Source organism: Gemmobacter serpentinus (genome assembly GCF_008973825.1).
Lineage (GTDB): Bacteria > Pseudomonadota > Alphaproteobacteria > Rhodobacterales > Rhodobacteraceae > Gemmobacter > Gemmobacter serpentinus.
Genome location: NZ_WCHR01000020.1, coordinates 1 through 56,524, shown reverse-complemented (window position 1 = coordinate 56,524; position 56,524 = coordinate 1). Strand labels below are relative to the sequence as shown.

Genomic DNA, 56,524 nt, shown 5'->3' with positions numbered 1-56,524 from the left:
TCGCGGCTGGGTCGTCGTGGCCTCGCTCGCGGTCTGTATCGCGACCTGGGCCTTGATCGAGCGCACCAAGCTGGGGGCCTATCTGCGCGCGGCCACCGAAAACCCAAGTCTTGTGCAGGCCTTCGGCATCAATGTGCCGCTGCTGCTGACGCTGACCTATGCACTTGGGGCGGGGCTCGCAGCCTTTGCCGGCGTGCTGGCGGCCCCGATCTATCAGGTATCGCCCCTGATGGGATCGAACATCATCATCGTGGTCTTTGCGGTGGTGGTCGTGGGTGGCATGGGCTCCATCATGGGGGCCATCGTCACGGGCTACCTGCTGGGCATCGCAGAAGGGTTGACCAAGGTGTTCTATCCCGAAGCCTCGAATATCGTGATCTTCGTCATCATGGCGATCGTTCTGATCCTGCGGCCTGCGGGCCTTTTCGGAAAGGATGTCTGACATGGCACATGCCCATTCCAACCCGGAAGCCACCGCTGGCACCGATGCCCCGGCACCCCATCCGCAGGCCGCGCGCATCCGCATCGCGATTGTGCTGGCTTTGCTGATGCTGGCCCTCATCGCGCCGCTCGGGGTCTATCCGATCTTCCTGATGAAGCTCTTGTGCTTTGCGCTGTTTGCGGCCGCCTTCAACCTGCTCTTGGGTTATACCGGCCTGCTGTCCTTCGGCCATGCTGCCTTCTTTGGCGGATCGGCCTATTTCACCGCCCATGCCGCGAAGGTCTGGGGCTTCACGCCCGAACTCGCGATCCTGACAGGGGTGATCGGCGCGGCAGGGCTTGGTCTCGTGATCGGGTTGATCGCGCTGCGGCGGCAAGGGATCTACTTCACCATGATCACGCTGGCCTTGGCGCAGATGTTCTATTTCTTCTGCCTTCAGGCCGGGTTCACCCATGGCGAGGACGGGATCCAGTCGGTGCCGCGCGGCCATCTGTTCGGCCTGATCGACCTGAGCCATACCCTGACCATGTATTACTTCGTGCTGGCGGTCTTTCTGATCGGCATTCTGGTGATCTGGCGCTTTGTGAACTCGCCCTTCGGGATGATCCTGAAATCGATCCGCGAGAACGAGAACCGCGCGATCTCGCTGGGCTATTCGGTCACCCGCTACAAGCTGGGCGCATTCGTGATGTCGGCCGCATTGGCGGGCCTTGCTGGCGGCATGAAGGCGCTGGTCTTCCAGTTTGCCACCCTGACCGATGTGACATGGCAGATGTCGGGCGAAGTGGTGCTGATGACGCTGCTGGGCGGGATCGGCACATTGCTGGGGCCGGTCTTCGGTGCCGGGCTCATCGTGACCTTGCAGAACTATCTGGCCACCTCCAACTTCCCGGTCACCATCATCACCGGGCTGGTCTTCATGGTCTGCGTGTTGCTGTTCCGACGCGGGCTGGTCGGTGAATTCTACGCCTCGCGCCTTGGGCGCAGGCTGGGGTTCAACCCGGAAAACTGAGCCCCCACTGGGGGACGACTTCGGCCCACCCTGTTCACTCCTTCCACCCTTTCCGCCTGGCGCGCCGCGCGCCGGGCATGGAGACTGCCATGCAGGAATATGACTATATCATCGTCGGGGCGGGCTCCGCGGGTTGCGTGCTGGCCAACCGCCTGTCGGAAAACCCCCGCCACCGGGTGCTGCTGCTGGAGGCGGGCGGGCGTGACAATTACCACTGGATCCATATCCCGGTGGGTTACTTGTATTGCATCTCCAACCCGCGCACCGATTGGTGCTTCAAGACCGAGGCCGATCCGGGGCTGGCCGGGCGCAGCCTAGCCTATCCGCGCGGGCGCGTTCTGGGCGGATGTTCGTCAATCAATGGCATGATCTACATGCGCGGGCAGGCGGCCGATTACGATCATTGGCGCCAGTTGGGCTGCATCGGCTGGTCCTGGGATGACGTTCTGCCGGTCTTCCGCAGCCATGAGGATTATCACCTTGGCGCATCAGAGCTGCATGGTGCGAAGGGTGAATGGCGGGTGGAAAAGGCGCGCGTCCGCTGGGCGGTGCTGGACGCCTTTCTCGACGCCGCCGAACAGGCCGGTATCCCGAAAACTCCCGATTTCAATCAGGGCAGCAATGAGGGCGGCGGCTACTTTGACGTGAACCAGCGCTCCGGTATCCGCTGGAACACCTCCAAGGCGTTCCTGCGCCCCGCCCTGTCCCGCCCCAATCTGCGGGTGTTGACCGAGGCAGAGGTGGTGCGCCTGATCGTCGAGGAGGGCGAGGTGCGCGGCGTGGAATATCACCATGGCGGCCAGATGCACCGCGCGCGGGCCCAGGCGGAAACCGTGCTGTCGGCGGGCGCGATCGGGTCGCCGCATATTCTGGAACGCTCCGGCATCGGGCGCGGCGATGCGCTGGCACAGGCCGGGATCAACCAGATCTGCGAAGTGCCGGGCGTGGGCGAGAATTTGCAGGACCACCTGCAGCTTCGGATGATCTACAAGGTCACGGGCGTGCCCACCCTGAACGAGAAGGCCAGCAGCCTTTGGGGCAAGGCGATGATCGGCCTGGAATATGCGCTGAAGCGTTCCGGCCCGATGTCGATGGCCCCCAGCCAGGTCGGCATTTTCACCCGCTCTGGCCCCGACAAGGCAACCCCGGATCTGGAATATCACGTCCAGCCGGTCAGCCTTGATAAATTTGGCGAGCCGGTCCACAGCTTTCCGGCCATGACGGCCTCGGTCTGCAATCTGCGGCCTGAAAGCCGGGGCTCCGTTCATGCGCGCAGCGCCGATTTCCGCGCGGCCCCCGCGATCCGCCCGAACTACCTGTCGACCGAAGGCGATCTGGATGTGGCGGCCCGCGCCATCCGCCTGACGCGCGAGATTGCCGCCCAACCCGCCTTCGCGCGCTTTTCACCGCAGGAATACCGGCCCGGGCCGGATTACCAATCCGAGGCCGATCTGCGTCGGGCGGCAAGCGAGATCGGCACCACCATCTTCCACCCGGTCGGCACCTGCCGCATGGGTGCCGATGAGGCATCGGTGGTTGATCCGCGGCTGAAATTCCGTGCGCTTGGGCGGCTCAGGATCGCGGATGCCTCGATCATGCCGACCATTCCTTCGGGCAACACCAACACGCCCACCATCATGATCGCCGAAAAGGCGGCGGGCATGATCCTGGCCGACAACCGCTGAGGCAGGACGCGGCGCAGATCGGATGGCGCCTTGCGCCTGTGTGGCAGCGTCCGGGATCGTGGCAGGCGCATGACCCTGGTGCTCTCGCAGCGCGGGCCTTGGCCGGCGGGCGGTCTCAGCTTTTGCAGACAGGGCGGTCAGCGGCCCGCGACGATCAGCCCCGGCAGGGCTTCAGCCAGTTCGGCAAAGCCCGGGCGGGCGGTCGCGGCCTCGTCGACGATCAGGTGATCGATATCGGCCAAGGGGCAGAAGACCGAACGCGCCGGGGCGGCGATCTTGGAATGATCGGCCAGAATGATGACCTGATCCGCATTGCGAACCATGGCGCGGGCGGTTTCCGCGCCGTGAATGAAATAGTTCATCGCCCCCATCCTGGCATCGATCCCCCAGGGAGCAAGCAGCGCCACATCCGCGCGATATCGCTGGATGTCATTGATGGTCGCGGCACCGTGGGTTTCCATTGGATCATGCCGGATTTCACCCGCAAGCATCAGCACGCGAAAGCGCCGCCCTGCCTGCTCCGGGCGCTCTGCCAGCAGCCGGGCCACATCCACCGAATTAGTGATGATATTGAGGTCAGTCAGCCCGTGCGGCTCGGCCAGCGTTTCCGCCATGATGGTGCTGGTTGAGCCTGCATCCATGAAAATCGTCATGCCACTTTTCAGAAGCGTCAATGCGGCGCGGGCGATGGCGCGCTTTTCTTGCAGACGCAGCGTGACACGGATGCCAAAGGTCGTGTCTTCCCGCTTCACCGGAACGGCACCGCCGCGCACTCTGCGCAACTCGCCAGCCTGCTCCAACTCCATCAGGTCGCGCCGGACGGTCTCGCGGGAGACCCCGAATTCTTCGGTGATCTGATCGACCGACAGTTGGCCAAAGGCGGCCAGTTGATCACGGATGCGGCGATACCGCTCTTCTTGCCACATTCTGCCACACCTGAATCAACGGATCTGGTCCTCTGGATGGCTGAATTTGCCGTAAAATGCCACAGATGGCACAAGAAAATTGTGAAATACACACAAATACACATAAAACACATATTGCCACATTTGGGCGCACGCGCTACCGTGATCTCCATCAGGAAGAAAAGACCGAGTCGCGGCTACCGCCTGCGCCCCGTCCCCCGGTTGAAGCCGGGCGGCTGGTTCTGCACGGGCGCTGACGCGGGGAGACCAAGACATGGGCCATTCCGCTGGCATCGAAGATCAACACGTCGCTTTCGCCGAGGAATTGGCAGAGGCCGCCCGCACCATTCTGGCGCAGGAAACTGCGCGCGGCTTGGACGTCGAGGTGAAGCCCGACCGCAGTTTCGTCACCCGCATTGATCGCCTGATCGAAGCCAAGCTGCGCCAGATGATTGCGGCGCGCTTTCCCGCGCATGGAATCATCGGGGAAGAGGAAGAGGATCATGAGACCGGGGCCTCGCATGTCTGGGTGCTGGACCCGATCGATGGCACCGCACCGTTCATTGTCGGCATCCCGGTCTATGGCACGCTGATCGCCCTTGCGGTCGACGGGGTGCCACGGCTGGGCGTGATCGATGTGCCTGCCGTCGATGCCCGCTGGTTGGGCGCGCCGGAGCGTGCGACCACGCTGAACGGCACCAAGGTCCGTTGCCGTGATTGCAGCGGGCTGGCGCAGGCCGTGATGACAAATTCCAATCAGGATTACATGAGCGCGGCCGAATTGCCGGTGCTGAATGCGCTGCGCCGTGTCACAGCCAACCGCGTCTATGGCGGGGCCTGTCTGAATTACGGACGGCTGGCCGAAGGGCGCAGCGATCTTGCGCTGGATGCCGGGCAGAAGGTGTTCGATTTCGCGCCGTTCCGCCCGATCATCGAGGGGGCCGGGGGCGTGATCTCGGATTGGGCGGGACGTCCGCTCACGCTGGAAAGCGATGGGCGCATCCTCGCTGCGGGCGGCCTGCGCTGCCATGACGCTGCCCTTGCGGTTATCGCCGCCGAGGCCGGGCTGGACGCATAAACACAAACGACAAACGGGGAAGCTGGGATGGGTATCAGGATCGACGATCTCACCGTCACTTACGGCAAGGAAAACGTGATATCGGGGCTGAGCCTCGACATTCCCGGAGGGTGCTTCTTCACGCTGCTCGGGCCGTCGGGCTGTGGCAAAACCACGCTGTTGCGCACCATTGCGGGCTTCGTTCCAGCGGCGGGGGGAAGCCTGCGGTTCAATGGCACGGATGTGACGCGGCTGCCGCCCCATAAGCGCGCCATCGGCATGGTGTTTCAGGACTATGCGCTGTTTCCCGACAAGACCGTGAACCAGAACGTGGCCTATGGTCTTCATGCGCGGGGCGAGCGGGGGGCGGATGTCGCGCGCAAGATCGCCGAGGCGCTGGAGCGCGTGGGCCTTGGCCATCTGGGGAATCGCCATCCGGCGGCCCTCTCGGGGGGGCAGCGGCAGCGCGTGGCCCTGGCCCGCGCGCTGGTCATCAAGCCCGCCGTGCTGTTGATGGATGAGCCGCTTTCCAACCTGGACGCAAAGCTGCGCATCCAGATCCGTGAAACGATCACCGAACTGCAGCGCGAGGCCAATATCACCACGGTTTTCGTGACCCATGACCAGGAAGAGGCCCTGTCCATGTCCGATCTGATCGGGGTAATGAATCGCGGTGCCATCGAGCAATTGGGGACGCCGCAGCAGATCTATGCCACGCCTCGCACTGGCTATGTCGCAGATTTTGTGGGGTCGGCCAATCGGTTGCCGGCCCGGTTGCGCGGCGCGGCATCCGGTCTGGTGGAGGCCGATTTCGGTCGCGGCCCGATCATGGCCACCGATGCACGCGACGGGGCGCAGACCGATGAGGGGCTGGTGATCCTGCGCCCGGAGAGCCTGCATCTTTCCGCAGCACCGCAAGAGGGGTTGCAGAACCTGGCCGCAACCGTGCGCTCGCGGCAATATCTGGGCTCCAAGACCAGCTATCGGCTGGATTTGGGCAAAGGGCTGGAGGTTGTGGCAGAACTGCATGGCCCTAGCCATGACGGGTTCCTGCCCGGGGCGGCGGTCAATCTGGGGATCAATGCCGCCGAGGCACGGGTGATTGCAGCATGATGACCCAGATCCGCACACCCTGGTTCTGGCTGACGGTGCTGTCTTTGGCGCTGCTTGGCCTGTTTGTGCTCTATCCTTTGGCCAATATCCTGACGGCGAGCGTGATCGGTGACGGGCCGAATGGCTGGTCGCGGCTGATGGACAACCCGAAATATCTTCAGGCGATCTGGAACACGCTGATCCTGGCCACGGCCGTGACCGGGATCGCAACCCTGATCGGGGTGCCGCTGGCCTATGTCACCGCGCGCCACAGCTTTCCGGGCAAGGGGCTGATCGCGCTTTTGCCACTGATCACGCTGGTCATCCCCGAGGTGATTGCCGCTCAGACCTGGCTGATGATGCTGGGAAACAATGGCTTGATCACCCGTGCCCTGCGCGAAATCGGCCTGCGCCTGCCCAGCTTTTATGGCTGGTTCGGGCTGATCACCTCGATGAGCTTCATCTATTACACCTATGTCTATATCGGGGTCGTCTCGGCCATTGCCCGCTTTGACGTGCAACTGGAAGAGGCCGCGCAAAGCCTTGGCACCGCGCCGGGCATTTCGCGGATCAAGGTGATGTTGCCTGTCATCATGCCCGCGGTTCTCGCCTCGGCGTTGCTGGTCTTCACGATGACGGTGGGCAATTTCGCCATTTCGATGATCTTGTCACATCGGCTGCCCTTGCTGTCTGTCGTGACCTATCAGGCCGCCGTGGCCGAAGGGGCTGCGGACATCACCATGCAGTCCACGCTGGCAAGCGTCTCGGTCCTGATCGTGATGGTGGTGCTGTTCCTGAACCGCTGGATCGTCCGGCGCGGCAAATACGAGATCGTGCAGGGCAGGGGGGCCAAGCCACAGCCCCTGCGCGGGATCAAAGGCGCGGGCGTGGCGCTGTTGGCCGGGCTTGTGGTGCTGATTTCGCTGCTGCCGCTGATCTCGATCATCCTTGGCGCTTTCACCGCCTCGCGCGGGCCGGTCATGCAATGGGGCAACTGGACCCTGGCCAATCTGGAGCGGGTCTTTGTCACCGCGCCGCAGCCTTTGATCAATTCGCTGACCTATGCCGGAATCGCCACGCTCATCTCGATCGGCTTCTCGGCGGTGGTGAGCTACCTTGTCGTGAAGAAGCCGAATGTCCTGACCCCGTTTGTCGATTACGTCTCGGCCATTCCGCTGGCCTTGTCGGGCACGGTCTTGGGGGTGGGGTTGCTGGCATCCTTCCATGGCGGTTGGTTGCCGCTGTCGGGCACGGCTGCGATCATCGTGCTGGCCTATGTGATCCGCCGGATGCCCTTTGGGATGCGCAATGGCCAGGCCACACTGCACAATATCCCGAACTCGCTGGAAGAGGCCTCGATCAGCCTTGGCGTGCCGCCGGTTGCCAGTTTCTTCAAGGCAGTGCTTCCGGTGATGCTGCCTGCGATCATCTCGGCGGGGATCCTGACCTGGACCACCACTGTGGCCGAACTGTCTGCATCGATCCTGGTCTATTCGGGCGGACGCGAGACGCTGCCCATTCAGGTCTTCCGCCTGATCGACTCCGGTCTGATGGCCTATGCCTCGGCTTATGGACTGGTGCTGGTGGCGGTGATCCTGATCCCCATCATCGTGGCGGCGCGCGTGTTCCGCATCGACGTGTTCGCCGTGAAATGACCCAGCCGTGCCCATTTCCCAAAGGCCTGGCTACAACCCGATAATGATAAGAAAACCCAACAGAAAGGTATCAAGATGTTCCTGAAATCCGTGCCCTTCGCCGCAGCCCTTTCCCTTGCGATGGCGTTGCCCGCGCTGGCAGACCCGGTGCTTTACACCTCGAACCCGGTTCCCGCCTATGAGGCCGTCCAGGCCGCCGTCAAGGCGCAGGCGGGGGTCAATCTTGGCGTCATCACCGGCGGCTCTGGCGTCCTGTTGCGCCGGATCGAGGCCGAGGCGGCTGCCCCGCAAAGCGATGTGTTCTGGTCGTCTTCGGCCAATACGCTGGGGGCTTATGAGCAACTGTTCGAGCCCTATGCCTCGCCCGCGCTGGAGGCGATGATGCCCGAACTGCGCTATCCGGGTGATTTGTTCTTGCCGGGCAACCTGCATGTCGTGACCATGCTGGTGAACACCGATCAGCTTGACGGGCAAGAGGCCCCGAAGACCTGGGCGGATCTGGCGGACCCTGCCTGGAACGGCCGCATCATCATTGCAGACCCGGCCAATAGCTCAACCGGCTACACCATCGTCTGGGGTCTGTCGAAACTGCTCGATGAGGCGACCTACAAGGCGGTCGTGGCGAACATGGTGATTTCCGGCTCGTCTTCGAACGTTCCCAAGGGGGTGGCGATGGGCGAATATGCCGTCGGCCTGACCTATGAAACCAACAGCTATGCCTATGTCGATGGCGGGCAGGAGGAGTTGACGCTGGTCTACCCGGCGGATGGCACCTTTACCTCGCCGGAATATGCGGCGCTGGTCAAGAATGCCCCTTCGGGCGAGGTCGCCAAGAAGACGATCGATGCGCTTTTGTCGAAAGAGGCGCAGATCGCGCTGCTTGAAGTGGCCTTCCGCCGCCCGAGCCGCACCGATATCAAGGTCTCGGATTATGTCGCCTTGCCCGAGATCGCGGATATCAAGCTGTTTGCGCTGGATGAGGCAGATGCGGCCAAGAACCGCGAGGCGTTTCTTGCCGCCTGGGCCGCGCTGCCCAAGGCGGGTGATGTGGAATAAGCCAAGGTCTGTCACCCACATCAGCCTGCTGTGCCAGATTTATCCGGGGCCGCCGCAACTCTTTGCGGCGGCCTTGTTTCTGTGCCGCCAGTCTGCTCTTGCCGCCGGCCTGTTCTTGCCTCCGATCCTCACTTGCCGCTCTTGCCGCTCTTGCCGCTCTGCGGCCCTCGCTCTTGGCCATTGCCAACCGTCTGGCTGCTGGGCGCAGGCGCGCTTGAGACCGTTGCAGCCTGCTCAATCCCCAAACCATCCATCAGGCCCGGTCTTGCGCCCCCGATCTCCTTTCCATGGTCCACTGGCGCCTGGACTGGCCCCCTAGACTTGCGCGCTGAAGGGCCGGGCCAGGGCACTATCCCAGGATATCCAGTTCTTCGTTGATCTCGTCGATCGGCTGTCGCTCACCTTCTATTATGCCGTTCTGGCGATGGAGCGGAGGACGCTGACGCGCCTTGGGATTCAGGTGAACGAGCAGGAACGACGATCTGTCCCGGGGGCGCGCCTTGGCTTTCGTCATGTCGCATCAAATGTCGATCCGCGCCCAGCCGATGCGGGAGAAGGCCGACGCGCCGACGACCATCGCGGCCATTGTCATGCGGTCGGACCTGCCGTTGAAAGCTGGCGCTGCGCGATGGCGATATCGCGGCAAAGCGCGGCTTTCATCTCGTCGCGGCTCTGCGCATCCTTTTGCCGCAGGATGGCAGCGGGATGCCATGTGACCAGCACAGGCCCGCCATGCAGCCCGGTTTCCACCGTGCCACGCCGGGGGCCAAGCGGGGCATCATTTCCGGTCAGGGCAAAGGCTGCCGTCGCGCCAAGCGCCAGCACAAGCTGCGGCTGGATGAAGGCCAGTTCCAGCCTCAGCCACCAGCGGCATTGCTGGATTTCCTGACTGCTCGGGTTCTGGTGCAGGCGCTGTTTGCCGCGTGGGGTGAACTTGAAATGCTTCACCGCATTGGTCAGCCAGACCGTGCTGGCATCCAGCGCGGCCTCTGCCATCACATCGCGCAGCAACTGACCCGCGGGGCCAACAAAGGGCCGGCCCTCCAGATCCTCGCGGTCGCCGGGCTGTTCGCCGACCAGCATCAGCCGAGCGGCGGCTGCCCCGCTGCCCCATACCGTCTGGGTCGCGGCCTCGCACAAGCCGCAGCGGCGGCATTGCTGCGCGGCCGCCTCGGCCTCGGCCAGCGTTTCGGGCAGGTCGGGGGCCACGGGCATCGCCGCACGGTAGCGCGTCGAGACCGGCGCCGATCCGGGGCGTGGCGCGGTGGCGGTGGCGGCCTGCATCCGGGCCACCCGCGCCTCGGCATCTTTCAGCATGTCGGGGATCAGCCGGGTTTCCGGCAGGTTCTTCCAGTATTTCTTCGGCATCTCGGATCGCATCGCGTCCAGCTTGACCCGTGCCGGATTGAAGATATTGGCGAAATAAGTGGCCCATAGGCTTTCCGAGGCATCCTCGGGCAGATCGGGCCGCGCGCCGCCGGGGTGAAAGCCAAGTTTGCCCGCATCAAACCTTGCGGTCAGGCGCGGCGTTGCGATCATCCAGTCCATATCGGAAAAACGCCTGACGAAGAAGGCGCTGCCCGGTTCCAGCGTATTGTGCTCCGGCTCGAACCAGGCAGCAAAGCGGCGGCGGGTTTGGCTTGGCAATGGGGCGGGCAATTCCCGGAACCGCACGAAAGCGTGCATCTTGTGGATGTCGCGCCCGACCGCCTTGGCCATCAGATTGAGCCGCCGCCCCAACGGATCGGCCTGCGACAGTGGATTGCCCCTGCGATGATCCAGCCGCCACAGGGCCTCATATAAAAGGCCATGGCGGGCGGGATCGGAATGCCAGATGACTGACCCCGCCAGTTTCACAAAAGCCGCTGGCACCCGCGCCTCATGCGATCCCATCCCCTCGGGCAGAGGAAGGGCCGCAAACAGCCCGCCCTGCCCTGACCAGTCGATCTCGGAGGGGACAAGGCGATGGCTGATGGCGCGGCGGGCGGCGTCGCGCCAGGCGGCGAACGCGCCATGCGGGGGCAGGCTGACCGCAAAGCTCATAGCAGAGACAGTTGCACCGGCGGCGGCGCGAAGCGGGCGCGCAGGTCGGTGCTGTCGGTCAGCGCTCGGGGCGACCAGCCCGGCAAAGTGATGAAGGGCTGCGCCTTTTTCATCAGCGCGCCCATGCGGGCCAGATCTTCATAGCGCAGGGTGCGATTGCGGCGGGCGGCCAGAATGCGGTCCACCATGCGGGTGCCAAAGCCCGGCACGCGCAACAGCATGTCCTTCGTGGCGCGGTTCACATCCAGCGGGAACAGCCCGCGATGCTGCAAGGCCCAGGCCAGCTTCGGGTCGATCTCCAGATCCAGATGGCCTGCCTTTGCGCCGGTTGCGATCTCTTCGGCGCTGAAGCCGTAAAAGCGCAGCAGCCAGTCGGCCTGATACAGCCGATGTTCCCGCAGCAGGGGCGGCTGCACCAGAGGCAGCGCCGATGAGGCATCGGGGATCGGCGAAAAGGCCGAATAATAGACCCGCCGCAGCTTGTAGCCGGTGTATAGCCGGGTGGAGCTTTTCAGGATCGTCACATCATCGGTGCCATCGGCCCCGACGATCACCTGCGTCGATTGCCCGGCAGGCGCGAAACGCGGCGGGCGCTTGCCGGTCAGGGTCTTGTCCTTTGCGGCCTCGCCCTCCAGCCGGACCTGCGCCATGGCGGAGCGGATTGTCTCGGGGCGTTTTTCCGGGGCAAGCTGGCGCAGGCTGGTATCCTGCGGCAGCTCGACATTGATCGACAGGCGATCGGCGTAAAGCCCGGCCTCGCGGATCAGGTCGGGGCTGGCATCCGGGATGGTCTTGAGGTGGATATAGCCCTTGAAACCGTGATCCTGTCGCAAGACCCGCGCGATCCGCGCCATATCGGCCATGGTCTGGTCCGGCGAGCGGATGATCCCCGAGGACAGGAACAGCCCCTCGATATAGTTGCGGCGATAGAACTCAAGGGTCAGCGTCACGACCTCCTCGACCGAAAAGCGCGCGCGTTCGACATTCGATGACACCCGGTTGATGCAATAGGCGCAGTCGAAGATGCAGAAGTTTGTCATCAGGATTTTCAGCAGGCTGATGCAGCGCCCGTCCGGCGTATAGGCGTGACAAATGCCGCTGCCGCCCGAAGATCCGATGCCGCCCTTGCGCGAATCCCGCTTCTCGCCCCCCGAGGACGCGCAGGAGGCATCGTATTTGGCTGCATCCGAAAGGATGGCGAGCTTGTCTTGCAGGGTTCTAGCCATGGCGCAAGGTTATTTGTTCATGAAATGTTCGTCAACTGATGCAAGCGTGTTCGGCGGGAATGTGATCGGGAGGCCGGGCTATGGCCGCTTGGCAGCCCGCTGATCAGCAGCTAGAAGAAGGGCATTCGCATGGACCCGGTGCAAGCCCGGGTGGCTCTTCCGGCCGCCGATCCGCCGGACAACCCATCCCGGACCTATCCCCCAAATGACCCTTGCACGGCATTATCTGCGCCAGTGGCAGAACAATCCTGTCCGCGAAATCCTTGCCGGGGCGGTGGCGACCTTCGCCCTGATCCCCGAGGTGATCGCCTTTTCCTTCACCGCGGGCATCGATCCTGCGGTCGGGCTCTATGCCTCATTCGTTATCAGCATCGTGATCGCGGTTTTTGGCGGGCGACCTGCGATGATTTCCGCCGCGGCCGGCTCGGTTGCGCTGGTGGTGGCACCGCTGGTGCGCGAGCATGGGGTGGAATATCTGTTCGCCGCCGGTCTGTTGGCGGGATTGTTCCAGTTGGTCTTCGGCTTTGCCCGGCTGGCCAGCTTGATGCGCTATGTCTCCAATTCGGTGCGGACGGGGTTTGTGAATGCGCTGGCGATCCTGATCTTTGCCGCGCAACTGCCGCATATCGTGAAGGCGGGGCCTGAAGGCTATGCGGTGATCGCAGCGGGGCTTGCGGTGATCTATCTGGTGCCGCGCCTGACGCGGGCCATTCCGGCACCGCTGATCTGCGTGGTGCTGCTGACGCTAGCCTGCGGTATCTTCGGGATCGATGTGCCGCGTGTGGCCGATCTTGGCACGCTGCCCGAGGGGTTGCCGGGCTTCCATCTGCCGGATGTGTCCTTGGGGCTTGACCTTTTGGGGGTGATCTTTGCGCCCGCGCTGGCCATTGCCATGGTCGGGCTGCTGGAAAGCCTGATGACGGCGGGGGTGGTCGATGACCAGACCGGCACGCCGTCGAACAAGGATGCCGAGGCGCGGGGCCTGGGCCTTGCCAATATCGCGGCCAGCCTGTTCGGCGGCATCGCCGGATGCGGCATGATCGGGCAAAGCGTCTCCAATGTGAAATACGGCGGGCGCGGGCGGTTATCGACGCTTGCGGCGGGCGGGCTTTTGCTGCTGTTGATGGTTGCCGCCGGGCCGGTGATCGGACAGGTGCCGGTGGCGGCACTGGTCGCGATCATGATCATGGTGTCCATCGACACGCTGGACTTGGGTTCGTTGCGCAGGCTGCGCGCCACGCCGCTTTTGTCCAATCTGGTGATGCTGAGCACGGTGGCCGTGACCATCTTCAGCCACAACCTGTCGCTGGGGGTGTTGGTCGGTGTGCTGATGAGCGGGGTGTTCTTTGCCGCGAAGGTCGCGAATATGCAGCATGTTCGCCGCGAGGGCGATCACTACACCGTTGAGGGCCAGATCTTCTTCGCGTCGGCCGAGGCCTTTGTAGAGGCGTTCGATCCGACCGATCATGATGGGCCGGTGACCATCGATCTGTCTCAAGCCAAGCTGTGGGACATCACCGCACTGGCCGCGCTTGACAAGGTGCGCGACCGCTTTGCCCGCCATGACCTTGCGCTGACGGTGATCGGTCAGACCGCGCCGGTTTGATTGGCGTCGGTGTGATTGGCCGCCTTTGGCCCGGTCGGCCAAGCGGGCAGCGCCCGGGTTTTTGCGCGGCGGACCTGCCCGGGCGGCACTTGCAGGCACGATGAATAAGCGGCGGATCGCGCAAAGACTGATGCGCGTGGCGCTGCGGATCCTCATTACGGGGGGGCAAGCTCCATCGCGGCTCGACGGCCGCCTCCCCGGTGGACGCGAAGGGCCGCGTTCCGATATCGCGCATGGTTCCGGCTTTGGTCACCGGGGCGGCCTGTCGCGGATGTCTGCTCGGTCGATCGGCCAGCAGCCTGCGGCACATCAGTTGGTTGCCCGCACCGCCCCCGCGCCCCGCTGGATCGGTCAGCGCACGGCCTTTATCCCTTCGAGGATAAGGGTCGTCGCGATATCTGCGTAATCGTCGCGGCTGATCCGGCCACCCTCTTTGAACCACATATACATCCAGTTCATCATGCCAAAAAGTGACATGGTGACCGGCGTCAGAAGCGGGCGCTCCTTGTCTGCCAATGACGGATTGATCTGATCCAGCACCGCAGCAAAGCGGCGCACGATCCGCCGTTCCATTTCGAGGATCTCGGCCTTTTGTGCCTCGTTCAGCGCAGAGGAGGCATTCAGCTGCACCTTGTGCTGATCGTCCGCACCGCGATAGGTCTCCAGAACGGCCCCCACCAGCTTGCGAAGCCGCTGAGCGGGCGGAAGGCTGGCATCATGCGCGGCTTCCACGGCGGCATCCAGCTCTTCAAGATGGGTGGCGATGATTGCGAAGATCAGCGCATCCTTGCTCGGATAGTAGTGATAGAGGAGGGCCTTCGAGACCTGCGCATGGGTCGCGATTTGTGACATCGACGCCTTGTCCATGCCCTGTTCAGCAAAGACGGCCGCCGCGCAGTCAAGGATGCTGCGGCTTTTTTCTTCGAAGTCCTGTGCCCGGGTTCGAGCCATATCTATATTCCCGAATTCGAAGCGGGCGAAGGCAGACACGCGCACCTTCGCCCCCTGTTCTAGCCGCTTTAGCGCGTAAGACCGCGCATGTCACCCGCCAGAGCGGAGGTCACGCCTGCTCTTTGGGACGATTGTCGACGACGCGCTTTGCCTTGCCTTCGGAACGGGCAACGCTGCTCGGATCGGTCACTTCGATCCGGGTTGAAACCCCCACGACCGATTTGATGTGATGGGCCAGTTCCTTCGCAGACTGCGCGCGGGCCGCTTCATCGGTGTGATCGGCTGTGCATTCCACATGGACAGTCATGTTGTCCATCCGGCCGCTGCGGGTCAACTCGATCTGGAAATGCGGGGCCAGGCCCTTGACCTTCAGGATCTGTTCCTCGATCTGGGTCGGGAAGACATTGACGCCGCGCAGGATGATCATGTCATCGCTGCGCCCGGTGATCTTTTCGATCCGCCGCATCGAGCGCGCCGTGCCGGGCAGCAGGCGGGTCAGATCGCGGGTGCGATAGCGCACCATCGGCAACCCTTCCTTGGTCAGCGTCGTGATCACCAGTTCTCCCATCTCGCCATCGGGCAAGGGCACGCCGGTAACCGGATCGATGATCTCGGGGTAGAAATGATCTTCCCAGAAGTGCAGCCCATCCTTGGTTTCCACGCATTCCATCGCAACGCCGGGGCCCATGATCTCGCTGAGACCATAGATATCGACCGCGTGCATGTCGAAGGCGTCCTCGATCTCTTCGCGCATCGCGTTGGTCCAGGGCTCTGCGCCGAAGATGCCGACCTGCAACGAGGATTGCCGCGGGTCCAGGCCCTGACGGCGGAATTCATCCAGGATCGACAGCATATAGCTTGGCGTCACCATGATGACCCGTGGCTTGAAATCGTGGATTAGCGTGACCTGACGTTCGGTCATGCCGCCCGAGATCGGCACCACGGTGCAGCCGAGTTTCTCGGCCCCGTAATGCGCACCAAGCCCGCCGGTGAACAGCCCATAGCCATAGGCATTGTGCAAGATGTCGCCCGGGCGTCCGCCGCCTGCACGGATCGAGCGTGCAATCAGGTTGCCCCAGACATCGATATCATTGGCCGTGTAGCCGACGACTGTCGGCTTGCCGGTGGTGCCGGACGAGCCATGGATGCGGGCCAGCTTGTTCTGCGGCACGGCAAACATGCCGAAAGGATAGGTGTCGCGCAGATCCTGTTTCACGGTGAAGGGGAACCTGGCGATATCCTTCAGCGATTTCAGCTCTTCGGGGTGGACGTCGGCCTCGATGAACTTCCTGCGGTAGAAAGGCGAGTTTTCAAAAGCATGTTTCAGCGATCGCTTCATGCGGTGAAATTGCAGGGCCTCGATTTCATCGCGCGATGCGGTTTCGATCGGATCGAGATCCTGTTTGCGGGGCGTCAGGTCTTCCATGGTTCTCCTCCCTTGGAATGTCAGGTGGGAATTTACTCGGGCAGGTGGGTGCCCGTCACGGTGCGCGAATGGCCGCGAAATTCGGCCACATGGGCACCATCCTGATTGGTGATGCGGATGTCATAGATCCCGGATCTGCCGCGCCGCGACACCTCGCGTGCAGAGGCTGTCAGCACATCACCGACGCGACCGGGGATCAGATAGGTGATCGCGCAATGCTGGGCCACCACCAACTGGTTGTAGCTGTTGCAGGCAAAGGCAAAGGCGCTGTCGGCCAGCGTGAAGATGAACCCGCCATGCGCATTGCCGTGACCGTTGGTCATGGCATCGGTGAGGGTCATCACCAGCGTGGCCTCGCCCGGGGCGATATGTGTCAGGCGCATTCCCAGCCGCTGGCTGGTGCTGTCATCGTTCCACATCGCGCGGGCCGAGGCTTCGGCCAATTCCTGTGGGGTCATGTCGGATGCGCGTTTCATCCTCATTCTCCTTTGAAGACGGCTTTGCGCTTTTCGAGGAAGGCGGTGACACCTTCCGCATAATCCGCGCTGCGCCCGGCGCGCTGTTGGGCGTCACGTTCGGCATCAAGGTGCTGGTCGAGCGTGTTTGAGGCGGCCTCTTGGATCAGGCGCTTGGTCAGGCCAAGGCCGAGCGTCGGCCCGGCGGCCAGAGATTTGGCCAAAGCCTCGGCCTCAAGGCGCAACTGGTCATCCTCGACCGCCTTCCAGATCAGGCCCCATTCGGCGGCCTTTTCGGCCATCAGCGGCTCTGCCGTCAGGGCAAGCGCCTTGGCGCGTGGCTCGCCAAGGATGCGCGACAAAGACCAGGTTCCGCCCGCATCGGGGACAAGGCCGATTTTGGCAAAGGCCTGGATGAATTTGGCAGATTTGGCTGCCAGCACGATATCACAGGCGAGGGCGATATTTGCGCCTGCCCCGGCGGCCACACCATTCACCGCACAGACGACCGGCTTTTCAAGGCTGCGGATCAGGCGCAGCGTCGGGTTGTAAAAGCTGTCAAGCGTGTGGCCAAGATCCGGCGCAGGCCCGCCCTTGCGGGGATCGCGGTCCCCCAGATCCTGCCCGGCGCAAAAGCCGCGCCCGGCACCTGTCAGCAGCACCGCCCGCACCGTTGCATCGTCATGGGCGCGCTGGATCTCTGCGCGCAAGGCCAGATGCATCTCTTCGTTGAAGGAATTCAGCTTGTCGGGCCGATTCAATGTCAGCACCAGAACACCATCGGCCACAGCCGACAGGACCGTCTCAGAACGGCTCATCTCTCTCTCCCCAATCTCCCGGCTCCTCTCAGATTCTTGTTGCATAGTCCGACTGGTCGGTCAATCTTTATGGGGGCGGGAATGGAGCCCGCCGGGGGAGAAGCGCATGTCAGAACTTTTTGACCGCCATCGGTCCATGCTGGAAGGTGCCGTGCGCGCCCTTTATGCCCGTGGATTCTGGTCGCCCTTTCCAGAGGTTCCCAGCGAAAAGCTGTATGGCGAAGGTGTAAAGGTCCAGGCCGATGCGGCATTCGCCAAGATGCTGCACACCGATTTCGAATTGCCCGATCACCCCGAATCATCCCGGCGCGGCGCGGAGGTTTCGCCCTTTGGTCCGGCGCTTGGCATTCGCTATCCCGCAGCCGATACGGCAAGTCTGATCGCGGCCGCGCGCGCCGCATCCCCGGCTTTGGCGCAGGCTTCGCCCGAGCAACGGCTTGGTCTGTGCCTTGAGGCGCTGGTGCGTCTGAACCGTATGAGCTTTGTCATGGCGCAGGCGGTGATGCATACCACGGGGCAGCCCTTCGCGATGGCCTTTCAGGCGGGCGGCCCCCATGCGCAGGACCGTGCGCTGGAGGCGCTGGCTATGGCCTGGGAGGAGATGATGCGCTTTCCTGACACGGCGATCTGGCAAAAACCGCAGGGCAAGGCCGCACCTCTGACCATCGAGAAGCATTGGACGCTGGTGCCTGCAGGTGTGTCGCTGGCCATTGGCTGCAATACATTTCCTACCTGGAACAGCTATTCGGGCCTCTTTGCCAGTCTGGCGACAGGGAACCCGGTCATCGTCAAGCCGCATCCCGCCGCCATTCTGCCCTTGGCGCTGACGGTGCGTGTCCTGCGCGATGTGTTGGTTGAAGCCGGGCTGCCAGCCGACAGCGTCCTGCTGGCGGTGGATGCCCCCGGCGGCGAGATTGCGAAGGATCTTGCGACGGATCCGGCGGTGCGGATCATCGACTATACCGGCTCACAAGGCTTCGGCGATTGGCTGCGAGACAATGCCCGGCAGGCCCAGCTGTTTACCGAAGAGGCGGGGGTCAACAGCGTCGTGATCGCGGGGACGAGTGATTTTTCCGGCATCTGCGCGAATCTCGCCTTCTCGCTGGCGCTCTATTCCGGGCAGATGTGCACAGCCCCCCAGAATATCTATGTCCCCGAAGGCGGGATCGACACCGATCAGGGGCGCAAGGGCCCGGCTGAGGTGGCCGAGGCCATTGCCGCAGCCATTGATGCGCTGTTGGCGGATCCGGCGCGTGCGGCGGGTGTGCTGGGGGCAATCGCCAATCCTGCAACGCTGGATCGGATTGCCGCAGCACGGAACCTTGGGCATGTGGTGCGGGAGTCGACGCCCGCCGGCGAAGGGCGCACAGCCACGCCGCTGATCGTTCAGGCCGACCGCCGGGCGGGTGAGGCGGAATGCTTCGGGCCGGTGGCCTTTGTCATCCCCTGTGCCGATGCCGATGCGGGTATCTCTGAAGCCGCCCGGATTGCCACGCAAAAGGGCGCAATTACTGCGGCGCTTTATGACACCGACGCGGCGCGTATTCAGCGGGCGGCCCATGCCTTCGCGGCGGCCGGGGTAAACCTGTCGGTCAACCTGACCGGCAATATCTTTGTGAACCAATCTGCCGCTTTCAGCGATTTTCATGTCACCGGGGCAAATCCCGCCGGCAATGCCAGCCTGACGGACCCCGCCTTTGTCGCCACCCGGTTTCGCCGGGTGATGTGGCGCAGGCCGGTCCCCGCCTGACCTTTACCCCTTCAACGCAGGTTCTCTGGGAGGAGACATCGAATGAAGAAGACCCTGACGACAACCGCACTTGGCCTGCTGGCCGCGCTTGGTGCAACCGCAGCCATGGCTGACATCAAGATCGGTGCCTCGGTTTCGGCGACCGGCCCGGCGGCCTTCCTCGGCGATCCCGAGGCCAAGACGCTGGAAATGCTGGTCGAGGAAACCAACGCCGCCGGTGGCATCAATGGCGAGAAGGTGGTGCTTGTTCTCTATGATGATGGCGGCGATCCCAACAAGGCACGCACTTTCGCAACCCGCCTTGTCGAAGATGACGAGGTTGTGGCCATCGTCGGCGGCACCACCACCGGCACCTCGATGTCGATCCTGTCGGTGACCGAGGATGCAGAAGTGCCCTTCGTCTCGCTGGCGGGGGCCATCGACATCATTCAGCCGGTCAAGCCCTTTACCTTCAAGACGCCGCATACCGACCGGATGGCGTGCCAGAAGATCTTCGAGGATATGCAGAAGCGTGGCTTCACCAAGGTCGGCCTGATTTCGGGAACGGACGGCTTCGGGGCCTCGATGCAGGCCCAGTGCAAGGACGTCGTCAGCGATTACGGCATCGAGATCGTGGCGGATGAAACCTATGATCCGAAAGATTCGGACATGACCGCCCAGTTGACCAAGATCCGCAATGCCGAAGGGATTCAGGCGGTTCTGAACCCCGGTTTCGGGCAAGGTCCGTCCATCGTGACGCGCAACTACAAACAGCTCGGGATCGAACTGCCGTTCTATCAATCGCATGGCGTGGCCTCGGCCGGGTTCATCGAACTGGCCGGTGTCGAAGCTGCGGAAGGCGTGCGCCTGCCGGGCAATGCGCTGCTGATCCCGGAATTGCTGGCCGACGGTGATGTGCAAAAGCCGATCGTGACCGCCTATAAGGCCGCCTATGAGGCCAAGACCGGCCAGCCGGTCGGCACATTCGGGGGCTATGCCCATGACGGATGGCATCTGGTGACCGATGCCATCAAGCGCGCGGGCTCTGCCGAGCCTCAGGCGATCCGCGATGCACTGGAAGCCACGAGCGGTCTGGCGGGCACCACCGGCATCTATTCCATGTCTGCGGAAGACCATCTCGGCCTCGATCTTTCGGCTTTCCGTATGCTGGAAATCCGTGACGGCAAATGGGCCCTGGTCGAGTAAGCCAGCACCATCCGGTCCCCGCCACCTGCGCGGGGACCACGCCATCCTGCCCCCCTCGCGCGCGCCGCAACACGAGCCGGAGAGCCTATGTCAGAACTTTTGCAATTCCTGTTTTCAGGGGTGACGGTTGGCGCGGTCTACGCGCTGGTCGCTCTTGGTTTCACGATCATTTACAATGCCTCGGACGTGGTGAACTTTGCCCAGGGCGAGTTCGTCATGCTGGGTGGCATGATCACCTGGTTCGCCCATGCGGCGGGTCTGCCGCTGCCGCTTGCGGCGCTTTCGGCCATCGTGGTGACCGCGGCCCTTGGCGTTGCGATGAACAAGCTGATGATCGAGCCCGCCCGGGGCGCGCCGGTGGTGTCGCTGATCATCATCACCATCGGGGCCTCGATCTTCATTCAAGGCGGGACGCAGCTGATTTTCGATAAACAGATCCATTCCTTCCCGGCCTTTTCCGGCGATGCGCCGATCCGGGTTGGCGGGGCGACCATCCTGCCGCAAAGTCTTTGGGTCATTGGCGGCGCGCTGGTGGTCTTTCTGGGCCTGTGGGTGTTCTTCACCCGCACGCTGCTGGGGCGTGCGGTGCTTGCGACATCAAACAACCGGCTTGCGGCACAGCTGGTCGGCATCAACACCAATTTCGTCATGACCCTGTCCTTTGCCCTGTCGGCAGGCATCGGCGCGCTGGCCGGGGTATTGGCCACGCCCATCACGCTGGTTGCCTATAATGTCGGGATCGGCTTTGCGCTGAAGGGATTTGCCGGGGCGATGCTGGGCGGCATGGGGAACCCCAAAGGGGCGCTGGTCGGCGGCTTTGCCATCGGGCTGATCGAGGCGATGACCGCCGGCTACCTGTCGTCGCAATACAAGGATGCCGCGGCCTTTATCGTGATCCTTGCGGTTCTGTTCTTCTTGCCGCATGGGCTGTTTGGTCGCAAATCGACGGATCGGGTGTGATGATGAAGATATCACCCAAAACGGCCACCCTTTTGGTGCTGACCGCTCTGGTCGCGATCACACCTTTCTTCTTCCCCTCTGGCTATTACTACCGCGTCGGAGCCCTGATTTTCGTCAATGGTCTGGCGGTGACGGGCATCGTGATCCTGACCGGCTATGCCGGGCAGATCAGCCTGGGACATGCCGGTTTTGCCGGGATTGGCGGCTATGCCTGCGCACTGGCTCCGGTGCATTGGGGCATCCACCCGGCCCTGGCCGTGGTGCTTGGGGCCGCGATCTCTGCCGGGCTGGCCTATCTGGTGGGCCGCCCCATCTTGCGGCTGAAAGGCTATTATCTGGGTGTTGCAACCCTGGGCTTTGGCATTCTGGTCTCGATGGTTCTCAACAATGAACGCGACCTGACCCGGGGGCCGGATGGCATCGAGGTGCCGGAACTTGGCCTGCGTGCCGTGCTGAAAGATTGGGGCCTGAACTTGAGCAATGGCGAGTTCTGGTATTACTTCTGCGGCCTTTTCCTGATTGTCGGTGCCTGGATCGCGCTCAATCTGCACAGCAGCCCAGCGGGCCGCGCCTTGCGCGCGCTGCATGGGTCCGAGGTTGCGGCCCGCACCGTTGGCATTGATGTGCCACGGATGAAGCTGCAGGCCTTCGTGATATCGGCGGTCTATGCATCGGTCTCCGGCTCGTTGCTGGCGCTGCAGAACAAGTTCATCACGCCGGATGTCGCGGGCTTCATGCATTCGATCGAGATGGTGACGATGGCCGTTCTTGGTGGGGTCGGATCGGTTTTGGGGGCAATTTTCGGGGCAGGTATCCTGACCCTGCTGCCACAGGTGCTGACGGTCTTTGCCGAATATGAACAGATGGTGCTGGGTCTGGTGATGGTGCTGGTGATGATCTTTCTACGCGAGGGGCTGTTGCCCTCGATCCTGCGTCGGCTGAGGGGGAGGGGCGAATGACCCGTGAGGACAAGGCAACCCTGTTGTCCGTGGATGGTCTGGGCATCGCCTTTGGCGGCTTGAAGGCCGTGAATGATGTGAGCTTTGCGGTGAAGCCCGGTGAAATCGTTTCGATCATCGGGCCGAACGGCGCGGGCAAGACCACGCTCTTCAATATGATTTCGGGCATCTATCAGCCCAGCATGGGCCGGGTGAAGCTGTCAGGCGAGGATGTGACCGGGGTCGAGCCGCATTTGCTGGCCCGCCGCGGCATGAGCCGAACCTTCCAGAACCTGCAGATCTTTCAATCGATGACCGTGCTCGAAAATGCGGTGACCGGCTATCACCTGTCGGAAAAAGGGCCGATCCTTGCCGATCTGCTGTCGCTGCCGGGGTCACGTCGGCGCGCGCGCGCGGCCGAGGAAGGCGCACGCAAGCTGCTGGCGCGTGTCGGTCTTGACCGCGCGGCCGAGCGTGAGGCGGGCAATCTGTCCTATGGATCGCTCAAGCGGCTGGAAATTGCCCGCGCGCTCGCGCTGAACCCGAAGATCCTGTTGCTGGACGAGCCTGCGGCGGGGTGCAACGCGGTCGAAACCGAAGAGATTGACCATCTGATCGCCGAGGTCGCGGCCAGCGGCGTCGCCATTCTGTTGGTGGAACATGACATGAAGATGGTGATGCGGATCTCCAACCATATTGTCGTGCTGGATCACGGCGAAAAGATCGCCGAGGGCGATCCTGCCACGGTCAGCCAGAATCCGGCGGTGATCGCGGCCTATCTGGGTGCCGATGCGGAGGTGTCCCATGCTGACGGTTGAAGGGCTGCGCTCGCGCTACGGGCGGATCGAGGTTCTGCACGGTCTGGATCTGCAGGTCGACTCGGGCGAGATCGTGACGGTGGTCGGGGCGAATGGCGCAGGCAAGACCACGCTGCTGCGCTGCCTGTCGGGGGTGCAGCCGGTGACCGGCGGCACCATCACCTTCCGGGGCGAGGCACTGGTGCCGGTTCCGGCCTATAAGCGCCTGCGCCGCGGATTGGCCCAATCGCCCGAGGGGCGGCAGATCTTCACAAATCTGTCGGTCGAAGAAAATCTGCGGCTCGGTGCCTTCCTGTTCAGCGATGATCGGGTGGAAAAGGACATGGAGGACGCGTTCCAGATGTTCCCGATCCTGAAGGAAAAACGCAATCTGGCGGCGGGTGGTTTGTCGGGTGGGCAACAGCAGATGCTGGCCATGGCGCGGGCGCTGATGGGGCGGCCGTCCTGCCTGTTGCTGGACGAGCCCTCAATGGGGTTGGCACCGATCATCGTTCAACAGATTTTTGACGTGGTGAAGGGGCTGAAGGGCCTTGGCGTAACCGTGCTTCTGGTCGAACAGAACGCCTTTGGCGCGTTGAAGATCGCTGATCGTGGCTATGTCATGGAGACCGGCCGCATCACCATGTCGGGCACGGCGGCAGAACTGATCGCCGATCCGCGCATCCGCGAAGCCTATCTGGGAATCTGACCATGTCTGTCGTCACCATCACGCGCATGGGCGCGATCGCCATCGTCACCGTCGACAATCCTCCGGTCAACGCGCTTGGCCTTGCGCTGCGGCAGGGGCTTTGGGAGGCCGTCGATACCCTGGATGCCGATCCCGATATTGCCGCAGCCATCCTGATCTGTGCGGGCCGGACTTTCATCGCCGGGGCCGATGTGACCGAGTTCGGCAAACCGCCGGTTGCGCCGCATCTGCCGGACCTTGTTGCCCATATCGAGGCGGCGGCAAAGCCCTGGATCGCGGCGATCCACGGATCCGCGCTTGGCGGGGGGCTGGAAATTGCGATGGGGTGCCGGTTCCGGGTGGCGCTCGACACGGCGATGCTGGGTCTGCCTGAGGTCACATTGGGCATCATCCCGGGGGCGGGCGGCACGGTGCGGACCCCGCGCCTGGTGGGCGTCGCAGCCGCGGTCGATCTGGTCACATCGGGCCGTCCGGTTCAGGCCGTGAAGGCAAGGGCAATGGGTCTGCTTGATGCGGTGGTGACAGGCGATCTGCGCGCGGGCGCGCTGGATTTTGCCAGCGCGGCCCTGAACCAGCCCTTGCCATTGCCGGTTTCTGCGCGCCCGGCCCCTGTCGCTGATCCCGGCTTCTGGGCCGATCAGGAAGCTGCGATTGCCAAACGGGCAAAAGGCGAAATGGCGCCGCTGCGGGCCCTCGCCGCGATCCGCAAGGCGACCGAGCTGCCATTTGCCGAAGCCATGGCTTTTGAGCGCGAGGGATTTCTTGCCCTGCGCGGCTCGGATCAGGCGGCTGCGTTGCGCGCCGTATTCTTTGCCGAACGTGCGGCACCGCGCCCGGCCCATCTGAAAGATGTCTCGGCATTGCCGTTGCGCCGGGTCGGGGTGATCGGTGGCGGCACGATGGGGGCAGGGATTGCCGCGGCGCTGCGCGATGCCGGCCTGCCGGTCGTTCTGGTCGAACGCGATGCGCTGGCGCTTGAGCGCGGATTGGACAACCTCAAGGCCATTTTCGACGGCGGGGTCAAGCGTGGTAAACTGGCCCCTGAACAGGCCGTCGCGCGGATGAATGGCGTTACAGGCACGACCGATTATGCGGATCTGGCCGATATCGATCTGGTGATCGAGGCGGTGTTCGAGACGATCGAGGTGAAGCGCGCGGTCTTTGCGGATCTGGGCCGGTCATGCCGCCCCGATGCGGTTCTGGCCACCAATACCTCCTATCTCGATCCGCGCCTGATCGCCGAAGGGCTGCCACACCCCGGCCGGTTTATCGGGCTGCACTTCTTCAGCCCTGCCAATGTCATGAAATTGCTGGAGATCGTGCCGACCCCCGATACAGCACCCGAGACCCTGGCCACCGGCTTTGCCTTGGGCCGGGCGCTTGGCAAGGTACCGGTGCAGGCAGGGATTTGCGAGGGGTTCATCGGCAATCGTATCCTGAAACGTTATCGCGCGGCGGCGGAAACACTGGTCCGGCAAGGCGTTGCAATCGCCGATATCGACGCGGCGATGCGCCAGTATGGCTTTGCCATGGGCCCGTTCGAGGCCCAGGATCTGGGGGGGCTGGATATCGCCTTTCTGCAGCGCGAGGGGGCCCGGCTGGCCGGGCAGCAGGTCGCAGAAACCTTGGGCGACATTCTGGTTCGGGCGGGGCGCAAGGGACAGAAGACCGGCGGCGGCTGGTATGACTATACCCCGGGGGAGCGGCGTCCGCAGCCATCAGCCGAAGTTGCGGCGCTGCTGGCGGGGGCGATCTCACCGGGCGCTGAACTGGAACCCGCCGAGATTGCCGCGCGTCTGGTGGCGGAAATGGCGGCTGAAGGCACCGCGATCCTGTCGGAAGGCGTCGCGCGCAGCCCTGCGGACATCGATCTTGTCGAAATCCATGGCTACGGCTTTCCGCGCTGGCGCGGCGGCCCGATGTTTGCATCGCATCGGTAATGTCCGGGCCGGTTTGGGGCGCATAGCGAGATCGCATCGGTCACCGGGCGTTGCGACCGGCCTTCGCCCCACGGGATAATGGCCGCCCGGGATGCGGCTATCTGGCCCCGCAGGGGTCACGATCTGGTGCCGGGCCGCGCCATCCGGGCCGCGCCGGGCCGCCTGTCAGCGGTTGGTTGATCGCGGCGCGGCATCGCCTCATCCTGTGTGCATGGAATATTGCACTGGGATATTCAGCCATTCTAGGGCATCTCGGGGAAAGAGAGGGCTGCGTCAGGGATGGCGCCGCCGGGTGTAAGAGGCCCCGATGTCCACATGTGCAAAGATCATCGATCGCGAGATGCCGGACATCTGGATCATGTCGGATGATTGAGCCGCTTTTGAAGGATCTGCCGCTCAAGGCTGCGTCATTCATCGTCACGATCTATGGCGATCTGGTGGTGCCACGCGGCGAAATTCTTTGGATGGGCAGTCTGATCGAGGTTTGTGGGCGTGTCGGCATTGGCGAAGCCCCCGTCCGCACGGCGGTGTCAAGGCTGGTTCAGGCCGGGCGGCTGGAGGGAGAGCGGGTCGGGCGGCGCAGCTTCTATCGGCTGGCCCCTGCGGCGCGGGCCGAATTTGGTGCTGCGGCGCGGCTGCTCTATGCGCCTGATGCCTTTGAGGATGGCGGGTGGCTGGTGGTCCATGCGCCAGGTCTGACCGATGACATTGCGCGCCAGCACCATCTGGCACGGATGGGCGGCGATGTCTGGATCGCGCCCGATCATGGCCAGGATTTGGGATCGTTGGGCACGGTCCTGCGCGCGGGCGCGGTTGTGGGGGCAGACAGATTGACCGGCTTTTGGGAACTGTCGCGGATCCGGGATGGCTATGCCGGAATGCTGTCGCGGTTTGAGATTCTGGATGGGGCGCTGGCCGCTGGTGCCACTATTCCCGCAGCCGACGCGATGATCGCAAGGCTGCTCCTGGTGCATGTCTATCGTGGGGTCATGCTGCGCGATCCGCGACTGCCTGTTGATGCGCTTCCCGTGGACTGGCCGGGGATTCCTGCCCGCAGGATGTTCCGTGATCTTTACAGGGCGCTGTCACCGGCGGCGGATCTGGCTGTCGGCCAAAGCCTGCAAGGCAGCCATGGCAGACTGGAGGCCATCACGGCCAGCAGCGAGGCCCGTCTGGCCTTCTTTCGCTGACGCCCTGCGGATTACCGACCTGTCACCTTAACGCAGAGAGGGGCGCAGGCGGTATCTTGCGCGGAGGATTGGCCGGAGGTCAGCGGGTTTGGGGCCGATGTTGTGGGGAACGGCGGCCAGCGATGGCGGATGGTGATCGCGGGATTTCGTCACGATTCATGCGATTGACGCCGCAAGACCTGCCACCAGGCCCGGCCTGAAAGCAGATCATGGGCGAAGAGCCAGTGCGGCGCAGGCAGTATATCCTGCAACGCTGGGGCACGACGTCAGGGGAAGGACCGTTCCTTTCGGGGACAGAAGGTCCTTCAATAAGTAATTGTAATTTAATAATTTATGCCGCTTGGCCGAATGCTGTGCCACTTGCGCTTTCGTCTCTCCGCCGGGCGTGGTGCAGCGCCCGATTTCGGCGCGGACACCACACCGATCTAGGCACCACTGGTCCGAAAGGCAGATGTGGCGCGTCGTGATCGCAAAAACATTACAGAAAATCATGAATATTGCTTTGTGGTGTAATGTTATGGTGCTATAGGTTGACCAATCGGTCGGCGAATTGGGAGAATCGTCGGCCTCCAGCATGAACGCCAGACAGGCCAAGGGGGGAGAAGCAGATGCGCGACGCATTCATCTGTGACGCAGTCAGAACGCCGGTCGGACGTTACGGAGGTGCGCTGGCCACGCTTCGCGCCGATGATCTGGCGGCCCTGCCGCTGAAGGCCTTGATGGACCGCAATCCCGCTGCCGATTGGGCGGCCGTGGATGATCTGATCTTTGGCTGCGCAAATCAGGCCGGCGAGGATAATCGCAATGTGGGCCGCATGGCGGTGCTGCTGGCAGGAATGCCGGTGGGCGTGCCGGGCACGACGGTGAACCGCCTCTGTGGTTCGGGCATGGACGCGGTGGGCCTGGCCGCGCGTTCGATCAAGGCGGGCGATTGCGATTTCGTTCTTGCGGGCGGGGTCGAAAGCATGACACGCGCGCCCTTTGTGATGCCCAAGGCCGAAAGCGCCTTTTCGCGGGCAAACGCAGTCTATGACACCACGATTGGCTGGCGTTTCGTCAATCCTGCGCTGAAAAAGTCTTTTGGCACCCATTCGATGCCCGAAACGGCAGACAATGTCGCCGCCGACTGGGGCGTCAGCCGTGCGGATCAAGATGCCTTCGCAGCACTTTCCCAGGCCCGTTGGGCGGCGGCGCAAGCAGCCGGGGTGTTTCGCGACGAAATCGTGCCGGTCATGATCCCGCAGAAGAAGGGAGAGCCGGTCGTCTTTGACACTGATGAGCATCCCCGTCCCGGCACAACAGTTGAGACCCTTGCCCGGCTGAAAGGCGTGAATGGGCCGGATCTTAGCGTCACGGCGGGCAATGCCAGCGGCGTGAATGACGGTGCGGCGGCTTTGGCCATCCTGTCGGCCGAAGCTGCAAAGGCCCATGGTTTTACCCCCAAGGCCCGCATCGTGGCCATGGCCGCTGCCGGGGTCGAACCGCGCGTGATGGGTATCGGCCCGGTGCCCGCGACGCGCAAGGTGCTGGCGCGTGCCGGGCTGACGCTGGATCAGATCGATGTGATCGAACTGAATGAAGCATTTGCTGCGCAGGGACTTGCCGTGCTGCGCGACCTTGGTCTGGCGGATGATGATGCGCGGGTGAACGCCAATGGCGGTGCCATTGCCATCGGTCATCCGCTTGGCATGTCGGGCGCGCGGCTTGTCACCACTGCCACCTATCAACTGCACCGCACCGGCGGCCGCTATGCGCTTTGCACCATGTGCATCGGCGTGGGTCAGGGCATCGCCATCATTCTTGAACGCGTCTGATCGGAAAGGGACTGCCATGTATGCACAGCTTGTAAAGTCCGAAGGGTCGAAATCCCGCGAGGAGATGACGCCGCAGGAACTGGCCTTTCAGGAGCGCATCGACCGCGGCGAGAAGATCGAGCCGAAGGAATGGATGCCGGAAGGCTATCGCAAGACGCTGATCCGCCAGATGGGGCAGCACGCGCATTCCGAAATCGTCGGCCAGCTGCCCGAGGGCAACTGGATCACCCGTGCCCCCACGCTTGAGCGCAAGGCGATCCTGCTGGCCAAGGTTCAGGATGAGGCGGGGCATGGGCTCTATCTCTATTCGGCGGCGGAAACGCTGGGCGTGACCCGGGATGAGCTGATGGAGAAGCTGCATTCGGGGAACATGAAATATTCGTCGATCTTCAACTATCCGACGCTGACCTGGGCCGATATGGGCGCGGTCGGCTGGCTGGTCGATGGCGCGGCAATCATGAACCAGGTGCCGCTGCAGCGCACCAGCTATGGCCCCTATTCCCGCGCGATGATCCGCATCTGCAAGGAAGAGTCGTTCCACCAACGGCAGGGCTATGACATCATGATGAAGATGTGCGCAGGCTCCCCGGAACAGAAGGCGATGGCGCAGGATGCGCTGAACCGCTTCTGGTATCCGGCGCTGATGATGTTCGGCCCCTCCGACAAGGATTCCGTCCATTCGGCGCAGTCGATGGCCTGGAAGATCAAGATGAACACCAATGACGAACTGCGCCAGAAATTCGTCGACCAGACCGTGCCGCAGGCGAAATACCTTGGCCTGACCGTGCCGGACGACAACCTAGTCTGGAACGAGGAAAAGGGCGGGTATGACTTTTCCGAGCCCGACTGGTCGGAATTCTTTGCGGTGATTGCGGGCAATGGCCCCTGCAATGCCGAACGCCTTGGGGCACGGATCAAGGCCTGGGACGATGGGGCCTGGTTCCGTGACGGCCTGATGGCCCATGCCGAAAAGGCGGCCAGCCGCCGCATTGCCGCCGAATAATCTGTCGGGTGGGCGAGTGCCCGCCCATCCAAGCGCATATCCAGCTTCCGGGAGGAGCAAGACATGTCCAGCGAATGGCCCCTTTGGGAAATCTTTATCCGTGGTCAGCACGGGCTGAACCATCGGCATGTGGGCAGCTTGCACGCGCCCGATGCCGAAATGGCGATCCGCAATGCGCGCGACGTCTACACCCGCCGCAATGAGGGCGTGTCCATCTGGGTGGTGCCGTCGAACAGCATCTCTGCCTCCAGCCCGTCGGATAAAGGCCCGCTGTTCGAGCCGGCGAATTCCAAGGTGTATCGCCACCCGACCTTCTTCGACATCCCCGAAGAAATCGGGCATATGTGATGAGCGGGGCATTGGAAGCGGTTGACCGCGCCGTATTCGCCGAATGGCTGCAACGGATTGGCGACAATGTGCTGATCCTTGGCCACCGGGTGTCGGAATGGTGCGGCCATGGCCCGGCATTGGAGGAAGACATTGCCCTGTCGAACCAGGCGCTGGATCTGATTGGCCAGTGCCAGCTTTGGTTGGGTCTTGCCGCCGAGGTGGAGGGAAAGGGACGCACGGCGGACGCACTTGCCTTCTTGCGCGACGCGGGTGCCTTCCGCAATCTGCTGCTGGTAGAGCGCCCGAATGGCGATTTTGGCCAGACGCTGATGCGGCAATTCCTGTTCGACGCCTTTCACATCGAACTGCTGCGGGCGCTGAAGGCATCCTCCGATCCGCGGGTGGCCGAGATTGCCGCCAAGGCGGAAAAGGAAGTGGCCTATCATCTGGAACGTTCTGCCGATCTGGTGGTGCGGCTGGGTGATGGCACGACGGAAAGCCATGCCCGGATGCAGAAGGCGCTTGACCTTCTGTTCCCCTATACAGGCGAGATGTTCGCCGACGATGCGACCGACCGCGCGATGGCCGAGGCCGGGATCGCGGTTCTGCCGTCAAGCCTCAAGGCTGGATGGGACCGCACCATTGCCGATGTCCTGGCCGAAGCCACGCTGACCCATCCGGGTGAGGTTTGGCAACATGGGGTCAAAGGCACGGGCGGCAAGACCGGGGTTCACAGCGAATATCTGGGCTTCATCCTGGCCGAGATGCAATTCCTGCAACGCGCCTATCCCGGCGCAAGCTGGTGATGCGATGGATGCTGCGCGCCCCGAACTGACACAGGTCTGGGACTGGCTTTCGCAGGTGCCGGACCCGGAGATTCCCGTGATCTCGCTGACCGACCTGGGCATTGTCCGCGATGTGGAATGGCAAGCGGACACCCTGGTTGTGACGGTTACGCCCACCTATTCGGGCTGCCCCGCCACCACGGTCATCAATCTCGATATCGCGGCCGCGCTTCATGCGCGGGGGGTCGAGAAGGTGCGGCTGGAGCGGCGTTTGTCACCGCCCTGGACCACCGACTGGTTGACCGCTGAAGGACGCGAGAAGCTGCGCGCCTACGGGATTGCGCCGCCCATCGACGGCACGGCACCCGACGGGAGGCTGGCCGGTCGGATCTCGCGCTTGGCGGGCACATCCAATCTGGTGATCGCCTGTCCGCGCTGCGGATCGACCCATACCGAACGGCTGTCGCAGGCCGGTTCGACCCCCTGCAAGGCCAGCTGGCGCTGCAAGGATTGTCTGGAACCTTTCGACTATTTCAAGTGCATCTGAGGATGCCTTCGACAAGGAACGAACCCGAATGGCACGCTTTCACCCGTTGAAAGTCACCGATGTTCGCCGCGAAACCCGCGATGCTGTCGTTGTGACATTGCGCCCCCGCGACGAGGATGTCGCGCTTTTCGACTTCACCCAGGGACAATATCTGACCTTCCGCCGCGATTTCGATGGCGAGGAATTGCGCCGCAGCTATTCCATCTGCGCAGGCCGCGACGAGGGCTGCCTGAAGGTGGGCATCAAGCGCGTCGATGGCGGGGCATTCTCGACCTGGGTCAATGAAAGCCTTGCCCCCGGTGACGAGCTCGAGGCGATGCCACCGATGGGCAAGTTTTTTGCCCCGCTGGATGAAACGGCGGCGCGCCAATATCTGGGCTTTGCCGGTGGATCGGGTATTACGCCGGTGCTGTCCATCATCAAGACGACCCTGGCGCGTGAGCCGAAAGCGCGCTTCACGCTGGTCTATTCCAACCGTCAGATCAACACGATCATGTTCCGTGAGGAGCTGGAGGATCTGAAGAACCTCTATCTTGGTCGTTTCTCCGTGATCCATGTGCTGGAGCAGGAAGGGCAGGAGATTGACCTGTTCACCGGGCGCATCGACGCGGAAAAGATGAGCGGGCTGTTCACGCATTGGCTGGATGCAAAGGCCATCGACATGGCCTTCATCTGCGGGCCGGAGCCGATGATGCTGGCCATCGCGCAATCCCTGAGGGATCACGGGCTGCGCGATGACCAGATCAAGTTCGAGCTGTTCGCCAGCGGTCAGCAGGGTCGGGCCAAGACCCGGGCCGTTTCGAAATCCGCCACCGTGCCCGGCACAGGGGTGCAGGCCACGGTGACGCTGGACGGTGCCACGCGCAGTTTCGAAATGGCCCGCGGGGGCGAAACCATTCTGGATGCCGCGATCGCGGCGAAACTTGATGCGCCCTATTCCTGCAAGGCGGGCGTCTGTTCAACCTGCCGCTGCAAGGTGCTGGAGGGCGAGGTGGAGATGGCCGTCAACCATGCGTTGGAAGATTACGAGGTGCGCGCAGGCTATGTCCTGTCTTGTCAGGCGATGCCGATCAGCGAGCGGGTTGTTGTCACCTATGACGAGTGACAGGCGATGGCCGGGACAGCGGAGGAAACCATGTCCGAGACAATGAGTATCGAAGACTATCTTGCGCAGGGCGGTGTGCTCAGCGCCCCTGAAAATGTGCCTGCCCGTTATCGGGGCGAATTGCTGCGGCTGATGTCGTCTTTTGTGGACAGCGAGTTGGCGGCCTCGGCCGGATTTGCGGATTCCATCAATTTCGCGCCCGCAATCAAGGAGCGGATCGCCGCAAGCCGGATCACGCTGGAAAAGGCCGACCATGCTGAGCGGGTGCTGGCGGTGATGGCCGGCTTTGGCACCGATGTGCTGCGCTATCAGGCAAGCCATGACTGGTCGGCCCGGCTGGATCGGGATACCGATCTGGGCACAGCCCGGGCCGGAACCGACAACCGTTTGGCGGTGCTGCATTACCCGATCAATGGCTGGATTGATGCTGTGGTGATGAATGTGCTGCAAGGGCTTGCGACCGGCGTGCAGATGACCGAGCTGACACGCGTGTCCTATGCGCCGCTGGCCGAAGTTTTCCGCGAGATCGCCCCGCGTGAGGCGCGCCATGCAGATCTGGGCCTTGAGGGGCTGGAGCGCATCTGTGCCACGTCTGAAGGGCGCGCGGAGGCTGCGCTTTCGGTCGCCTATTGGCGTCCGCGCGTCGCCGCGACCTTTGGTGTCGCAGGGTCGGGCCGCTTCGAGACCCTGCGCAAATTCGGGCTGCGTCATCACCCGAATGAGGCACTTCTGTCCCGCTGGGCCGCCTTGGCTGATGAACGGCTCGTGGCTGTCGGGCTGTGAAATACGGGCTGTGGCGTGCATGGCCGCAGCCTATTGCGAATGAATGTAAGGAAATTCCGATGAACGCGCCGACCCGCCCCCTGCGTCGTCTTGAAAGCTATGTCTGCAGCCAGTGGACCCCGGGAACCAGAGAGGGTCAGTTGCTGCTCGATGCCGCGACCGGCGAAGGCGTGGCACAGATCGATTCCACCGGGCTTGATTTCGCGGATGTGCTGGAACATGGCCGTCGCGTTGCAGGGCCGAAACTTCGTGCCATGTCCTTCCATGACCGGGCAGGGATGTTGAAGGCCCTTGGCCTGGCGCTGATGGCACATAAGGAAGAGTTTTACTCCGAAAGCTTCCGCACCGGGGCGACGCGGCCCGATGGCTGGGTCGATATCGAGGGCGGGATCGGCACGATGCTGGCCTTCGCCTCGAAGGGGCGGCGGGAATTGCCGAATACCCGCACCCTGACCGATGGCGAGGTCGAAGGGTTGTCCAGGGACGGATCATTCGTTGCCCAGCATATCCTGACACCGCTGCAAGGCGTGGCCATCCATATCAACGCCTTCAATTTCCCGGTCTGGGGGATGCTGGAAAAGATCGCGCCGACCCTGCTTGCCGGCGTGCCCTGCATCGTCAAACCGGCCAGCCAGACCGCTTACCTGACAGAACTGGTCGTGCGGCGCATTGTCGATACCGGCATTCTGCCCGAAGGCGCATTGCAATTGATCTGTGGTTCGGTGGGGGATCTGCTGGATCACGTCACGGAACAGGACGCAGTGACCTTTACCGGCTCGGCCTGGACCGGGCGCAAGTTGAAGACGCACCCTGCCATCGTCGCCCATTCGGTGCGTTTCACCATGGAGGCTGACAGTTTGAACGCCTCGATCCTCGGTCCCGATGCGCAGCCGGGCACGCCCGAATTCGATCTGTTCGTGAAAGAGGTTGCGCGCGAGATGACGTCGAAGGCGGGGCAGAAATGCACGGCGATCCGTCGGGTCATCGCGCCGCGTACCAGTATTGCGGCGCTGCGCGATGCGCTGGCAGACCGGCTGGGCAAAACCACGCTGGGTCTGCCGGACGCCGCAGAGACGCGGATGGGCCCGCTTGCCAGCCTCGATCAGCGGGTAGAGGTGCGCGAGCGCATCCGCGAATTGCAGGCGGTGGCCGAAATCGTCGCGGGAAATCCCGATCAGGTGTCAGTGGCCTCGGGCGATGCCGCCAAAGGGGCCTATATGAACCCGATCCTGCTTTATGCCGATCGGCCCTTTGCCGCCGCGCAGGTGCATGATGTCGAGGCCTTTGGCCCGGTGTCGACCCTTTTGCCCTATGACGATCTTGGCGAGGCGGTGGCACTTGCGGCGCTTGGAAAGGGGTCGCTTGTGGCCTCGGTTTTCACGGATGACAGGGCGGTCGCCGAAGAGGTTGTGCTTGGCGCGGCCCCCTTCCACGGCCGGGTGATGATTGGCAACCGGCTTTCGGCGAAATCGTCCACCGGGCATGGCTCGCCCCTTGCGCCGCTGGTCCATGGCGGGCCGGGCCGGGCGGGGGGCGGCGAAGAGATGGGCGGGATGCGCGGGGTCAAGCATTACATGCAGCGCACCGCCGTTCAGGGTGCTCCGCGTATGCTGTCCGCGGTCACCGGCCGCTGGATCGAGGGCGCGGATGCCCAGACCGGCATTCACCCGTTCCGCAAGTCTCTGGCCGAATTGAAGATCGGCGACCAGTTGATCAGCGCATCGCGGGTGGTGACCCAGGAAGATGTCGAACATTTCGCCCATTTCACCGGGGACACCTTCTATGCCCATATGGATACGGATGCGGCCAGGGCCAATCCGTTCTTCGACGATCGGGTGGCGCATGGCTATCTGATCGCCTCGTTTGCCGCCGGTCTTTTCGTGGACCCTGATCCGGGTCCGGTTCTGGCGAATTATGGTGTCGACAACCTGCGGTTCCTGACCCCGGTCTATTTCGGCGACAGCCTGCAGGTCAGGCTGACCTGCAAGGAGATCAATCCCCGCGCCAATGCCGAACATGGCGAGGTGCGATGGGATGCGCGAGTGACCAAACAGGATGGCGCGGTGGTCGCGCAATATGATGTGCTGACCATGGTTGCCAAGGTCTGGCCGCCTGTGGCGGTCGGGTGATGGCGCGGGTTTACGCCTATGACGGGGTGGTTCCTGTCATTGACCCCGGCGCCTATGTCCACCCTGATGCGGTGGTCATCGGCGATGTGATCATTGCGGCGGGGGTCTATATCGGCCCCTGTGCAGTGCTGCGCGGTGATTTCGGGCGGATCGTCTTGCATCACGGCTGCAATGTGCAGGAAACCTGCGTGATCCATTCCTTTCCCGGCAAGGATGTGGTGATCGAAGAGGCGGGCCATATCGGTCACGGCGCGGTGCTGCATGGCTGCCATATCGGGCGCAATGCCATGGTGGGCATGAACGCGGTGGTGATGGATGAGGCATCGATTGGCGAGAACAGCATCATCGCCGCCATGGCCTTCGTGAAGGCCGGGATGCAGGTGCCGCCAAATGTGCTTGCGGTGGGCGCGCCTGCCAAGGTGACGCGGGACCTTTCCGCAGAGGAAATCGAATGGAAGCGGCAGGGCACCGGCGTCTATCAGCGTCTGGCCATCGAGGGGGGCGCGAAGATCACGCCTGCCATGCCCTTGGCAGAGATCGAAGCCGGGCGGCGCCGGACCGAGGCCCCGGCCTATGATCCGTTGCTATTGGCAAAGATGAAAATGACCGGCGTCTAACGGAAAAATTCGTCCTGCACTGCTGCACCCCTTTCGGGGATGGCGGGCTGTGGCGCAGAAGCCTGACGGTCAGTGCCACCCCCACGGGGAAATCGGTGCTTGGGTCTATCGCCCTTCCGGGGTCCGCAAGGATCAGGCATTGATTGCCCCCGTGTTCTGGATCGACGATCTGGCGATCCGGTCGGCGGCCGTCAGGCGCAGGCCTGTATTTGGGCGTAGTTCTGCGGTCTTTCCGGCGCTTGGTGGGCGCAATGCCATGCGGTGGCCTCAGCCCCTTGGCAAGGCCGGCTGGCCATCAAGGATCCGGCGCAGATTGGTGACGCTGCGGGCAAGGGCTGCAAATTCATCGCCCTGGCCGGGGGCAAGATAGTCGATTTCAATGGCCAGAACGCCGCCGTAATTCACGCCGCGCAGCACCGAGACGACCTCGGCCATGTCGATCAGCCCTTCGCCAGTGGCCACGCTGGGCCAGAAGGCGATGGTGCCGGGATCGCCCCCAAGCGCGATGATGTCCTTGATATGGGTGGCCTTCGTGTGGGGGGCGAGCTTGCGCAGAACCTCGCGCGGGTTCTCATACATGCGCAGATTGTTGGCGGTATCCAGACAGATGCCGAAATAGGGGCTGCCAATGCTTTCGACCAGATCCAGCAATTCATCGGCAAACAGGTCGATATGGTTTTCCACCGCCAGCACTACGCCCGCACGCTGTGCCTCGCGTGTTAGGTCCGACAACAGCGGCAGCAGCGCCTCGCGCATCTGGGGCCAGCTTGCCATCCGTGTGCCGCGCCCGCCCGCACAGATCCGCATCACCCCCGCGCCAAGGCTTTGCGCGGCTCGCAGGCTGCGACGGGCATCCTCCATCGCGGCGGGTTCCTGCCCGGAACGGAAACCGCGCGGATGGCCCCAGGCCCAGACCCGCTCCAGCCCCTGCGCGTCCAGCTTGCGGCGCAGATCGTCAATCAGCGCCGTGTCGCCCGCATCGAGAAAGGCGGATTCCAGCGACACTGCCCCCACGCCCAGCGACACGACATGATCCAGAAAATCCCAGACCGTCAGGCGCTTGCCCGGATCGGCTTCGATCCCGGGATAGGTCTCGCCGAAAAAGCGGTGGAAGCTGTAGGAATCGATGCCGATCTGCATGGGGCCGCCTTTGACTGTTAGAAAATGCATCGGCATGGCGCCGCAGGTCCTGCCTAGCGCAGATCGCCGACTGTCGGAATGCCCGAATACAGTGCCTGTTCAGCCGGGTTTGCAGGCTGTCAGGATGAAGCGATTGTAAACCCGTGTGCGCAGGCGGTTGCGCAGCCCGGTCACCCGCCGTTGCGCGCGGGCAATCGGGTCATGGCTGTGCTGGGTGATGGCGGTGAAACCTGCCGCTGCCAGCATCGGGGCCAGCCCGTCAAAGTGCAGCCCGTCCCCAAAGGGCAGCTCGGCCATGATCGCGGCATGGCGCGCACCCATCGCACCGTCATAATGCGGGTCGGGGGCGATCCTGTCCCACAGTGCCAGCAGCTTGGCCGCCCAGACCCCTCCGGGGGCAGGCTTCGCCCAGTCCCCATCATAGATCAGCAGCCGCCCGCCGGGCCGCAAGACGCGGAACCAGTCGGCAAAGGCTGCCTCGGGCCGCGTCAGCGTCCAGACCAGATGGCGGCACAGGATCGCGTCATGGCTGGAATCTGGCTCCATCGTGGCCTGCGCATCGGCAAGCAGGAAGCGCAGCCGCGCCTTGCCCGCGTGTTTGGCGCGTGCCACCGCCAGCATGGCCTCCGAGAAATCCAGCGCCGTCACCTCATGCCCCAGATCATGCACCAGCCGCGTCACCTCGCCGGTGCCGCAGGCCAGTTCCAGCACGCGGGAAGGGGCGGGGGGCAGATGCGCGCGCATCGGCGCGGCCCAGGCCTCGGCCTCTGCCCCCGGGGCGATGCGATGGCCAAAGGCCAGATCGAAGGTTTCAGACCGACGCGACCAGTAATCCCGGATGTCTTCGCTGAGGTCGTGGTTCTTCATGGCGCGATGCCGTGCAGAATGGTTTCGAAACGCGCGCGCGCCTTTTTCGGCAGGGCTTCGGGCAGCGGCGTCTCTGCGACCTCGCCGACATGGATCAGCATGACCATGCCCATTGCCACATGGGGCGAACATTTGATGCCATAGGCACCCGGGACCTCGAAGGTGGTGGTGAAATCCTCGTTGATCTTCGATTTGAACGGGGTGGCACCTTCAGGGATCATCCCGTCGATGGTTGCCGCATTGTGGCTGGGTTGGGTCGGGATGAAGCGCACGGAATCGCCCGGTGCGATCTGAAGGAATGATGGCTCATAGATCATCGGGCCATTCGCGGATCGGTTGAACATCTGCACCTCATGCACTTCGGCAAGCGCGGGGGTGGCGATCAGCAAGGCAAGGGCTGCAAGGATGGATTTCATAATGGATCCTCAAGACAGTGAAAGCGGAATTGGGTGGCCCCGTCGGTGGGGTCATGCAGGGCACGCCCGCCGACACGGAAGATGCGGCCAAGGCGGGTTTGGGTCAGCACTTCGGCGGGCGGGCCGATGGCGGCCAGCCGTCCGCCCTCCATTACCGCCAGCCGGTCGCAGCCCATGGCTTGATTGAGATCATGCAACGCGATCACTACGGTCACCGGCAGGTCCGAGATCAGCCGCAGCAACGCAAGCTGGTGATGGATATCCAGATGGTTGGTTGGTTCATCCAGCAGCATGACCTGTGGGCGCTGGGCCAAAGCGCGGGCGATATGGACGCGCTGGCGTTCACCACCCGACAGGGTGGACCAGCTGCGATCGGCCATCTGCGCCATGCCGACATGGGCCAAAGCCTTGGCGCAGATCGCGGCATCTGCCGCGCCGAACGGGGCCAGCGGCGATAGCCATGGCGTGCGGCCAAGCGCCACCGCGTCGCGCACGCGCAGGGCCTCGGCCGTGTCGGCCTGTTGTTCGACAAAGGCGATGCGCCGGGCGATGTCGCGCCGCTTCATCCGGCGCAAATCCTCACCCTCTAGGGTGACATGGCCTTGCGGGCGCGGTGCGATCCCGGCCAGCAGTCGCAGCAGCGTTGATTTGCCCGACCCGTTGGGGCCGATCAGGCCCAGCGTCTCGCCGCTTTTGACCTCTAGCGTGATGCCCTCAACGATGGGGCGGCCCCCGCTGGCCCAGCCAAGGTTATACGTCGCGATCCTCATGCCCGGATCCTCATGTTCGACCCCGCCCACGGATCAGGATCAGCGCAAAGCCCGGCGCGCCGACAAGGGCGGTGACCACCCCGATGGGCACGACCTGTCCGGGGATCAACATGCGCGAGGCCACATCGGCGGCGATCAGGAAGACCGCCCCCGCCAGGGCCGCCGCAGGCAACAGCCGCCCATGGCGCGGCCCGACCAGAAGGCGCGCCGCATGGGGGATGACCAGGCCGACAAAGCCGATGGATCCGACAAGGCTGACCATCGTTGCAGTCATCAGGGTGACCGCGCCGATCAGCACGATCTGCACCCGGCGCACGGCAATCCCAAGTGAAGATGCCGCATCCGCCCCGAAGGTAAAGGCATCCAGTGCCCGCATATGCCAAAGGCAGACGCAAAGCCCGATGATCGCCACCGGCACGGCAAGCGTCACATCCGGCCAACGCACGCCCGACAGGTTGCCCAACAGCCAGAAGATGATGCCGCGCGCCTGTTCGGCATTGGCGGATTTCGCGATGAAGAATGAGGTCAGGGCATTGAACAGCTGCGATCCGGCAATGCCTGCCAGCACCATCTGCGCAGGCCCGCCACCGGCGGCGCGCGCCAGCGCCGCGACCAGCCCGAAGGCAAGTGCGGCACCAAGGAAGGCCCCGCCAGAGATGCCGATAGCCCCCGCACCGATGCCGAGAATGGTGACCGCGACCGCGCCGGTCGATGCCCCGGCAGAAACGCCCAGCAGATAGGGGTCGGCCAGCGCATTGCGCACCAGCGCCTGCAAGACAACGCCCGCCAGCGCCAACCCTGCGCCACAGGCAGCGGCGACCAGCGTGCGGGGCACCCGATACGACCAGATGATGCCCTGATCTATGGCGTCAACGGGCAGGCCTGCGCCCCAAAGATTATTGGCCAGCGCCGCATGAACGGTGGCCCAGGGCAAGGGGGTCTCGCCCAAGATCACACCCGCCAGCACGGCGAGCAAAAGCACGGCCCCCCCCGCCATGCCGCGCAGCGCGACATGCAGGGCAAGCCCGGCAGGGGGGACTGTCTGGCTCATTTCAGGCCGAAGGCGGGCAGGGCGGCTGCCAGTTCCTCAAGCGCCGCGATATTGCGGATCGACGGGTCCATGGCATGTGCGTCTATGATGACGACACGGCCCTGTTTTACCGCCTCCATCTGGCTGGCGACCGGATCGGATTTCAGAAATTCCAGCTTTTTCTTGTAATCGTCGGCCTCAAAGCGGCGGCGATCCATCCGGGCGATCACGATCACATCCGGGTTGGCGCGGGCGATGGTCTCCCACGACACCACGGGCCATTCCTCGGGGCTGTCGATCACGTTCTTCAGGCCAAGTGACGCCATCATCCAGGCCGGTGCGCCGCCATTGCCCGCGACATAGGGGTCGATATCCATCTCGGCCGAGGAGAACCAGAAGACCGCCGAGGCTTCTTTCAGGTCCAGCGCCTTGGCCGCCTCGACCGCAGCCGCCTCGCGCGCCTTCAGATCGGTCAGAACAGCCTCGCCCTTGGCCCGGATATCGAAGATCGTCGCCAGCTCCTCGATGCCCTGATAGATGCCCGCCATCGTATAGGGCTCCAGCCGGGTGCCGTCGGAGCCTGCGGTATTGTCCTTGCCGACGCAATCGGCGGGCAGGGTATAGGTCGGAATGCCCAGATCGGCGAATTGTTCGCGCGTGGCGACAATGCCCTGCGCGCCGATATGCCATTCATATTGCACGGTGACGATGCCGGGGCGCTTGGCCACAACACTTTCAAAGGACGGGTCGTTGTCGGCCAGTCGCTCTATCCCTGCGTTCAGTTCCTTGAACTCCGGCAGCACTTCGGTGAACCAGACCGAGGTGCCCGCGACCTTGTCGCCAAGCCCCAGCGTATACAGGATCTCGGTCGTGGCCTGGCCCACCGTCACGGCGCTGTCGGGGGCCTTGTCAAATGTCAGTTCGACCCCGCAGTTTTGCAGCACCAGCGGATAGCTGGTCTGCGCAAGGGCAGGGGCACCAAGGCCAAGCGCGGCAAGGGATGTTGCCGCCGCAAGGCGGATGATGGGGAAATGTTGCATCCGGGATCTCCGATGGGAACTGGGCCGGAGGCATGGGAAAAGCGTGAAAGTCCCACGGCCAGCGCGGGCTTGCCCCTGCACGTCATGCGCAGGCGGGCCAACAGGGGATGCCGCAAGGCATCTCTGGGTCTGGTTCATGTCTCGCCTCCCCGGACGCCCCGCCCGGGTCAAGTTGGTTGCACATGTCGGCAGGTCTCCTGACTGACGGGTCAACGGATCTGCGCGGCCTTCCCATGGGTGACCCCACAGTGGCATTCTCGCGCGGATCCTCGCCGCCTACAGTTGCGGGGGCAGTTCCGTTTCACCCTTGCCTTGCAGCAAGGGCCACGGATTCCCTTTCAATTCCTCTCGGAAACCGACGGGCATAGGCTTAGGGGCAAAAGCCGGGCCGCGCAATGGCAAAGCCCGGACGGTCTGTCGCCGGGCTCAGATCAGTTTGCGCAGGACCTTTGCCGCCGCGTGCCGGATCAGGTCGCGCTGGTGGTGCTGGCCGTCCTGCACGACATGCGCCCCGGCGGCCCAGACATCGGCCACGGCGATGCCGTGACCGAAGATCCAGCGGTCAAGCAGGCTTTCGGCATGGGACAGTTCCATCGGGTCCTCCAGCGCCACCAGATCGGCGGGGGCGCCGGGTGCCAGCTCGGGGGAGGGCGCCCCCAATGCCTGTGCCCCTCCACGCAGCGCCGCGTTGAACAGCGCAAGCCCTGTGGACCCAGCATCAGTGCAAATATTGCGGCCGAGATGGGCAAGACGCTGTGAGTATTCCAGCATCCGCAGTTCTTCGGCGACCGAGATCGCCACATTGCTGTCGGTGCCGATGCCAAACACCCCGCCCTGTGCCAGAAACTCTGGCGCGGCAAAGATGCCATCGCCCAGATTGGCCTCGGTCACCGGACACAAGCCTGCCACGGCCCCGCTTTGTGCGATGCCGGTGACCTCGGTGCCGGTCAGATGGGTGGCGTGGATCAGGCACCAGTCGGGGCCGACCGGGGCTTGATCCAGCAGGAATTCCACCGGGCGCGCACCGGAATGGGCCAGGCTGTCCTCCACCTCCTTCACCTGTTCGGCGATATGGATGTGGAAGGGGCGGCCCGGCCATCGGGCGGCCAGATGTCGGATTTCGTTGGGCGTGGCGGCGCGCAGGGAATGCGGGGCCAGACCAAGGCGGTCCTGCTTGCGGGTCAGATGCACCTGGCACCGCTCCATCAGCCGGTCGAAAGCGTCCAGATCGTGCAGGAACCGCCGCTGACCGTCATTCGCGGCGGCCCCGCCGAAGCCGCCATGGGCATAGAAGACCGGCAGATGGGTCAGCGCGATCCCGGTTTCCTCGGCGGCGGCGATGATGCGGCCCGACATTTCCGCCGGGTCGGCATAGGGGTGCCCATCCGGGGCGTGGTGCAGATAGTGGAACTCGCCCAGCCGGGTATAACCCGCCTCCAGCATCTCGACGGCGGCCATGGCGGCGATGGCCTGCATCCCCTCGGGGTCCAATTGCAGGGCAAAGCGATACATCATCTCGCGCCATGTCCAGAAGCTGTCCTGCCCCGGGCCGCGCGTTTCGGTCAGGCCGGAAAAGCCGCGCTGAAAGGCGTGGCTATGCAGGTTCGGCATTCCGGGGATCAGCGCCTGAACCCGTGTATCCTCCGGGCGCGCCGGCTGACCGGGGGTGACGGCGGCGATCACCCCGCCCTTCAGGTCAAGCGCGACATTCTGGTGCCAGCCATCGGGCAGCAGCGCCGCCTCTGCATGAATCCGCATCTTCCAACCTCCGCCATGAGCCTGCGCGGGCCGAGTCTGCACCGACCGGGCCTGCATGGATTTTGCGTCAGAAATTCTATTATGTATATACTTGATTTTTGCGCAGCATGGGTGCAGCCTTGTGAAGAGCCGAGGGCGCGGCTGATTCCGCCGCCCGCAGCTGATGGGGGATGCCATGACGCGAACGCTTTGGATCAATGCCCGGATTGTGACCTGTGATGGCGCGGTGCAGGTCAGCGCCCCGGGGGCGCTGGATCTGCTGACCGAAGGCGGGCGGATCGTGGCTTTGGGTGCGGACCTTCCGAGGGGCGGCGCCAAGGTCATCGATTGCGGCGGGCGGTTGATGACACCCGCGCCGGTCGATTGTCACACCCATCTGGTGTTTGGCGGCGATCGCGCGCGCGAGTTCGAGTTGCGCCTTGAAGGCGCAAGCTATGAGCAGATTTCGCAGGAGGGCGGCGGCATCAAGGCCTCGATGCGCGCCGTGCGCGGCTTGTCGGTCGAGGAGCTGGTGACTGCCAGCCTGCCCCGTCTGGACCATCTGCTGGCCGAAGGGGTCTGCACGGTCGAGATCAAGTCGGGCTATGGCCTGTCGATCGAGGCAGAACTGAACTTGCTGCGCGCTGCCCGACAACTGGCGTCGCGGCGGAAGGTGCGGGTGGTGACCACCTGGCTGGCCGCCCACGCCCTGCCGCCGGACTATGCGGGCCGCGCCGAAGATTACATCCGCGAGGTCGCCATCGCCGGGCTGGAGGCCGCCCATGCCGAAGGCTTGGTCGATGCGGTGGACAGCTTCTGCGAGGGGATCGCCTTTTCCACCGCCGAACTCGCGCCGCTTTATGACCGGGCGCGCGCCTTGGGACTGCCGGTGAAGATCCACTCCGAGCAGCTGTCGCATCAGGGCGGCACCGCCTTCGCCGCGGCCCGTGGGGCGATCTCGGCCGATCATCTGGAATATGCGACGGCCGAGGATGCAGCGCTGATGGCCGCCTCCGGCACCGTGGCGGTCCTGCTGCCCGGTGCCTTCTACATGCTGCGCGAGACGCAATTGCCGCCGGTGGCCGCTTTCCGCGCGGCAGGGGTGCCGATGGCGCTTTCGACCGATTGCAACCCCGGCACCTCGCCGCTGACCTCGATCCTGATGACCATGAACATGGGCGCCACGCTGTTCCGCATGACCGTGCCGGAATGCCTGCTGGCGGTCACCGCCCATGCCGCCCGTGCACTGGGTCTGGGTCATCAGACGGGTCGCATCGCCCCCGGCCTGGCCGCCGATCTGGTGCTTTGGAACGTCGAGACCCCCGCCCAGCTTGTCGCCCGCATCGGTTTCAACCCGCTTCACGCCCGTATCTTCCTCGGAGAGATCGTCTGATGACCAAGACCCTCATGCCTGGCTCGGTGCCGCTGGCCCAATTGCGTAGCATCTACTGGACCGGTGACGCACCCGCGCTGGATCCCGCGGCGGATGCCGGGATCGCCCGCTCCGCCGCCCGGATCGCCGAGGTCGCGGCTGGTGACGATGCCGTCTATGGGGTGAACACCGGCTTCGGCAAACTTGCCTCGATCCGTATTCCGGCGGGGGACGTCGCCACGCTCCAACGCAACCTGATCCTGTCGCATTGCTGCGGCGTGGGCGCGCCTTTGCCCTTGGATGTGGTCCGGCTGATCCTGACCTTGAAGCTGATGTCGCTGGGCCGCGGCGCGTCCGGCACCCGGCCCGAAGTTGTGGCGCTGTTGGGTGCGATGCTGGCGCGCGGCGTGATGCCGGTGATCCCGGAAAAGGGCTCGGTCGGGGCCTCGGGCGATCTGGCCCCGCTGGCGCATATGGCCGCCGTGATGATCGGCGAGGGCGAGGCCTATCTGGACGGCATCCGCATGTCGGGGGCCGAGGCGCTTGCAAAGGCGGGGCTGACCCCGGTGGTTCTGGCCGCGAAGGAGGGGCTGGCGCTGATCAACGGCACCCAGGTCTCGACTGCTCTGGCGCTGGCGGGGCTGTTCCGCACTGAGCGTGCGCTGCGCGCGGCCATCGTGACGGGGGCCATGTCCACCGATGCGGCGATGGGATCGACCGCGCCCTTCATCGAGGAGATCCACACCCTGCGCGGCCATCGCGGCCAGATCGAGGTTGCCCAGGCCTTGCGTGACTTGCTGGAGGGCAGCCAGATCCGCGACAGCCATGTCGAGGGCGATGAACGGGTGCAGGACCCCTATTGCATCCGCTGCCATCCGCAGGTGGCCGGGGCCGCATTGGATATCCTGCGTCAGGCCGCAACCACGCTGGAGATCGAGGCGAATGCCGCCACCGACAACCCGCTGGTTCTGTCCGATGGGCAGGTCGTCTCGGGCGGGAACTTCCATGCCGAGCCAGTGGCCTTTGCCGCCGATATCATCGCGCTGGCCGTGGCCGAGATCGGAGCCATCGCACAACGTCGGGTGGCGCTGCTGGTGGATCCGGCCTTGTCCTATGGGTTGCCGGGTTTCCTGACGCCGAAACCCGGTCTGAATTCCGGCATGATGATCGCCGAAGTGACCACCGCCGCGCTGATGAGCGAGAACAAGCAGATGGCGCATCCGGCATCGGTCGACAGCACGCCCACCTCGGCCAATCAGGAAGACCATGTGTCCATGGCCTGCCATGGCGCACGGCGCTTGCTGCCGATGACGCAGAACCTGTTCTGGATCATCGGGGTTGAAGCGATGATCGCCGCGCAGGGCGTGCATCTGCGCGGGCCGTTGAAATCCTCGCCCAAGCTCGAGGGGGCGATCGCCGCCCTACGCCGCCGCATAGCGGTGTTGGACACCGACCGCTTCATGGGCAGCGACATGGAGGCCGCGGGTGCGCTGGTCGCGGATGGTAGCCTCACGGACGCTGTCGCCGACCTTCTTCCGCAGGTCGGCTGATGGAGCCCTTCAAGGTCACCCAGGGCGACAGCCCGATCATCCTGGCCTTTCCGCATGTGGGGACGGGCGTTCCGGCATCGGTGGCGGGCCGCCTGAACGCCGAGGGGCTGCTGCTGCGCGACACCGACTGGCACATTCATGATCTTTACGCCGGGCTATTGCCCGGCGTGAGCACCGTCACCGCCACGCAGTCGCGCTATGTGATCGATTTGAATCGCGATCCAGAAGGTGCCAGCCTCTACCCCGGCCAGACCACGACCGGGCTGATCCCGCTGACCAATTTCGACAATACGCCGATCTGGCAGGCAGGGCAGGAACCCGGCCCGGCAGATATCGCGCATTGGCTGGATGCCGTGCATCGCCCCTATCACGCGGCCTTGGCGGCCGAGGTCGCACGGGTGAGGGCGCGCCATGGTGTGGCGATCCTGTATGATTGCCATTCGATCCGCTCGGAAATCCCATGGCTGTTCGAGGGCGTGCTGCCGGATTTCAACATCGGCACCGATGGCGGAAAGACCTGCGCGCCGGAGCTTGAGGCAGAGGTGGCGCGCATCTGCGCCACAGCCCCCGGCTATCGCAGCATCCTGAATGGCCGGTTTCGCGGCGGCTGGACCACCCGCCATTACGGCCGACCCGAGGCGGGCGTCCATGCGATCCAGATGGAACTGGCCCAGATCAGCCATCTGGCGACCGAGACCCCGCCCTTCACGCTTGATGCCGCCAAAGCAACCCGCCTGCGCGCGGTGCTGGCCGAGATCCTGACCACGCTGGCGGCCCTTGCCCCGCGCCTTGCCCGTTCCTGAAAGGTGAAGACCATGACCGATGCCACGATTGACCCCAAATTTGACCCCCGTCACAATCAACGCGACATCTATCCCGCCACCGGCACCGAGATCAGCGCCAAAAGCTGGCTGACCGAGGCGGCCCTGCGGATGCTGATGAACAACCTGCATCCCGATGTGGCCGAAAACCCGCATGATCTGGTGGTCTATGGCGGTATTGGCCGCGCGGCCCGGACGTGGAAAGACTTTGATCTGATCTGCGATGCGCTGCGCGATCTGGAGGCGGATGAGACGCTGCTGGTGCAATCGGGCAAGCCGGTCTCCATCGTGCGCACCCACAAGGATGCGCCGCGCGTCTTGATCGCCAATTCCAACCTCGTGCCGCGTTGGGCCAATTGGGAACATTTCAACGAATTGGATCGCAAGGGCCTGATGATGTATGGCCAGATGACCGCCGGGTCCTGGATCTATATCGGGGCGCAGGGCATCGTGCAGGGCACATACGAGACCTTTGCCGAAATGGGGCGCCAGCATTATGGCGGCGATCTGACCGGCAAATGGGTGCTGACCGGCGGCCTTGGCGGCATGGGGGGCGCGCAGCCCTTGGCGGCGGTCTTTGCCGGGGCCTCCTGCCTTGCGGTGGAGGTCGACGAGACCCGGATCGACTTCCGCATCCGCACCAGATACCTCGACGCCAAGGCCAAGACGCTGGACGAGGCGCTGGCGCTGATTGCCGAATGGACGGCCAAGGGCGAGGCGAAGTCGGTGGGCCTTCTGGGCAATGCCGCCGAGATCTTCCCCGAGATCCTGCGCCGTCAACTGGCGGGCGAGGCGCTGCCCAATGGCCGCCCCGATATCGTGACCGACCAGACCTCGGCCCATGATCCGGTGCATGGCTACTGCCCGGCGGGCTGGAGCGTGGGCGACTGGCGCGCCCGGCAGGAAAGCGATCCGGCGGGGGTGGACAAGGCCGCCCGCGCGTCGATGCGGGCGCATGTCGAGGCCATGGTGGGCTTCCATGACGCGGGTGTGCCGACGGTCGATTACGGCAACAACATTCGTCAGATGGCGCTGGAGGAGGGGTTCGAGCGCGCCTTCGCCTTCCCCGGCTTTGTGCCCGCCTGCATCCGGCCGCTGTTCTGTCAGGGCATCGGGCCGTTCCGCTGGGCGGCGCTGTCGGGCGACCCGGAGGATATCGCCAAGACCGATGCCGCGATGAAAAAGCTGTTCCCCGACAATGCCCATCTGCATCGCTGGCTGGACATGGCGGGCGAGCGCATCGCGTTTCAGGGCCTGCCGGCCCGGATCTGCTGGATCGGGCTGGGGGATCGGCATCGGGCGGGCCTGATGTTCAACGAGATGGTCGCCAGTGGCGAATTGAAGGCGCCGATCGTGATCGGGCGTGACCATCTGGATTCAGGTTCGGTCGCCAGCCCCAATCGCGAAACCGAAGGCATGATCGACGGATCGGATGCCGTGTCGGATTGGCCGCTGCTCAATGCGCTGACCAATACCGCCTCGGGCGCGACATGGGTGTCGATCCATCATGGTGGCGGCGTCGGCATGGGCTTCAGCCAGCACGCCGGGGTGGTGATCGTGGCGGATGGCACCGAAGACGCCGCCCGGCGGCTGGAGCGGGTGCTATGGAACGATCCCGCCTCGGGCGTGATGCGCCATGCCGATGCGGGCTATGAGATCGCGAAAGATTGCGCGCGGTTGCACGGGCTGCGCCTGCCGGGCATCCTGTGACCGGGCCTGTCAGGACAGGCATCTATCCACGGGCGGCGCGGCAGTTCCGCCCGTGGAAGAATGGCGGCGGCGAGACGGCGGAGATTGTCGTATCGCCCCCCGATGCCGGGTTTGATACCTTTGACTGGCGCATCTCCACCGCCATCGTCGCCACGGACGGGCCGTTCTCGACCTTTCCCGGCGTGGACCGGGTGCTGACGGTGATTGATGGCGGCGCGATGCGGCTGGAGGTGGCGGGCCGGGTGCATCTGCTGGATCCGGACAGCCCGCCCTTCGCCTTTGCGGGCGATCAGCCCTGTGCCGCGGCGCTGACCGCCGGGCCGATCCTCGATTTCAACGTGATGGTGCGCAGGCCGCTGCGTGCGACGGTCACGCGCGGGCCGCTGGCCTTGCCGGTTGCGAATGAGACGGTGCAGCTGGCGCTGTTGCTGCAATCGGGCGGCGGGCTTGCGCGGCTGGATCTGGTCGATCTGCGGGCCTGCGGTCCGGCGCAGCTGGAGGAGCTGACCGGGCTTGATGCGTTGCGGGTGGAGATCGGGGGCTAGCCTTCCGGGTTGGGTGCAAATTCTGCAACCAGTTCGTGCCGGTCACCCGGATAGGTCTGGGTCACCAGCGTCACCCATTGCCCGGCAATCTCGGTCCGGCGTGTGATCTCCAGACAGGGGATGCCGCTGACCTGCCCCAGATCGCGGGCGACCATGCCACTGGCCGCCACCGCCCGGATGCGGTGCTGCGCCGAGGTCCATGGGATTTCGCGCAAAAGCCAGGCCCCCGGCGCGATCTGTCGGAAATCCACATCCACGGCGGCAGGTGCGGTGTCGGGATTGATGATCCGCGCCTCATGGCAAAACGGCTGATCGCCCGCGAAATGCACGCCGCGCAGGGCCAGCACCTGCCGGGACTGTGGCAGATCGCCCATCGCCTGGGCCTCATCGGGCAGGGGCGCGCGCAAGGCGCGTTCGGTCAGATCAAAGCGCCATTCCAACCCAAGCGCCGCGACCTCTGCCGCGATATCGGCGATCTCCAGCACGGCGGCCTGCGCCATGGGGCGGGCGACAAAGGTGCCAAGTTTCTTGCGTCGCACCAGAAAGCCCTCGCGCGTCAGTTGCGCCAGAACCTTGTTCATCGTCATGCGCGAGACACCATGTGCCTCGGCCAATTGTGTCTCGAAGGGCAGCTGAAACCCCGGCGGCCAGTCGCGGCTGGTGATGCGGTCGCGAATCTCGGTCAGGATACGGTCATGATGGGTGATGCGCGGGGCGGCCTGCGCCTGTGTCGCGATCTCTGTCATGCGCCCTGCCTCCCTGCGGTCTTAAGGCCAAGTCTAGACCGTCCTTCGGCAAGGTTCCACAGGATGCAAGACCGAAGGCGCGGTATCCGCGCCTTCGGCCAGGGTCAGTTGCGGATCGGGCGCGGCCCGTTGGTCAATGCAAGGGCCGCATGAACCAGCGACTGCCGGTCGATGCCGAAATGACGATAGAGATCCTGAATCGTGCCGGTCTGCCCGAAATGCTCCACCCCTTGGGCAAGGGTGCGGTGGCCATGCACCCCGCCCAGCCAGGCCAGCGTCGCCGGGTGCCCGTCAATCACCGTGACGATGACGCAATCGCGCGGCAGGTCTGCCAGCAGCGTCTCGATATGGCTGCGGGCCTGCGTGTCACCCGCAGCCCGGGCGCGCAAGGCCGCCGACCAGCCGGCATTCAGCCGGTCGGCCGATGTCACCGCCAGCACGCCGACATCGCGGCGGTGTTGGCCCAGCAAACCGGCGGCCGCGATGGCCTCGGGCGCGATGGCCCCCTGATAGGCGATGACCACGCTGCAATTGGGGCCCGGCGGCCGCATCCAATAGGCACCGTCGATGGCCCCCTGACGGAAGGCATCATCCTGGCGCTTGCCGGGCTGTTCCAGCGGATTGGTGGTGAGGCGCAGATAGACCGACCCCCCGGTCTGGTCGCGCAGCCATGTGCGCGGATCGGGCGTGCTGTCGCCATCGCGTTGCAGATAGTCAAAGGCCCAGGCCATAATCACCGCCAGTTCATCGGCAAAGGCGGGCTCGAACGCGGCCAGCCCATCCTGCGCCATGCCGGTCAGCGGCGTGCCGATGGATTGATGCGCGCCGCCCTCGGGTGCCAGTGTGATGCCCGAGGGCGTGCCCACGATCATGAAGCGCGCATCCTGATAGCAGGCATAGTTCAGCGCATCGAGGCCGCGATGCACGAAGGGGTCATAGACCGTGCCGATGGGGAACAGCCGCTTGCCGAACAGGCTGTGCGACAGGCCCGCAGCCCCTAGCAGCAGAAACAGGTTCATCTCGGCAATGCCCAGTTCCAGATGCTGGCCTTCGGGCGTGAATTCCCATTTCGCGGTAGAAGGGATGCGATGCTCGATAAAGGCATCAGGCCGGGGCTTGCGGGCAAACAGCTTGCGCCGGTTCACCCATGGGCCAAGATTGGTCGTGCCGGTCACATCGGGCGAGGTGGTCAGGATGCGGGCGGCAAGGTCGCTGTCACCCTTGGACAGATCATCAAGGATCTTGCCGAACGCGGCCTGGGTCGAGATTTCGCGGTCAGTATCGATGCGGATGTCCGGCACCGGGATCTGTGGTTCATCATGGCGCCGCGCGCCTTTGGCAAAGAACGGCACCTGCGCCAGAAAGGCTTGCAGCCCGGGCAGATCCGGCACCGCCGCCAGCGGCTCCCATTCCTGTCCTTTCGGCACGCCCATATGCGTTTGCCATGCCGCGAATTGCGTCGGGTTCATCAGCCCGCCATGATTGTCCTTATGGCCCGCAATCGGCGTGCCCCAGCCCTTGACGGTATAGGCCAGAAAGCAGGTCGGGCGGTCGTGATCCACCGCGTCGAACGCCTCGGCCATGGTCTGCACGCAATTGCCACCAAGGTTTTCCATCAGCGCAGCAAGCTCCGTATCACTGCGCCGCTCGATCAGAGCCGAGACCGCGCCCTGGTCGCCCAGATCCTCCATGAGATGCTTGCGCCAGATCGCACCGCCCATGAAGGTCAGCGCGGAATAGTGCTGGTTCGGGCAGCGGTCGATCCAGTGGCGCAAGGCGCTACCACCCGGTTCGGCAAAGGCCGCGCGTTGCTGGGCGCCATATTTCACCCGCACGATATCCCAGCCGAAGGTGCGGAAGATCTGCTCGATCCGCTCGAACAGGCCCTCCTGCACGATGCCGTCCAGCGATTGGCGGTTATAGTCGATGATCCACCAGCAATTGCGCAGATCGTGTTTCCAGCCCTCTTGCAGCGCCTCATAGATATTGCCTTCATCCAGTTCGGCATCGCCCACCAGCGCCACCATGCGGCCGGGCGTGACCCCGCCCCCCCATGCCTTGGCGGTGATGTAATCCTGCACCAGCGATGCAAAGGCGGTGATCGCCACCCCAAGCCCGACCGAGCCGGTGGAGAAATCCACGTCATCGCAATCCTTGGTGCGGCTGGGATAGCTTTGCGCCCCGCCATAGCCGCGAAAGTTTTCCAGATGGGCGCGGCTTTGGTTGCCCATCAGATACTGGATGGCGTGGAACACAGGCGAGGCATGTGGCTTCACCGCCACCCGGTCTTCCGGGCGCAGCGCGTGGAAATAAAGCGCGGTCAGGATCGACACCATCGAGGCAGAGGAGGCCTGATGCCCACCGATCTTGATGCCGTCGACCTTGGGCCGGATGTGATTGGCGTGATGAATCATCCAGTGCGACAGCCATAGCAGGCGCTGTTCGACGGTTTTCAGATGGCTTTGGGGCGTCAGGATTCCGGGGTGCGTGACATCGGCATTCGTGTCGGGGGCCGGGATCGTGCGGTGGGCTGGCTGTGTCATGGTCTCCTCCTGACGGCAGGTTAGCGCGCGTCAGGGGTAAATTTTCGTCAAACTGATTGGCATTTCGGTGCAGTATTGGCGGAATCCGGCGTCATATGTAGAATGATTGGCGGAAGCAGGCGCAAGAGGCCAAAGGCATGGACCAGATCGACCAACGCATCCTGCGTGAATTGCAGGCCGATGCACGCCTCTCGCATCAGGAACTGAGCGAAAGGGTGGGCCTGTCCCCATCGCCTTGCGCGCGCCGCGTGCGGCGGCTGGAGACCGAGGGCTATATCACCGGCTATGGCGCGATTGTCGACGAGACCCGGCTGGGCTTTGGCTTCAACGTCTTTGTCTCGGTCAAGCTGGAACAGCAGGTCGATCGCCGTCTGGTGGAGTTCGAGCGCGAGGCCCGCACCTGCCCGGAGATTGTCGAATGCTGGCTGATGACTGGCAGCTTCGATTACCTGCTGCGCATCGCGGTGGCGGATCTGAACGAATATGAACATTTTCTGACCGGCAAACTGACCAAGATCCCCGGCGTGGCCTCCATCGAATCCTCGATCCCGATCCGCCGGGTGAAGCATCAACAGCAGCGGATCAGATAGGGCCTAGCCTCCGGCACCGCACCAAATGCGGGGAGGGGGAAAATGCAATCGCGACATCAGCGGCCAAATCGCGGTGATTGGCCGATGGCCTTGGGCCGATCGCGGGTGCACAGATATTTCTCAATGTCCTCATCAGGGTAAAGAGTTCTCGGGGGCGATCTGCAACGGCACAGATGCCCGGTCCGCACCCGGCATAACCCGTCCTGCTGAGGATCGGTCAGAGGGATAAAATACAGTTGACTATTTTTATCTGATTTAATAGCCAATCGGCAATAGATCAGCGGAAGAGGGATAAACCCCCCAGACGCGCATACGATTGAAGAGTGTGCCCAGTCGGAATTCTCACCGCGACATGTGGCATTTTACGCCATGACTGCAGCCCATACGCCTTCACAGGCGAAGCCCAGCATCTGCCAGGTAGACGAGAAAATCCTGTCCGGTTTTCCAGGTATCCCGTTCAACCTGAAGGCAGCTTTGAATGCTGTGCTTCGTTCAAGAAGGAATTGACTATGGCCACCGTCACCATCACGGCAAATTCCGCAACAGACTTCAACGCGTTCATCGACACCATCGGGGGCGGCTTTGACAGCAGCAACCGTGGCCACTTCCAGATCGGGCTGTTCAACCACCCGAGCTATGGCTTCCAGTCGGGCACCAACAGCACCGCCTTCGTCGCCGAAGGCGCGCTGACCTATAACCCGATCCCGGGCTTTCCGAATTCGCATGTTCTGGAAGGCACGCTGAATTCGCTCGATCTCGGCACCACGCTGAGCGCGGGCACCGGCACCAGCTATGTCATGGCGAAACCAACCCTGGCCACCACCCAGGTCGAGATCGATAATCTTGGCATCACGGGTTCGGGCGTCGGCGGTCCGGCCAATGCCATCGTCTTCGGTCTGGCCAATGGCGATGCCTCGGCGCTGGAAACCTATCTGTTCAACACGTCGGGCAACAGCATCAACTTCGTGGGCAGCTCGGGAGCGGATGCGATCGTGGCTGGTATCGGCAATGACGTGCTGGCAGGTGGCGGCGGTGCCGACACGCTGAGCGGCGGCAACGGCAATGACACCATCACCGGCGGTGCGGGCGCAGACCGTCTGACCGGCGGCAACGGTGCCGATACCTTCGTTTACACCTCTGCCGCCGACAGCCGCCCGTCTACCGGCGTCGATACGATCGTCGATTTTGTGACCGGCACCGACAAGATCGACCTTGGCTGGGCCTTCACCTGGGTGACCGGTACGCCGGTCTCCGCAGGCCAGGTGACCTATGACGCGGTTGCGGACGTGCTTTACGGCCTTTCCGCCGCAGGGACTACGTTCCAGATCTCGTCTGCCAACACCATCGGCCAGTTCGATCTGATTTGATCATCTTGCTGATCTGATACAGGTCCAGCCCGGCACCGGACTGGACCGCAGGCTGTTCAGGTTCGGGGCCTGGCCCCCTGTTCGATATCACATTGCATCCAGAGGGAGGCCCCCATGCCAGCAGATAACACCGTCATGTCGATCGAGCCCTGGCCGCTTACAGTGGCCGCCGGCACAGAGGTCGGCACGGTCGTGGCCGTCGTGACGGCCTCCGACCCGGACGGGTTCGGCCCCGTCTGGGGCGGCTTCTCTTTGGGAAATATTCTTCATTTCCGTCTTGAGAAAACCAGTGAATCGACATGGAACCTGCTGGTCAATGGCCCGCTGGATCATGATACGGTGCCCCAGGCAGAACTGGAGTTTATCTCGCAGGATCTGGAAGGGAATGTCGACATCTTCTATTACTATGTCGATATCGCGGCCCCGCCTGCGCAGGTCGTGGCAATCTCCAACAACACCATCTCTGAAGGCGCGCGCACCGGCACCCTGCTGGGCACGTTGTCGGCGGTTGACCCAGAGGATGGCATTGTCTCGTTCAGCCTTGCGGCGGGCGAGGGCGACAATAACAGCGCGTTCAATCTGGTGACCAACAGCGATGGCACCTACAGCATCCGGCTGAAAAGCCCCCTCGATTACGAGGCGCGGCCCGATGGCATTTACAATCTGGTGGTCGACGCGACCGATGCCAATGGCAATGTCACGCGCCAGACCATCCAGATCCAGGCGACCGACGATCCGTTCAAGATGACGAACGTGCCGACCGGCAAGGATTACATGAGCATCACCGAAGCCGCGCCTGCGGGCACGCTGCTCGGTTTTGCCTATGCATTCGATGAAAGTTTCACCCCCACCAGCCTTGAACTGGTCGATGACCATAACGGCTTGTTCACCATCGTCACCCGCGTGGTGAACGGTGTGACCACCCATTACCTCGCGCTGAACGGCACGCTGGATTACGAGACCCAGGACCTTTACGCGGTCACGCTGAGGGCCAGCGATGCCAACGGCGTCTCGCATGAGAAAACCTTCCATCTGCATGTGACCGACGCGGCAGAGGCCGGCGATACCGCGCGCGGTGCGATCACCATCGATGCGGCCACGCTGCTGGCGGCCGAACATGGCGGCATCAACTGGAATACCTATCTGCAGGACAAATACGATATCGCGGTTGGCGGCTTGCCGGACTTCTCGCCCGTGGGCAGCGGCTGGACGCCCTCCAACCCCTCCAGCGCCTTCCTCTTTGCGCTGGAACAGGTGGTGGGGGGCTGGCGTATGGCGCTGCATGGCTCGGATCTGGTCTATAACTGGGTCGATCCGATCAGCGGTGAGGATGCCCATATTGTGTCGGGCATCATCAACAGCATCGTCTTTGGCAAGAACAACGGCGAAAGCGCCAATCCCTATCAGGTGGATGATGCCGAGGTGACGATCTCGGGTCTGGATATCAGCAATGATTCCGGCCTGCTGAACCGCATCTTCGGGGAAGCCCAGCTGCTGGCGCAGACCTTCATGAACGGCAATAGCAGCACGCCCTCCGACATCGAATTCGTGAAGGCGCTGCTGGCAGGTTACGCACAGAACTTCATCGGCTCGGCGGGTGACGACACCTATACCGGCACGGTGTTCAACGACACCATCAGAGGCGGCGGTGGCGATGACAGCCTGGATGGCGGCGCGGGCATTGATACCGTGGTCTTTGCCGGCAATGCCAGCGCCTATGGCGTGACCGAGAATGACGATGGCAGCTGGACGGTGACGGATAGCCGCAGCAATGGCGATGGCAGCGACACGCTGCGCGATGTCGAGGTGCTGCGCTTTGCCGATCGCGAGGTGGTGCTGGGTGCGGTTGTGAACAATGCCCCGGTCATCACCTCCAATGGTGGGGGGGCCACGGCGGCCATCACGGTGGCCGAGAACCAGCGGGCCGTGACCACGGTCACGGCGACGGATGCCGATGCCGATACCACGCTGACCTACACGATTTCGGGCGGCGCGGATGCGGCCCTGTTCACCATCGACGCACGCAGCGGGCGGCTTGCCTTCAAATCCGCCCCCGACCATGAGGCCCCGAAGGATGCGGGGCGCAACAATGTCTATGATGTTGTGGTCTCGGTCAGCGATGGCGATCTCAGCGACAGCCAGGCGCTGCAGATCCGCGTCAGCGATGTGAACGAGGCCCCGGTCATCACCTCGAATGGCGGTGGGGCTGCGGCGGCGATCCGGGTGGCGGAGAACGGCACGGCGGTCACCACGGCGCGGGCGACTGACC

General features: G+C 63.7%; 50 protein-coding genes, 1 riboswitch and 1 other annotated feature (1 of these 52 cut by a window edge). Of the genes, 33 read left to right on the top strand and 17 right to left on the bottom strand.

Annotated elements, in window-relative coordinates; translation table 11 throughout:
* From GBJ34_RS13135 to GBJ34_RS13125, 3 genes are all read left to right on the top strand, one after another.
* On the top strand, positions 1 to 442 hold the end of the coding sequence (locus GBJ34_RS13135; protein ID WP_151719668.1) for a branched-chain amino acid ABC transporter permease. It extends 446 nt beyond the left edge of the window; 442 of the gene's 888 nt are visible here — the last part of the coding sequence; its start codon lies off the left edge, out of view; its stop codon occupies positions 440 to 442.
* 1 nt (position 443) lies between these two features.
* Complete coding sequence (locus GBJ34_RS13130) at positions 444 to 1,454, top strand: branched-chain amino acid ABC transporter permease (protein WP_151719667.1); 1,011 nt, start codon at positions 444 to 446, stop codon at positions 1,452 to 1,454.
* A gap of 89 nt (positions 1,455 to 1,543) precedes the next feature.
* Positions 1,544 to 3,139 carry a GMC family oxidoreductase gene (locus tag GBJ34_RS13125; RefSeq protein ID WP_151719666.1) on the top strand — a complete coding sequence of 532 codons (1,596 nt, stop codon included), beginning with the start codon at positions 1,544 to 1,546 and terminating at the stop codon, positions 3,137 to 3,139.
* 137 nt (positions 3,140 to 3,276) lie between these two features.
* Here the strand turns inward: GBJ34_RS13125 and GBJ34_RS13120 are convergent, their stop codons facing one another.
* A complete protein-coding gene (locus GBJ34_RS13120; RefSeq protein WP_151719665.1) occupies positions 3,277 to 4,065 on the bottom strand; it encodes a DeoR/GlpR family DNA-binding transcription regulator in 789 nt (262 codons plus the stop codon).
* Between the two features lie 253 nt (positions 4,066 to 4,318).
* On the opposite strand from GBJ34_RS13120, the gene GBJ34_RS13115 reads away from it, so the two are divergent.
* The 4 genes from GBJ34_RS13115 to GBJ34_RS13100 all read left to right on the top strand — a co-directional run bounded on the left by GBJ34_RS13115 (position 4,319) and on the right by GBJ34_RS13100 (position 8,904).
* Positions 4,319 to 5,122 carry an inositol monophosphatase family protein gene (locus GBJ34_RS13115; RefSeq protein WP_151719664.1) on the top strand — a complete coding sequence of 268 codons (804 nt, stop codon included), beginning with the start codon at positions 4,319 to 4,321 and terminating at the stop codon, positions 5,120 to 5,122.
* A 27-nt stretch (positions 5,123 to 5,149) separates the two neighbouring features.
* Positions 5,150 to 6,214 carry an ABC transporter ATP-binding protein gene (locus tag GBJ34_RS13110; protein WP_151719663.1) on the top strand — a complete coding sequence of 355 codons (1,065 nt, stop codon included), beginning with the start codon at positions 5,150 to 5,152 and terminating at the stop codon, positions 6,212 to 6,214.
* Positions 6,211 to 7,848 carry an ABC transporter permease gene (locus tag GBJ34_RS13105; protein ID WP_151719662.1) on the top strand — a complete coding sequence of 546 codons (1,638 nt, stop codon included), beginning with the start codon at positions 6,211 to 6,213 and terminating at the stop codon, positions 7,846 to 7,848. Before GBJ34_RS13110 ends, GBJ34_RS13105 begins: the two co-directional genes overlap by 4 nt.
* A gap of 75 nt (positions 7,849 to 7,923) precedes the next feature.
* A complete protein-coding gene (locus GBJ34_RS13100) occupies positions 7,924 to 8,904 on the top strand; it encodes an extracellular solute-binding protein (RefSeq protein WP_151719661.1) in 981 nt (326 codons plus the stop codon).
* Positions 8,905 to 9,253: 349 nt separating this feature from the next.
* On the opposite strand, the gene GBJ34_RS20580 is transcribed toward GBJ34_RS13100, so the two are convergent.
* The 3 genes from GBJ34_RS20580 to GBJ34_RS13090 all read right to left on the bottom strand — a co-directional run bounded on the left by GBJ34_RS20580 (position 9,254) and on the right by GBJ34_RS13090 (position 12,173).
* Positions 9,254 to 9,418: a hypothetical protein gene (locus GBJ34_RS20580; protein ID WP_192931214.1), complete on the bottom strand. Its 165-nt coding sequence runs from the start codon at positions 9,416 to 9,418 to the stop codon at positions 9,254 to 9,256.
* Positions 9,419 to 9,492: 74 nt separating this feature from the next.
* Positions 9,493 to 10,947 (bottom strand): UdgX family uracil-DNA binding protein, encoded by a 1,455-nt coding sequence (locus tag GBJ34_RS13095; protein WP_151719660.1) that lies wholly within the window; start codon positions 10,945 to 10,947, stop codon positions 9,493 to 9,495.
* On the bottom strand, positions 10,944 to 12,173 hold the full coding sequence (locus tag GBJ34_RS13090) for a putative DNA modification/repair radical SAM protein (RefSeq protein WP_151719659.1): 1,230 nt from the start codon (positions 12,171 to 12,173) through the stop codon (positions 10,944 to 10,946). The genes GBJ34_RS13095 and GBJ34_RS13090 overlap by 4 nt, the downstream gene beginning before the upstream one ends.
* A gap of 128 nt (positions 12,174 to 12,301) precedes the next feature.
* Positions 12,302 to 12,357: a sequence feature (sul1 is cis-regulatory element that is thought to sense ions involved in sulfur or methionine metabolism; They are found in Alphaproteobacteria), on the top strand.
* 21 nt (positions 12,358 to 12,378) lie between these two features.
* On the opposite strand from GBJ34_RS13090, the gene GBJ34_RS13085 reads away from it, so the two are divergent.
* Positions 12,379 to 13,779: a SulP family inorganic anion transporter gene (locus GBJ34_RS13085; protein WP_151719658.1), complete on the top strand. Its 1,401-nt coding sequence runs from the start codon at positions 12,379 to 12,381 to the stop codon at positions 13,777 to 13,779.
* A 351-nt stretch (positions 13,780 to 14,130) separates the two neighbouring features.
* Here GBJ34_RS13085 and GBJ34_RS13080 read toward each other — a convergent pair whose 3' ends face one another.
* The 4 genes from GBJ34_RS13080 to paaG all read right to left on the bottom strand — a co-directional run bounded on the left by GBJ34_RS13080 (position 14,131) and on the right by paaG (position 17,429).
* Positions 14,131 to 14,730, bottom strand: a complete 600-nt coding sequence (locus tag GBJ34_RS13080; protein WP_151719657.1) for a TetR/AcrR family transcriptional regulator — start codon at positions 14,728 to 14,730, stop codon at positions 14,131 to 14,133.
* A 109-nt stretch (positions 14,731 to 14,839) separates the two neighbouring features.
* Positions 14,840 to 16,156, bottom strand: coding sequence for a phenylacetate--CoA ligase PaaK (paaK, locus tag GBJ34_RS13075; RefSeq protein WP_151719656.1), 1,317 nt, complete (start codon positions 16,154 to 16,156; stop codon positions 14,840 to 14,842).
* A 32-nt stretch (positions 16,157 to 16,188) separates the two neighbouring features.
* Positions 16,189 to 16,614 (bottom strand): hydroxyphenylacetyl-CoA thioesterase PaaI, encoded by a 426-nt coding sequence (gene paaI / locus GBJ34_RS13070; RefSeq protein WP_151719852.1) that lies wholly within the window; start codon positions 16,612 to 16,614, stop codon positions 16,189 to 16,191.
* A gap of 20 nt (positions 16,615 to 16,634) precedes the next feature.
* Positions 16,635 to 17,429 carry a 2-(1,2-epoxy-1,2-dihydrophenyl)acetyl-CoA isomerase PaaG gene (gene paaG / locus GBJ34_RS13065; RefSeq protein ID WP_151719655.1) on the bottom strand — a complete coding sequence of 265 codons (795 nt, stop codon included), beginning with the start codon at positions 17,427 to 17,429 and terminating at the stop codon, positions 16,635 to 16,637.
* A gap of 106 nt (positions 17,430 to 17,535) precedes the next feature.
* On the opposite strand from paaG, the gene paaN reads away from it, so the two are divergent.
* The 17 genes from paaN to GBJ34_RS12980 all read left to right on the top strand — a co-directional run bounded on the left by paaN (position 17,536) and on the right by GBJ34_RS12980 (position 36,011).
* The gene (paaN, locus tag GBJ34_RS13060; RefSeq protein WP_151719654.1) at positions 17,536 to 19,179 is read left to right on the top strand and encodes a phenylacetic acid degradation protein PaaN; all 1,644 of its coding nucleotides are present in this window, start codon (positions 17,536 to 17,538) and stop codon (positions 19,177 to 19,179) included.
* A 42-nt stretch (positions 19,180 to 19,221) separates the two neighbouring features.
* Positions 19,222 to 20,364 (top strand): ABC transporter substrate-binding protein, encoded by a 1,143-nt coding sequence (locus GBJ34_RS13055; protein ID WP_151719653.1) that lies wholly within the window; start codon positions 19,222 to 19,224, stop codon positions 20,362 to 20,364.
* An 87-nt stretch (positions 20,365 to 20,451) separates the two neighbouring features.
* On the top strand, positions 20,452 to 21,324 hold the full coding sequence (locus GBJ34_RS13050) for a branched-chain amino acid ABC transporter permease (RefSeq protein ID WP_151719652.1): 873 nt from the start codon (positions 20,452 to 20,454) through the stop codon (positions 21,322 to 21,324).
* A 2-nt stretch (positions 21,325 to 21,326) separates the two neighbouring features.
* Positions 21,327 to 22,283, top strand: coding sequence for a branched-chain amino acid ABC transporter permease (locus GBJ34_RS13045; protein ID WP_151719851.1), 957 nt, complete (start codon positions 21,327 to 21,329; stop codon positions 22,281 to 22,283).
* Entirely contained in the window at positions 22,280 to 23,080 is an 801-nt protein-coding gene (locus GBJ34_RS13040; protein WP_151719651.1) for an ABC transporter ATP-binding protein, read from the top strand. Before GBJ34_RS13045 ends, GBJ34_RS13040 begins: the two co-directional genes overlap by 4 nt.
* Positions 23,067 to 23,768, top strand: coding sequence for an ABC transporter ATP-binding protein (locus tag GBJ34_RS13035; RefSeq protein ID WP_151719650.1), 702 nt, complete (start codon positions 23,067 to 23,069; stop codon positions 23,766 to 23,768). The genes GBJ34_RS13040 and GBJ34_RS13035 overlap by 14 nt, the downstream gene beginning before the upstream one ends.
* A gap of 2 nt (positions 23,769 to 23,770) precedes the next feature.
* Positions 23,771 to 25,708 (top strand): 3-hydroxyacyl-CoA dehydrogenase NAD-binding domain-containing protein, encoded by a 1,938-nt coding sequence (locus GBJ34_RS13030; RefSeq protein ID WP_151719649.1) that lies wholly within the window; start codon positions 23,771 to 23,773, stop codon positions 25,706 to 25,708.
* Positions 25,709 to 26,073: 365 nt separating this feature from the next.
* The gene (locus GBJ34_RS13025; RefSeq protein ID WP_151719648.1) at positions 26,074 to 26,898 is read left to right on the top strand and encodes a PaaX family transcriptional regulator C-terminal domain-containing protein; all 825 of its coding nucleotides are present in this window, start codon (positions 26,074 to 26,076) and stop codon (positions 26,896 to 26,898) included.
* Positions 26,899 to 27,506: 608 nt separating this feature from the next.
* On the top strand, positions 27,507 to 28,712 hold the full coding sequence (gene pcaF, locus GBJ34_RS13020; RefSeq protein ID WP_151719647.1) for a 3-oxoadipyl-CoA thiolase: 1,206 nt from the start codon (positions 27,507 to 27,509) through the stop codon (positions 28,710 to 28,712).
* 16 nt (positions 28,713 to 28,728) lie between these two features.
* Positions 28,729 to 29,715 carry a 1,2-phenylacetyl-CoA epoxidase subunit PaaA gene (gene paaA / locus GBJ34_RS13015; RefSeq protein ID WP_151719646.1) on the top strand — a complete coding sequence of 329 codons (987 nt, stop codon included), beginning with the start codon at positions 28,729 to 28,731 and terminating at the stop codon, positions 29,713 to 29,715.
* Between the two features lie 63 nt (positions 29,716 to 29,778).
* A complete protein-coding gene (paaB, locus tag GBJ34_RS13010; RefSeq protein WP_151719645.1) occupies positions 29,779 to 30,063 on the top strand; it encodes a 1,2-phenylacetyl-CoA epoxidase subunit PaaB in 285 nt (94 codons plus the stop codon).
* Complete coding sequence (gene paaC, locus GBJ34_RS13005; protein ID WP_151719644.1) at positions 30,063 to 30,851, top strand: 1,2-phenylacetyl-CoA epoxidase subunit PaaC; 789 nt, start codon at positions 30,063 to 30,065, stop codon at positions 30,849 to 30,851. Before paaB ends, paaC begins: the two co-directional genes overlap by 1 nt.
* Positions 30,852 to 30,855: 4 nt before the next feature.
* Positions 30,856 to 31,377 carry a 1,2-phenylacetyl-CoA epoxidase subunit PaaD gene (paaD, locus tag GBJ34_RS13000; protein ID WP_151719643.1) on the top strand — a complete coding sequence of 174 codons (522 nt, stop codon included), beginning with the start codon at positions 30,856 to 30,858 and terminating at the stop codon, positions 31,375 to 31,377.
* 28 nt (positions 31,378 to 31,405) lie between these two features.
* Entirely contained in the window at positions 31,406 to 32,482 is a 1,077-nt protein-coding gene (paaE, locus tag GBJ34_RS12995) for a 1,2-phenylacetyl-CoA epoxidase subunit PaaE (RefSeq protein WP_151719642.1), read from the top strand.
* Positions 32,483 to 32,512: 30 nt separating this feature from the next.
* On the top strand, positions 32,513 to 33,265 hold the full coding sequence (locus GBJ34_RS12990) for a Phenylacetic acid catabolic protein (RefSeq protein WP_151719641.1): 753 nt from the start codon (positions 32,513 to 32,515) through the stop codon (positions 33,263 to 33,265).
* Positions 33,266 to 33,324: 59 nt separating this feature from the next.
* Positions 33,325 to 35,394: a phenylacetic acid degradation bifunctional protein PaaZ gene (paaZ, locus tag GBJ34_RS12985; protein WP_151719640.1), complete on the top strand. Its 2,070-nt coding sequence runs from the start codon at positions 33,325 to 33,327 to the stop codon at positions 35,392 to 35,394.
* Positions 35,394 to 36,011 carry an acyltransferase gene (locus tag GBJ34_RS12980; RefSeq protein ID WP_151719639.1) on the top strand — a complete coding sequence of 206 codons (618 nt, stop codon included), beginning with the start codon at positions 35,394 to 35,396 and terminating at the stop codon, positions 36,009 to 36,011. The genes paaZ and GBJ34_RS12980 overlap by 1 nt, the downstream gene beginning before the upstream one ends.
* Positions 36,012 to 36,278: 267 nt before the next feature.
* On the opposite strand, the gene GBJ34_RS12975 is transcribed toward GBJ34_RS12980, so the two are convergent.
* The 7 genes from GBJ34_RS12975 to GBJ34_RS12945 form a co-directional block, all read right to left on the bottom strand.
* On the bottom strand, positions 36,279 to 37,151 hold the full coding sequence (locus GBJ34_RS12975; protein ID WP_151719638.1) for a sugar phosphate isomerase/epimerase family protein: 873 nt from the start codon (positions 37,149 to 37,151) through the stop codon (positions 36,279 to 36,281).
* Positions 37,152 to 37,250: 99 nt separating this feature from the next.
* Positions 37,251 to 38,018, bottom strand: coding sequence for a class I SAM-dependent methyltransferase (locus GBJ34_RS12970; protein WP_151719637.1), 768 nt, complete (start codon positions 38,016 to 38,018; stop codon positions 37,251 to 37,253).
* Positions 38,015 to 38,434, bottom strand: coding sequence for a pseudoazurin (locus tag GBJ34_RS12965; RefSeq protein WP_151719636.1), 420 nt, complete (start codon positions 38,432 to 38,434; stop codon positions 38,015 to 38,017). The genes GBJ34_RS12970 and GBJ34_RS12965 overlap by 4 nt, the downstream gene beginning before the upstream one ends.
* Positions 38,431 to 39,204, bottom strand: coding sequence for an ABC transporter ATP-binding protein (locus GBJ34_RS12960; RefSeq protein ID WP_151719635.1), 774 nt, complete (start codon positions 39,202 to 39,204; stop codon positions 38,431 to 38,433). The genes GBJ34_RS12965 and GBJ34_RS12960 overlap by 4 nt, the downstream gene beginning before the upstream one ends.
* Before the next feature lie 10 nt (positions 39,205 to 39,214).
* The gene (locus GBJ34_RS12955; protein ID WP_151719634.1) at positions 39,215 to 40,255 is read right to left on the bottom strand and encodes a FecCD family ABC transporter permease; all 1,041 of its coding nucleotides are present in this window, start codon (positions 40,253 to 40,255) and stop codon (positions 39,215 to 39,217) included.
* Entirely contained in the window at positions 40,252 to 41,274 is a 1,023-nt protein-coding gene (locus GBJ34_RS12950) for an ABC transporter substrate-binding protein (protein ID WP_151719633.1), read from the bottom strand. Before GBJ34_RS12950 ends, GBJ34_RS12955 begins: the two co-directional genes overlap by 4 nt.
* Before the next feature lie 170 nt (positions 41,275 to 41,444).
* Positions 41,445 to 41,649: riboswitch (cobalamin riboswitch) on the bottom strand.
* 51 nt (positions 41,650 to 41,700) lie between these two features.
* The gene (locus GBJ34_RS12945) at positions 41,701 to 43,032 is read right to left on the bottom strand and encodes a formimidoylglutamate deiminase (RefSeq protein WP_151719632.1); all 1,332 of its coding nucleotides are present in this window, start codon (positions 43,030 to 43,032) and stop codon (positions 41,701 to 41,703) included.
* A gap of 175 nt (positions 43,033 to 43,207) precedes the next feature.
* Between GBJ34_RS12945 and hutI the strand changes: the two genes are divergently transcribed.
* Genes hutI through GBJ34_RS20575 form a run of 5 tightly spaced genes read left to right on the top strand, consistent with a single transcriptional unit; the run spans position 43,208 to position 49,009 of the window.
* Complete coding sequence (gene hutI / locus GBJ34_RS12940) at positions 43,208 to 44,404, top strand: imidazolonepropionase (RefSeq protein ID WP_226341164.1); 1,197 nt, start codon at positions 43,208 to 43,210, stop codon at positions 44,402 to 44,404.
* Complete coding sequence (gene hutH / locus GBJ34_RS12935; protein ID WP_151719630.1) at positions 44,404 to 45,933, top strand: histidine ammonia-lyase; 1,530 nt, start codon at positions 44,404 to 44,406, stop codon at positions 45,931 to 45,933. Before hutI ends, hutH begins: the two co-directional genes overlap by 1 nt.
* Positions 45,933 to 46,736, top strand: coding sequence for an N-formylglutamate deformylase (gene hutG, locus GBJ34_RS12930; protein WP_151719629.1), 804 nt, complete (start codon positions 45,933 to 45,935; stop codon positions 46,734 to 46,736). Before hutH ends, hutG begins: the two co-directional genes overlap by 1 nt.
* A 12-nt stretch (positions 46,737 to 46,748) precedes the next feature.
* Positions 46,749 to 48,464, top strand: coding sequence for a urocanate hydratase (gene hutU, locus GBJ34_RS12925; protein WP_151719628.1), 1,716 nt, complete (start codon positions 46,749 to 46,751; stop codon positions 48,462 to 48,464).
* Positions 48,461 to 49,009 carry a HutD/Ves family protein gene (locus tag GBJ34_RS20575; RefSeq protein WP_226341163.1) on the top strand — a complete coding sequence of 183 codons (549 nt, stop codon included), beginning with the start codon at positions 48,461 to 48,463 and terminating at the stop codon, positions 49,007 to 49,009. Before hutU ends, GBJ34_RS20575 begins: the two co-directional genes overlap by 4 nt.
* On the opposite strand, the gene GBJ34_RS12915 is transcribed toward GBJ34_RS20575, so the two are convergent.
* On the bottom strand, positions 49,006 to 49,755 hold the full coding sequence (locus GBJ34_RS12915; RefSeq protein ID WP_226341162.1) for a UTRA domain-containing protein: 750 nt from the start codon (positions 49,753 to 49,755) through the stop codon (positions 49,006 to 49,008). The two genes, GBJ34_RS20575 and GBJ34_RS12915, sit on opposite strands and share 4 nt — an antisense overlap.
* A 104-nt stretch (positions 49,756 to 49,859) precedes the next feature.
* Entirely contained in the window at positions 49,860 to 52,298 is a 2,439-nt protein-coding gene (locus GBJ34_RS12910; RefSeq protein ID WP_151719627.1) for a transketolase, read from the bottom strand.
* A 137-nt stretch (positions 52,299 to 52,435) separates the two neighbouring features.
* On the opposite strand from GBJ34_RS12910, the gene GBJ34_RS12905 reads away from it, so the two are divergent.
* The 3 genes from GBJ34_RS12905 to GBJ34_RS12895 form a co-directional block, all read left to right on the top strand.
* Positions 52,436 to 52,888, top strand: a complete 453-nt coding sequence (locus GBJ34_RS12905) for an Lrp/AsnC family transcriptional regulator (protein ID WP_151719626.1) — start codon at positions 52,436 to 52,438, stop codon at positions 52,886 to 52,888.
* A 509-nt stretch (positions 52,889 to 53,397) separates the two neighbouring features.
* On the top strand, positions 53,398 to 54,255 hold the full coding sequence (locus GBJ34_RS21155) for a calcium-binding protein (protein ID WP_192931213.1): 858 nt from the start codon (positions 53,398 to 53,400) through the stop codon (positions 54,253 to 54,255).
* Positions 54,256 to 54,369: 114 nt separating this feature from the next.
* Positions 54,370 to 56,524: cadherin repeat domain-containing protein (locus tag GBJ34_RS12895; RefSeq protein ID WP_192931212.1), on the top strand; the 2,155-nt coding region annotated here is incomplete at its 3' end.

Excerpts from the sequence above, each read along its gene's own strand:
- GBJ34_RS12965 (WP_151719636.1), bottom strand. The coding sequence starts at position 38,434 with ATGAAATCCATCCTTGCAGCCCTTGCCTTGCTGATCGCCACCCCCGCG.
- paaI (WP_151719852.1), bottom strand. The coding sequence starts at position 16,614 with ATGACCCCACAGGAATTGGCCGAAGCCTCGGCCCGCGCGATGTGGAAC.
- hutG (WP_151719629.1), top strand. The coding sequence starts at position 45,933 with ATGGAGCCCTTCAAGGTCACCCAGGGCGACAGCCCGATCATCCTGGCC.
- paaG (WP_151719655.1), bottom strand. The coding sequence starts at position 17,429 with ATGAGCCGTTCTGAGACGGTCCTGTCGGCTGTGGCCGATGGTGTTCTG.
- GBJ34_RS13080 (WP_151719657.1), bottom strand. The coding sequence starts at position 14,730 with ATGGCTCGAACCCGGGCACAGGACTTCGAAGAAAAAAGCCGCAGCATC.
- GBJ34_RS13030 (WP_151719649.1), top strand. The coding sequence starts at position 23,771 with ATGTCTGTCGTCACCATCACGCGCATGGGCGCGATCGCCATCGTCACC.
- GBJ34_RS13025 (WP_151719648.1), top strand. The coding sequence starts at position 26,074 with ATGATTGAGCCGCTTTTGAAGGATCTGCCGCTCAAGGCTGCGTCATTC.
- GBJ34_RS12975 (WP_151719638.1), bottom strand. The coding sequence starts at position 37,151 with ATGCAGATCGGCATCGATTCCTACAGCTTCCACCGCTTTTTCGGCGAG.
- GBJ34_RS12910 (WP_151719627.1), bottom strand. The coding sequence starts at position 52,298 with ATGACACAGCCAGCCCACCGCACGATCCCGGCCCCCGACACGAATGCC.
- GBJ34_RS13130 (WP_151719667.1), top strand. The coding sequence starts at position 444 with ATGGCACATGCCCATTCCAACCCGGAAGCCACCGCTGGCACCGATGCC.
- GBJ34_RS13045 (WP_151719851.1), top strand. The coding sequence starts at position 21,327 with ATGAAGATATCACCCAAAACGGCCACCCTTTTGGTGCTGACCGCTCTG.
- GBJ34_RS13110 (WP_151719663.1), top strand. The coding sequence starts at position 5,150 with ATGGGTATCAGGATCGACGATCTCACCGTCACTTACGGCAAGGAAAAC.
- GBJ34_RS13115 (WP_151719664.1), top strand. The coding sequence starts at position 4,319 with ATGGGCCATTCCGCTGGCATCGAAGATCAACACGTCGCTTTCGCCGAG.
- GBJ34_RS12960 (WP_151719635.1), bottom strand. The coding sequence starts at position 39,204 with ATGAGGATCGCGACGTATAACCTTGGCTGGGCCAGCGGGGGCCGCCCC.
- GBJ34_RS13050 (WP_151719652.1), top strand. The coding sequence starts at position 20,452 with ATGTCAGAACTTTTGCAATTCCTGTTTTCAGGGGTGACGGTTGGCGCG.
- GBJ34_RS13035 (WP_151719650.1), top strand. The coding sequence starts at position 23,067 with ATGCTGACGGTTGAAGGGCTGCGCTCGCGCTACGGGCGGATCGAGGTT.
- GBJ34_RS12990 (WP_151719641.1), top strand. The coding sequence starts at position 32,513 with ATGTCCGAGACAATGAGTATCGAAGACTATCTTGCGCAGGGCGGTGTG.
- paaE (WP_151719642.1), top strand. The coding sequence starts at position 31,406 with ATGGCACGCTTTCACCCGTTGAAAGTCACCGATGTTCGCCGCGAAACC.
- GBJ34_RS13125 (WP_151719666.1), top strand. The coding sequence starts at position 1,544 with ATGCAGGAATATGACTATATCATCGTCGGGGCGGGCTCCGCGGGTTGC.
- GBJ34_RS12980 (WP_151719639.1), top strand. The coding sequence starts at position 35,394 with ATGGCGCGGGTTTACGCCTATGACGGGGTGGTTCCTGTCATTGACCCC.
- GBJ34_RS12970 (WP_151719637.1), bottom strand. The coding sequence starts at position 38,018 with ATGAAGAACCACGACCTCAGCGAAGACATCCGGGATTACTGGTCGCGT.
- GBJ34_RS13105 (WP_151719662.1), top strand. The coding sequence starts at position 6,211 with ATGATGACCCAGATCCGCACACCCTGGTTCTGGCTGACGGTGCTGTCT.
- GBJ34_RS13055 (WP_151719653.1), top strand. The coding sequence starts at position 19,222 with ATGAAGAAGACCCTGACGACAACCGCACTTGGCCTGCTGGCCGCGCTT.
- GBJ34_RS13090 (WP_151719659.1), bottom strand. The coding sequence starts at position 12,173 with ATGGCTAGAACCCTGCAAGACAAGCTCGCCATCCTTTCGGATGCAGCC.
- GBJ34_RS12915 (WP_226341162.1), bottom strand. The coding sequence starts at position 49,755 with ATGACAGAGATCGCGACACAGGCGCAGGCCGCCCCGCGCATCACCCAT.
- paaZ (WP_151719640.1), top strand. The coding sequence starts at position 33,325 with ATGAACGCGCCGACCCGCCCCCTGCGTCGTCTTGAAAGCTATGTCTGC.
- GBJ34_RS21155 (WP_192931213.1), top strand. The coding sequence starts at position 53,398 with ATGGCCACCGTCACCATCACGGCAAATTCCGCAACAGACTTCAACGCG.
- GBJ34_RS12905 (WP_151719626.1), top strand. The coding sequence starts at position 52,436 with ATGGACCAGATCGACCAACGCATCCTGCGTGAATTGCAGGCCGATGCA.
- pcaF (WP_151719647.1), top strand. The coding sequence starts at position 27,507 with ATGCGCGACGCATTCATCTGTGACGCAGTCAGAACGCCGGTCGGACGT.
- GBJ34_RS13040 (WP_151719651.1), top strand. The coding sequence starts at position 22,280 with ATGACCCGTGAGGACAAGGCAACCCTGTTGTCCGTGGATGGTCTGGGC.
- GBJ34_RS12950 (WP_151719633.1), bottom strand. The coding sequence starts at position 41,274 with ATGCAACATTTCCCCATCATCCGCCTTGCGGCGGCAACATCCCTTGCC.
- paaD (WP_151719643.1), top strand. The coding sequence starts at position 30,856 with ATGGATGCTGCGCGCCCCGAACTGACACAGGTCTGGGACTGGCTTTCG.
- hutU (WP_151719628.1), top strand. The coding sequence starts at position 46,749 with ATGACCGATGCCACGATTGACCCCAAATTTGACCCCCGTCACAATCAA.
- paaN (WP_151719654.1), top strand. The coding sequence starts at position 17,536 with ATGTCAGAACTTTTTGACCGCCATCGGTCCATGCTGGAAGGTGCCGTG.
- GBJ34_RS13095 (WP_151719660.1), bottom strand. The coding sequence starts at position 10,947 with ATGAGCTTTGCGGTCAGCCTGCCCCCGCATGGCGCGTTCGCCGCCTGG.
- GBJ34_RS12955 (WP_151719634.1), bottom strand. The coding sequence starts at position 40,255 with ATGAGCCAGACAGTCCCCCCTGCCGGGCTTGCCCTGCATGTCGCGCTG.
- hutH (WP_151719630.1), top strand. The coding sequence starts at position 44,404 with ATGACCAAGACCCTCATGCCTGGCTCGGTGCCGCTGGCCCAATTGCGT.
- paaC (WP_151719644.1), top strand. The coding sequence starts at position 30,063 with ATGAGCGGGGCATTGGAAGCGGTTGACCGCGCCGTATTCGCCGAATGG.
- GBJ34_RS13085 (WP_151719658.1), top strand. The coding sequence starts at position 12,379 with ATGACCCTTGCACGGCATTATCTGCGCCAGTGGCAGAACAATCCTGTC.
- paaK (WP_151719656.1), bottom strand. The coding sequence starts at position 16,156 with ATGGAAGACCTGACGCCCCGCAAACAGGATCTCGATCCGATCGAAACC.
- GBJ34_RS13100 (WP_151719661.1), top strand. The coding sequence starts at position 7,924 with ATGTTCCTGAAATCCGTGCCCTTCGCCGCAGCCCTTTCCCTTGCGATG.
- paaB (WP_151719645.1), top strand. The coding sequence starts at position 29,779 with ATGTCCAGCGAATGGCCCCTTTGGGAAATCTTTATCCGTGGTCAGCAC.
- GBJ34_RS20580 (WP_192931214.1), bottom strand. The coding sequence starts at position 9,418 with ATGACGAAAGCCAAGGCGCGCCCCCGGGACAGATCGTCGTTCCTGCTC.
- GBJ34_RS12945 (WP_151719632.1), bottom strand. The coding sequence starts at position 43,032 with ATGCGGATTCATGCAGAGGCGGCGCTGCTGCCCGATGGCTGGCACCAG.
- hutI (WP_226341164.1), top strand. The coding sequence starts at position 43,208 with ATGACGCGAACGCTTTGGATCAATGCCCGGATTGTGACCTGTGATGGC.
- paaA (WP_151719646.1), top strand. The coding sequence starts at position 28,729 with ATGTATGCACAGCTTGTAAAGTCCGAAGGGTCGAAATCCCGCGAGGAG.
- GBJ34_RS13120 (WP_151719665.1), bottom strand. The coding sequence starts at position 4,065 with ATGTGGCAAGAAGAGCGGTATCGCCGCATCCGTGATCAACTGGCCGCC.